This is a genomic window from Nocardia sp. NPDC005366 (assembly GCF_040606855.1).
Lineage (GTDB): Bacteria > Actinomycetota > Actinomycetes > Mycobacteriales > Mycobacteriaceae > Nocardia.
Window position 1 is genome coordinate 113,881 of the sequence record NZ_JBEXFQ010000012.1, and the last position, 56,278, is coordinate 170,158.

Annotated in this window: 55 protein-coding genes (2 of these 55 running past the window's edge); 19 read left to right on the forward strand and 36 right to left on the reverse strand. The window is 66.6% G+C overall.

Annotated features, from left to right (window positions below):
- Nucleotides 1-1,994, forward strand: the 3' portion of a protein-coding gene (locus ABZS43_RS16375; RefSeq protein ID WP_355036711.1) for an NERD domain-containing protein. It extends 40 nt beyond the left edge of the window; 1,994 of the gene's 2,034 nt are visible here — the last part of the coding sequence; its start codon lies beyond the left edge, outside the window; its stop codon occupies nucleotides 1,992-1,994.
- 115 nt (nucleotides 1,995-2,109) lie between these two features.
- Here the strand turns inward: ABZS43_RS16375 and ABZS43_RS16380 are convergent, their stop codons facing one another.
- Complete coding sequence (locus ABZS43_RS16380) at nucleotides 2,110-4,071, reverse strand: SEC-C domain-containing protein (RefSeq protein WP_355036712.1); 1,962 nt, start codon at nucleotides 4,069-4,071, stop codon at nucleotides 2,110-2,112.
- Between the two features lie 18 nt (nucleotides 4,072-4,089).
- Here ABZS43_RS16380 and ABZS43_RS16385 point away from each other — a divergent pair, with 18 nt between their 5' ends.
- The 3 genes from ABZS43_RS16385 to ABZS43_RS16395 all read left to right on the forward strand — a co-directional run bounded on the left by ABZS43_RS16385 (nucleotide 4,090) and on the right by ABZS43_RS16395 (nucleotide 5,517).
- On the forward strand, nucleotides 4,090-4,332 hold the full coding sequence (locus tag ABZS43_RS16385) for a hypothetical protein (protein ID WP_355036713.1): 243 nt from the start codon (nucleotides 4,090-4,092) through the stop codon (nucleotides 4,330-4,332).
- Between the two features lie 109 nt (nucleotides 4,333-4,441).
- Nucleotides 4,442-4,834, forward strand: coding sequence for a hypothetical protein (locus ABZS43_RS16390; protein ID WP_355036714.1), 393 nt, complete (start codon nucleotides 4,442-4,444; stop codon nucleotides 4,832-4,834).
- Nucleotides 4,835-5,160: 326 nt separating this feature from the next.
- Nucleotides 5,161-5,517, forward strand: a complete 357-nt coding sequence (locus ABZS43_RS16395) for a VWA domain-containing protein (protein WP_355036715.1) — start codon at nucleotides 5,161-5,163, stop codon at nucleotides 5,515-5,517.
- A gap of 41 nt (nucleotides 5,518-5,558) precedes the next feature.
- Here the strand turns inward: ABZS43_RS16395 and ABZS43_RS16400 are convergent, their stop codons facing one another.
- Nucleotides 5,559-6,302: a hypothetical protein gene (locus ABZS43_RS16400; protein WP_355036716.1), complete on the reverse strand. Its 744-nt coding sequence runs from the start codon at nucleotides 6,300-6,302 to the stop codon at nucleotides 5,559-5,561.
- A gap of 539 nt (nucleotides 6,303-6,841) precedes the next feature.
- On the opposite strand from ABZS43_RS16400, the gene ABZS43_RS16405 reads away from it, so the two are divergent.
- On the forward strand, nucleotides 6,842-7,744 hold the full coding sequence (locus ABZS43_RS16405) for a hypothetical protein (protein ID WP_355036717.1): 903 nt from the start codon (nucleotides 6,842-6,844) through the stop codon (nucleotides 7,742-7,744).
- Nucleotides 7,745-7,886: 142 nt separating this feature from the next.
- Here ABZS43_RS16405 and ABZS43_RS16410 read toward each other — a convergent pair whose 3' ends face one another.
- From ABZS43_RS16410 to ABZS43_RS16440, 7 genes are all read right to left on the reverse strand, one after another.
- On the reverse strand, nucleotides 7,887-8,444 hold the full coding sequence (locus ABZS43_RS16410) for a hypothetical protein (RefSeq protein ID WP_355036718.1): 558 nt from the start codon (nucleotides 8,442-8,444) through the stop codon (nucleotides 7,887-7,889).
- Nucleotides 8,445-8,735: 291 nt separating this feature from the next.
- Nucleotides 8,736-10,109 carry a hypothetical protein gene (locus ABZS43_RS16415; protein WP_355036719.1) on the reverse strand — a complete coding sequence of 458 codons (1,374 nt, stop codon included), beginning with the start codon at nucleotides 10,107-10,109 and terminating at the stop codon, nucleotides 8,736-8,738.
- Between the two features lie 300 nt (nucleotides 10,110-10,409).
- Nucleotides 10,410-11,735: an AAA domain-containing protein gene (locus tag ABZS43_RS16420; RefSeq protein WP_355036720.1), complete on the reverse strand. Its 1,326-nt coding sequence runs from the start codon at nucleotides 11,733-11,735 to the stop codon at nucleotides 10,410-10,412.
- Nucleotides 11,732-13,216, reverse strand: coding sequence for a hypothetical protein (locus ABZS43_RS16425; protein ID WP_355036721.1), 1,485 nt, complete (start codon nucleotides 13,214-13,216; stop codon nucleotides 11,732-11,734). The genes ABZS43_RS16420 and ABZS43_RS16425 overlap by 4 nt, the downstream gene beginning before the upstream one ends.
- On the reverse strand, nucleotides 13,213-14,298 hold the full coding sequence (locus ABZS43_RS16430; RefSeq protein ID WP_355036722.1) for a hypothetical protein: 1,086 nt from the start codon (nucleotides 14,296-14,298) through the stop codon (nucleotides 13,213-13,215). Before ABZS43_RS16430 ends, ABZS43_RS16425 begins: the two co-directional genes overlap by 4 nt.
- On the reverse strand, nucleotides 14,298-15,119 hold the full coding sequence (locus ABZS43_RS16435) for a hypothetical protein (RefSeq protein WP_355036723.1): 822 nt from the start codon (nucleotides 15,117-15,119) through the stop codon (nucleotides 14,298-14,300). Before ABZS43_RS16435 ends, ABZS43_RS16430 begins: the two co-directional genes overlap by 1 nt.
- A gap of 203 nt (nucleotides 15,120-15,322) precedes the next feature.
- Nucleotides 15,323-16,084, reverse strand: a complete 762-nt coding sequence (locus tag ABZS43_RS16440; protein ID WP_355036724.1) for a hypothetical protein — start codon at nucleotides 16,082-16,084, stop codon at nucleotides 15,323-15,325.
- A 161-nt stretch (nucleotides 16,085-16,245) separates the two neighbouring features.
- Between ABZS43_RS16440 and ABZS43_RS16445 the strand changes: the two genes are divergently transcribed.
- Both ABZS43_RS16445 and ABZS43_RS16450 read left to right on the forward strand, forming a co-directional pair.
- Nucleotides 16,246-16,911, forward strand: coding sequence for a hypothetical protein (locus ABZS43_RS16445; RefSeq protein WP_355036725.1), 666 nt, complete (start codon nucleotides 16,246-16,248; stop codon nucleotides 16,909-16,911).
- A gap of 146 nt (nucleotides 16,912-17,057) precedes the next feature.
- The gene (locus ABZS43_RS16450) at nucleotides 17,058-17,279 is read left to right on the forward strand and encodes a hypothetical protein (protein WP_355036726.1); all 222 of its coding nucleotides are present in this window, start codon (nucleotides 17,058-17,060) and stop codon (nucleotides 17,277-17,279) included.
- A gap of 109 nt (nucleotides 17,280-17,388) precedes the next feature.
- On the opposite strand, the gene ABZS43_RS16455 is transcribed toward ABZS43_RS16450, so the two are convergent.
- Nucleotides 17,389-17,754, reverse strand: a complete 366-nt coding sequence (locus ABZS43_RS16455; protein ID WP_355036727.1) for a nuclear transport factor 2 family protein — start codon at nucleotides 17,752-17,754, stop codon at nucleotides 17,389-17,391.
- A 98-nt stretch (nucleotides 17,755-17,852) separates the two neighbouring features.
- On the opposite strand from ABZS43_RS16455, the gene ABZS43_RS16460 reads away from it, so the two are divergent.
- Nucleotides 17,853-18,749: a LysR family transcriptional regulator gene (locus ABZS43_RS16460; protein ID WP_355036728.1), complete on the forward strand. Its 897-nt coding sequence runs from the start codon at nucleotides 17,853-17,855 to the stop codon at nucleotides 18,747-18,749.
- 151 nt (nucleotides 18,750-18,900) lie between these two features.
- Here the strand turns inward: ABZS43_RS16460 and ABZS43_RS16465 are convergent, their stop codons facing one another.
- The gene (locus ABZS43_RS16465; RefSeq protein ID WP_355036729.1) at nucleotides 18,901-19,935 is read right to left on the reverse strand and encodes a lipase family protein; all 1,035 of its coding nucleotides are present in this window, start codon (nucleotides 19,933-19,935) and stop codon (nucleotides 18,901-18,903) included.
- Nucleotides 19,936-20,546: 611 nt separating this feature from the next.
- A complete protein-coding gene (locus ABZS43_RS16470; protein WP_355036730.1) occupies nucleotides 20,547-20,924 on the reverse strand; it encodes a hypothetical protein in 378 nt (125 codons plus the stop codon).
- A 384-nt stretch (nucleotides 20,925-21,308) separates the two neighbouring features.
- Between ABZS43_RS16470 and ABZS43_RS16475 the strand changes: the two genes are divergently transcribed.
- The 4 genes from ABZS43_RS16475 (at nucleotide 21,309) to ABZS43_RS16490 (ending at nucleotide 24,196) form a co-directional block, all read left to right on the forward strand.
- A complete protein-coding gene (locus ABZS43_RS16475; RefSeq protein ID WP_355036731.1) occupies nucleotides 21,309-22,238 on the forward strand; it encodes a GIY-YIG nuclease family protein in 930 nt (309 codons plus the stop codon).
- 508 nt (nucleotides 22,239-22,746) lie between these two features.
- Nucleotides 22,747-23,322, forward strand: coding sequence for an alpha/beta fold hydrolase (locus ABZS43_RS16480; protein ID WP_355036732.1), 576 nt, complete (start codon nucleotides 22,747-22,749; stop codon nucleotides 23,320-23,322).
- A gap of 4 nt (nucleotides 23,323-23,326) precedes the next feature.
- Nucleotides 23,327-23,686: an alpha/beta hydrolase gene (locus ABZS43_RS16485; RefSeq protein ID WP_355036733.1), complete on the forward strand. Its 360-nt coding sequence runs from the start codon at nucleotides 23,327-23,329 to the stop codon at nucleotides 23,684-23,686.
- Nucleotides 23,687-23,734: 48 nt separating this feature from the next.
- The gene (locus tag ABZS43_RS16490; protein WP_355036734.1) at nucleotides 23,735-24,196 is read left to right on the forward strand and encodes an NUDIX domain-containing protein; all 462 of its coding nucleotides are present in this window, start codon (nucleotides 23,735-23,737) and stop codon (nucleotides 24,194-24,196) included.
- A gap of 50 nt (nucleotides 24,197-24,246) precedes the next feature.
- Here ABZS43_RS16490 and ABZS43_RS16495 read toward each other — a convergent pair whose 3' ends face one another.
- From ABZS43_RS16495 to sucB, 16 genes are all read right to left on the reverse strand, one after another.
- On the reverse strand, nucleotides 24,247-24,999 hold the full coding sequence (locus tag ABZS43_RS16495; RefSeq protein WP_355036735.1) for a phosphoribosylanthranilate isomerase: 753 nt from the start codon (nucleotides 24,997-24,999) through the stop codon (nucleotides 24,247-24,249).
- Nucleotides 25,000-25,066: 67 nt separating this feature from the next.
- A complete protein-coding gene (locus tag ABZS43_RS16500) occupies nucleotides 25,067-29,101 on the reverse strand; it encodes a TIGR02680 family protein (protein WP_355036736.1) in 4,035 nt (1,344 codons plus the stop codon).
- Complete coding sequence (locus tag ABZS43_RS16505) at nucleotides 29,098-30,351, reverse strand: TIGR02678 family protein (protein ID WP_355036737.1); 1,254 nt, start codon at nucleotides 30,349-30,351, stop codon at nucleotides 29,098-29,100. The genes ABZS43_RS16500 and ABZS43_RS16505 overlap by 4 nt, the downstream gene beginning before the upstream one ends.
- On the reverse strand, nucleotides 30,348-31,898 hold the full coding sequence (locus ABZS43_RS16510; RefSeq protein ID WP_355036738.1) for a TIGR02677 family protein: 1,551 nt from the start codon (nucleotides 31,896-31,898) through the stop codon (nucleotides 30,348-30,350). The genes ABZS43_RS16505 and ABZS43_RS16510 overlap by 4 nt, the downstream gene beginning before the upstream one ends.
- Before the next feature lie 97 nt (nucleotides 31,899-31,995).
- Nucleotides 31,996-33,138, reverse strand: a complete 1,143-nt coding sequence (locus ABZS43_RS16515; RefSeq protein ID WP_355036739.1) for an RNA-guided endonuclease TnpB family protein — start codon at nucleotides 33,136-33,138, stop codon at nucleotides 31,996-31,998.
- 90 nt (nucleotides 33,139-33,228) lie between these two features.
- Nucleotides 33,229-34,443: a TIGR02679 family protein gene (locus ABZS43_RS16520; RefSeq protein ID WP_355036740.1), complete on the reverse strand. Its 1,215-nt coding sequence runs from the start codon at nucleotides 34,441-34,443 to the stop codon at nucleotides 33,229-33,231.
- Nucleotides 34,440-35,024 carry a GNAT family N-acetyltransferase gene (locus tag ABZS43_RS16525; protein ID WP_355036741.1) on the reverse strand — a complete coding sequence of 195 codons (585 nt, stop codon included), beginning with the start codon at nucleotides 35,022-35,024 and terminating at the stop codon, nucleotides 34,440-34,442. Before ABZS43_RS16525 ends, ABZS43_RS16520 begins: the two co-directional genes overlap by 4 nt.
- 60 nt (nucleotides 35,025-35,084) lie before the next feature.
- Nucleotides 35,085-35,300, reverse strand: coding sequence for a hypothetical protein (locus ABZS43_RS16530; protein ID WP_355036742.1), 216 nt, complete (start codon nucleotides 35,298-35,300; stop codon nucleotides 35,085-35,087).
- A 72-nt stretch (nucleotides 35,301-35,372) separates the two neighbouring features.
- Nucleotides 35,373-35,609, reverse strand: coding sequence for a zf-HC2 domain-containing protein (locus ABZS43_RS16535; protein ID WP_355036743.1), 237 nt, complete (start codon nucleotides 35,607-35,609; stop codon nucleotides 35,373-35,375).
- On the reverse strand, nucleotides 35,606-35,836 hold the full coding sequence (locus tag ABZS43_RS16540) for a sigma factor-like helix-turn-helix DNA-binding protein (protein ID WP_355036744.1): 231 nt from the start codon (nucleotides 35,834-35,836) through the stop codon (nucleotides 35,606-35,608). Before ABZS43_RS16540 ends, ABZS43_RS16535 begins: the two co-directional genes overlap by 4 nt.
- Before the next feature lie 82 nt (nucleotides 35,837-35,918).
- A complete protein-coding gene (locus ABZS43_RS16545) occupies nucleotides 35,919-36,104 on the reverse strand; it encodes a hypothetical protein (protein WP_355036745.1) in 186 nt (61 codons plus the stop codon).
- A 141-nt stretch (nucleotides 36,105-36,245) separates the two neighbouring features.
- On the reverse strand, nucleotides 36,246-37,262 hold the full coding sequence (gene lipA, locus ABZS43_RS16550) for a lipoyl synthase (RefSeq protein ID WP_355036746.1): 1,017 nt from the start codon (nucleotides 37,260-37,262) through the stop codon (nucleotides 36,246-36,248).
- Entirely contained in the window at nucleotides 37,259-38,068 is an 810-nt protein-coding gene (gene lipB / locus ABZS43_RS16555) for a lipoyl(octanoyl) transferase LipB (RefSeq protein WP_355036747.1), read from the reverse strand. The genes lipA and lipB overlap by 4 nt, the downstream gene beginning before the upstream one ends.
- A 161-nt stretch (nucleotides 38,069-38,229) precedes the next feature.
- A complete protein-coding gene (locus ABZS43_RS16560) occupies nucleotides 38,230-38,760 on the reverse strand; it encodes an N-acetyltransferase family protein (protein ID WP_355036748.1) in 531 nt (176 codons plus the stop codon).
- Entirely contained in the window at nucleotides 38,757-39,665 is a 909-nt protein-coding gene (locus ABZS43_RS16565; RefSeq protein WP_355036749.1) for a TIGR01777 family oxidoreductase, read from the reverse strand. Before ABZS43_RS16565 ends, ABZS43_RS16560 begins: the two co-directional genes overlap by 4 nt.
- Nucleotides 39,666-39,688: 23 nt before the next feature.
- Complete coding sequence (sucB, locus tag ABZS43_RS16570; protein WP_355036750.1) at nucleotides 39,689-41,476, reverse strand: 2-oxoglutarate dehydrogenase, E2 component, dihydrolipoamide succinyltransferase; 1,788 nt, start codon at nucleotides 41,474-41,476, stop codon at nucleotides 39,689-39,691.
- A gap of 258 nt (nucleotides 41,477-41,734) precedes the next feature.
- Between sucB and ABZS43_RS16575 the strand changes: the two genes are divergently transcribed.
- Nucleotides 41,735-42,097, forward strand: coding sequence for an oxidoreductase (locus ABZS43_RS16575; RefSeq protein WP_355036751.1), 363 nt, complete (start codon nucleotides 41,735-41,737; stop codon nucleotides 42,095-42,097).
- Between the two features lie 39 nt (nucleotides 42,098-42,136).
- Here the strand turns inward: ABZS43_RS16575 and ABZS43_RS16580 are convergent, their stop codons facing one another.
- A complete protein-coding gene (locus ABZS43_RS16580) occupies nucleotides 42,137-43,648 on the reverse strand; it encodes a leucyl aminopeptidase (protein WP_355036752.1) in 1,512 nt (503 codons plus the stop codon).
- 163 nt (nucleotides 43,649-43,811) lie between these two features.
- On the opposite strand from ABZS43_RS16580, the gene gcvT reads away from it, so the two are divergent.
- Both gcvT and ABZS43_RS16590 read left to right on the forward strand, forming a co-directional pair.
- Complete coding sequence (gene gcvT / locus ABZS43_RS16585) at nucleotides 43,812-44,912, forward strand: glycine cleavage system aminomethyltransferase GcvT (protein ID WP_355036753.1); 1,101 nt, start codon at nucleotides 43,812-43,814, stop codon at nucleotides 44,910-44,912.
- Between the two features lie 79 nt (nucleotides 44,913-44,991).
- Complete coding sequence (locus ABZS43_RS16590) at nucleotides 44,992-46,092, forward strand: branched-chain amino acid aminotransferase (protein ID WP_355036754.1); 1,101 nt, start codon at nucleotides 44,992-44,994, stop codon at nucleotides 46,090-46,092.
- A 57-nt stretch (nucleotides 46,093-46,149) separates the two neighbouring features.
- Here the strand turns inward: ABZS43_RS16590 and ABZS43_RS16595 are convergent, their stop codons facing one another.
- From ABZS43_RS16595 to ABZS43_RS16615, 5 genes are all read right to left on the reverse strand, one after another.
- A complete protein-coding gene (locus ABZS43_RS16595) occupies nucleotides 46,150-46,863 on the reverse strand; it encodes an MBL fold metallo-hydrolase (RefSeq protein WP_355036755.1) in 714 nt (237 codons plus the stop codon).
- Between the two features lie 71 nt (nucleotides 46,864-46,934).
- A complete protein-coding gene (locus tag ABZS43_RS16600) occupies nucleotides 46,935-47,684 on the reverse strand; it encodes an adenosylcobinamide-GDP ribazoletransferase (RefSeq protein ID WP_355036756.1) in 750 nt (249 codons plus the stop codon).
- 42 nt (nucleotides 47,685-47,726) lie between these two features.
- Nucleotides 47,727-48,812: a nicotinate-nucleotide--dimethylbenzimidazole phosphoribosyltransferase gene (cobT, locus tag ABZS43_RS16605; protein ID WP_355036757.1), complete on the reverse strand. Its 1,086-nt coding sequence runs from the start codon at nucleotides 48,810-48,812 to the stop codon at nucleotides 47,727-47,729.
- 146 nt (nucleotides 48,813-48,958) lie between these two features.
- A complete protein-coding gene (locus ABZS43_RS16610) occupies nucleotides 48,959-49,510 on the reverse strand; it encodes a bifunctional adenosylcobinamide kinase/adenosylcobinamide-phosphate guanylyltransferase (protein WP_355036758.1) in 552 nt (183 codons plus the stop codon).
- Between the two features lie 70 nt (nucleotides 49,511-49,580).
- Nucleotides 49,581-50,570, reverse strand: a complete 990-nt coding sequence (locus ABZS43_RS16615; RefSeq protein ID WP_355036759.1) for a helix-turn-helix domain-containing protein — start codon at nucleotides 50,568-50,570, stop codon at nucleotides 49,581-49,583.
- Between the two features lie 86 nt (nucleotides 50,571-50,656).
- On the opposite strand from ABZS43_RS16615, the gene ABZS43_RS16620 reads away from it, so the two are divergent.
- Nucleotides 50,657-50,818, forward strand: a complete 162-nt coding sequence (locus tag ABZS43_RS16620) for a hypothetical protein (RefSeq protein WP_355036760.1) — start codon at nucleotides 50,657-50,659, stop codon at nucleotides 50,816-50,818.
- A 93-nt stretch (nucleotides 50,819-50,911) separates the two neighbouring features.
- On the opposite strand, the gene ABZS43_RS16625 is transcribed toward ABZS43_RS16620, so the two are convergent.
- Complete coding sequence (locus ABZS43_RS16625; RefSeq protein ID WP_355036761.1) at nucleotides 50,912-51,583, reverse strand: DUF3043 domain-containing protein; 672 nt, start codon at nucleotides 51,581-51,583, stop codon at nucleotides 50,912-50,914.
- 223 nt (nucleotides 51,584-51,806) lie between these two features.
- Between ABZS43_RS16625 and ABZS43_RS16630 the strand changes: the two genes are divergently transcribed.
- The gene (locus ABZS43_RS16630; RefSeq protein WP_040705782.1) at nucleotides 51,807-52,157 is read left to right on the forward strand and encodes an iron-sulfur cluster assembly accessory protein; all 351 of its coding nucleotides are present in this window, start codon (nucleotides 51,807-51,809) and stop codon (nucleotides 52,155-52,157) included.
- Between the two features lie 82 nt (nucleotides 52,158-52,239).
- A complete protein-coding gene (locus tag ABZS43_RS16635) occupies nucleotides 52,240-53,208 on the forward strand; it encodes a carbohydrate kinase family protein (RefSeq protein ID WP_355036762.1) in 969 nt (322 codons plus the stop codon).
- Nucleotides 53,209-53,342: 134 nt separating this feature from the next.
- Here the strand turns inward: ABZS43_RS16635 and asnB are convergent, their stop codons facing one another.
- Nucleotides 53,343-55,286: an asparagine synthase (glutamine-hydrolyzing) gene (asnB, locus tag ABZS43_RS16640; protein WP_355036788.1), complete on the reverse strand. Its 1,944-nt coding sequence runs from the start codon at nucleotides 55,284-55,286 to the stop codon at nucleotides 53,343-53,345.
- 692 nt (nucleotides 55,287-55,978) lie between these two features.
- Here asnB and ABZS43_RS16645 point away from each other — a divergent pair.
- Nucleotides 55,979-56,278 carry the 5' end (the start) of a cytochrome c oxidase subunit II gene (locus ABZS43_RS16645; RefSeq protein ID WP_355036789.1) on the forward strand. The gene runs 681 nt beyond the window's last position, so the window shows 300 of its 981 coding nt (coding positions 1-300); it begins with the start codon at nucleotides 55,979-55,981; the stop codon falls past the right edge of the window.

The window sequence follows — 56,278 nt, forward strand, 5'->3', positions numbered from 1 at the left end:
AACAGCGAGTTCTCGACTGGATGCGGACCTGGACCGGCCAATACATCATTGTCGGCCTGGCGATCTCGGGATGTTATGTCCCCGAGAGGCACCGCGAAGGCGATACGCAGGAAGCCGATCTCGTGGTCATCACCCCGCGCGCGGTGGTCGTGATCGAGGTGAAGGGCACCGTCCCCGACGCCACCTCCGGTGTGCTGTCCGTCCAGGCCAACGGTCGCTGGCGGCTGTCCGGCTTCGACGGCGACCCGATCCACGTGCGCGACAGCGACACCAGCCCGTTCGATCAGGTGACGAACAACGTCTTCAACCTGAAGGAACTGGTGCGCAAACACCACGCGGACGCCTATGTCGACGGTTTGATCGTCGTCGTCCCGTCCTGGGAGTCGACCATCACCCTCGAGGTCGAGTCCCGTCAGCACGGCTGCGGGGTCGTCCTCGGATCGACACCGGGCGAGTTGCGCGCCTGGTTGCATCGCACCTCCAATCGCAAACTGCTGTGGACCGCGGAGGCGGTGCACGCGCTGCTCGTCGATTTGAATCTGGGGGACCAGCTCACCGTCGAAGATCTTCTCGCCGAAGGTTTTCCGTCCGCGACCGGGCGTCGTGTCGCGCGTTCGCCGGGCGGGGTTCGCGAACCGGAACAGGGCCGGGACGAACAGGCGGCCGGTGCGGCCGTCGCGCAGGCGTATCCGGACCATCTTTCGAGTCGATTCGCGCGGCGGAATTCCGCGCAGTCGGCCTCGTCGGCGGTGCGAGCGCCGGATCATTCGGAACTGGAACCCGCATCCGAGGATTCGCCGCCATCAGACCATGAATCGACCTCGGTGGCAGCGGATCACGGTGACACGCGGCGATCGTCGGTGCCAGTGGTGCGTTCCGAAGAGGGGGCGCAGATCTCGTCGGAGCAGTTCGTGTCCGTCGCACCGAACCCGACAACTGTGCGGGCACCAGCGGCGCCGACCGAGGACGATTCGGCGCGGACGCTGAATTATGCGGAACCGCTGTCACATACGGCCTCGGCACAACTGGCACTCGACGCGCTCCAACCGGCGTCGTCCGCGCTCCACGAGGCGCACGAACCCGCGGGGACCGACTACCTGCTGCCATCGGCGGGAACCGAGCACGGCCGGACCGACGACGGCTTGTCGATCGGAACGAGCCACGTCGACACCGCAGCGCCCCCCGCGCCCGTTCCACCGCCGTATTCGCCCGAAACCATCTCCCCGGACGCGCAACCGCGCAGGCTCCCGGAGTCCGGCGGCCAGCGTCCCCACCACGCACTCTCGCCGCGCGCCGACCACCAATCGCCCTGGATCGCACCGGATCCCGACGCGGATTCGCCGCACGTCCCGCGAATTCCGGCCACCTATGTGCAGCCGCCTTGGATTCCACCCGATGACGAGGCGGTGCTGTCACCGCCACGGATACCGACGGATCGCCGCGAGATCACTCCCGACGACGAGGTGGATCTGCCTCCGACGACCCAACCGGCCTCGGCATTCACCGATCGGTGGTCCTCATGGATCGAGTCCGACGACGCACCGCCCCCCCCACCACCGCCGCCCCCGCTGCGCAGGCCCACCCCGTACCGGGCGGAGCCGGTTCCCGCGCCCCAGCCCCCGCGCGCGAATGTCACCCTGCCGGTCGCCGAGTGCCTACCCTTGCGCAGGAACGTCGCCGTTGCTGTCCCCGAGAACCCAACCGCGACACCACTACAGGCTTGGGTGTCGACGATCCGCGAGCGGGTTCCGTCCCGTCTGAAGTTCGGCGACCATCTCCCACAACAACTGGCCGCCGTCGCCGTCATCGCACTGTGCGTCGGCGTCATCTGGGTGATGGTGTCCACCGGCTCGTCCCCGGCGGGCACCACGGTGACCCCGCCGGTCCAGCAGAGTCGAAACGGCGAAGTCGTCGCCCCACCGGAGGCCCAATCGCCGAGTCGGGTGCCGATATCCATGCCGCCGGTGTGCTTCCCGCTCCCGTCCAGCTGCTGACCGGCTTCCCGGCCGATCTCGCCGCCGCCGCGCCGATGCCGTGAGGCGTGCCAATGCCCGTCGTTGGTCAGCCCGAGCAACGTCCGCACCCGTGCTTGTCCAGCAGCGCGGCGATCTATGGATCAGCGGGCGAAACGGCTGCCGCGGGGACGGGTGTGGTCGCGGAGCCGTCGGCGGCCGGGGTCCGGTGCTCGGTCACCAGTTGGGGGCGGGCGAAACGGGCACTGAGGAATTCGACGATATCGCGTGGGTCGGTGGTGTCGTCGTCCAGCAACCGCACGAGCGGGCCGTGTTGCGGCAGGGAGACAGGTTCCAGAGAGCCCGCGAATTTCCACTGCTCACCGACCGGCACGAGGTGGCAGCAGTAGAACTCGCCAACCCGCAGTTCGTCGTTCAACGCGGGTGCGCGCACGACGTGTCGGTCGCCGGTACGGATATCGCGCACCGCGATATCGGAGTCGATCGATTCGATCTCGAATACCGAACGCGGCGCGAGCTGCCACCGGTGGGCGATCAGCAGATCTTCGTCGGGGAGCAGTTCACCGCGGCGACGCAGGAAATCGTCGAATCCGCCGCATTCGAACAGGGTCACGTCCACTACCAGGGGATCGTCGGCCGCGTCCATCCACCCGAGTGCGCTCTCCCAGTGCCGAGAGCGGATCGCCGCGAGATCCATCCGGTCGCGCGCCCACGCGAGTTGATCGATATGCGCTATCGCCTTCTGATAAAGGAGATCGCCGCGATGTGTCGCCGACAGCGTGGCCTTGCCGAGATGGCAGCTCTTGTATTTGCGGCCGGACCCGCACCAGCAGCGATCGTTGCGGCCGAGTTCGGGATGCGCGTTTGTCATCGCCGCCTGAAGTATCGCGTAAACCGGTGTGTCGGCACCATTGTCGGTGCGATCGAGCAGTGACAGCGCACGGGCGCAATCGCCGCGGTCGATGACATAGCGGACCAAATCCGTCACCGCGGGCATCCAATAGGGATCGGCGGTGGTGGCGTCCTCGAAGTATCGTTCTGCGTCGCCGATCATGTTCATGTGCTCGGCGGCCTTGCCTGCGAGCCAGCATGCCGCTGCCCGCAGTGCGCGGGGGCCGCGCCGTCGCAGATGGTCGGCGACCGAGATGAAGACATCCGCGTCGAAATCGTCGTCGCCGAACAGTTCGGTGTGGACGGCCCATGCGACGTCGGCGTCGGCGAGTTCGGACCAGACGGTCAGGTCGGCTGCCGCGAGTATTCCGTCGCGTCGCTCGGGCGCGGCGGCATGAACCGCCCGGACAAGGTCGATGAAGGTCGTGACCGCGACAGCTTGGCCGCGGTCGGTCAGGTCATTGCGGATCATGAGTAGCGTCATCGCCGAATCGGCGTCCAACGCGGCCCAATCGAAACCCGCGCGTGCGATGTGGACGCCGTGCAGATCGAAACCCGCGGCCGCGGCGAGTTCGCTGATCGGCGCCGCCGCCGTGGTGAACAGCGCGGGATCTTCCCACATCAAGGCCCACACGACCTGGTCCAGTTCCACGGTGGACTCGGCAGGCACCTCTTCGGCGAGAGCTTCGGCCAGATCGGGTGCGGACGTCGGCTCCGTCACGACGCGAAGAAGTGGTGCGCCGTCCACGATCTGGAGGGCGACAAGCGTCCCGATGTCGAAGCCGGCCAGCGCGGCGGGCTCGAGCACGAGGGTCTCACCGGCGTAATCGGTCAGTGCGCGGTCACCGAAGAGTTCCGGCTCGAGGTCCGCGAAAGCCGCACGGGCGCCGCCCAATCCGGCGACAACGTCATCCTCGGACAAGCACAGCAGCGGACCGAGATCGGGATCGGCGGCGATCAAACCGGACGCGATCTCGGCTTCGGTCAGCCGATGCGTCAGGACGCGGCCCTCCAGGAGGCTGTCCAACGCGATATTGCGCCCGTCCGCCAGGACACCCAGCGCGGGATGGTCCTCCTCGATGAGATCCCACACCTGGTCGTCGTCGCCAAGACCCGCATCGACCAGCAGGTCCGCCCACTGGTCGTCATCGAGGGGTCCGTGAGCGCGCAGGATTTCCATTGCGATATCGCTGGGGGAGTCGGCCACGGGCACCGAAGGTAGTCCATGTGCCGGGGGATTTCGATCGGCAGGGCCCACTGCTGTTTCGCACCGGCCGTACGGAACGGCATCCCCGTCATCGAAACAGATGTCTACGCCGAGATGCCCGAGGATCTGGCCCGCGCGATCGAGGTCAAGGACGGCATGCTGGTGCACCGTGAGTCGCCGTCGCCGAACCACGTCTCTGTCGCGCGCGAGATCGAGGCCGCGCTGCGAGCGGCCGTGCGGGACCAGCCGCCCCGGGCGTAATGGCGACAAGGCCTGGTACAGCAAGATCGAGGTACGGCCGGACGCGCCGCCGCGCGTACATGAACCCGTGGTGAGTGTCCGCATCAATCGCCCCAAGGAGACGTGGTAAGTGAAGTGCCCAAGCGTTGTGGCCGCTGGTGCGGCGGTTGCCTCCATTGGGGGTGCACTCATCGCGTTCGTGGCGGCTGATGCTCTGCTCGACGACAGGAAAAGGGAACTGCTCGCCACCGGATGCAAGACGGTGGTGGATGTTCCGGACGCCGCGACCATGCTCAACTACGTCGGTACGGCGCTACTCCTGGTTGCTCTGGTTGCCCTTGTTGCTGTGATTGTGGTCGTTGCCAAGGGGACCGCGAGACTCGAGGCGCTGGCGATCGTGGCCGCGGCTCTCGTGTTCGTCGTCGTGGGTCTGTATGCGGCTCTGGTTGTGGCGGGAACGGTTTCACCTGGATCGAACGAGCCGAGTTCCCCCCACTATCACCCCTGTGGCTCCAGCTTTTGAAAGGACGCATTCGTTATGGGCGACATATGTGTGGATCCCGATGGCGCTCGGCGGGCCGGGGCAGCGATTTCGGCGAACACCGCCGATGCCAGAGCACGGGTGAAGACACAGTTCGACGAAGCAGCACCCGCCGCGCAGGCGAACGAAGGCTGGAAGACCGGGCCCGCGCGCGTCGACTTCGCCTACATGGTGATCTGCGGCGCGTTCCTCGGGCTCATGGCGGAGCCGGCACGCAATTCGCGCCGTGCCTCCTGGAAGTCGCGATATCGGTCGACTCGCCAGAGCCCGGGATCCATTGGAATCCTTTGCGAGGCCAGTGTTCCGGGGTGCTTTTCCTCGACGTCGAGGAAGTAAGTCGGAGGGTCGGCGTTTACGGGTTGCTGCGCACGCTGGGCACCATGGACGGGCGCGTTGTCGACAACGCAGGGTTCTTCGCCGTCGACGATATCGACCGCATCGGTGACGATGATCTGTATCAGCGGTTGCTCGGTGAGTTCCGGACGGGCTTCGGGTTGCTCGCGCTTGCGCTGAGACTGTGCGACCAGAACCGTGCTGATCTACCTTTGCCGCGAGTCGAAGGCGTGCGGTCTCAGTGCTGCAGCGGCATTGGAACCACTGACTTCAGGTTCTCATCATCGGGGCAGGCGGCAGTTGTCCGGTGCTGCTGGACAACTGCCGCCTGACGATACTTGCGTCGACCTGCTACCAACAGACCGCTGGCGTTCTATTTGTCCCAGCAGTATCCGTGGTCGGTGGTGTAGCTCCACTTGCGTGTACCAGCACCGCGGTCCTTGGGGAAGGCGACCTGCAGACATCCGTTGGCGGTGACTGCGGCGGCAGCAGCGGTGTCCATGCCGTTCAAATCGCTGGGCGCGAGCGCGGAGGCGCCGTTCTTGCATGCCAGTACTGCCACGCCAGTGAGTGCCGCGGCCGACATCGGTGATGCCGGCCCTCCGCCTGCCATGAAGCCGGCCAGGCCACAAAGGGCTGCCGCAGCATATTGCCCGGTGTCGGCGAGTTTGGCGATTCCCAGTTCCTTGTTGATGTCGCTGGTTTTGGCGCGTGACCAGTATTTCGTGCAGACCACTGTTCCGGAGCAGTCGATCCAACTGTCTCCGCTACCGGGCATAGGCGTCGTAGCGCACTTCCAGGAGTAGGCGTTGTCGATGTCCCGGGCCATGGCGTTGCCGAGCTTGTGCCGTGTGCAGTAGGCCTGCACATCCACGGAGAGATTTGTGACGGCCTTGGCCGAGCCGATCGGGTCCTGCTTACATCTCCATGTGTAGGCGTTGTGCTCGTCCAGAAGATAGGCCGAGCCGGCCTTGAGGCTGCTGGTTGCCGGGTACTGGCTCTGGCATTGTTCTTGAATGCTGACGTCGGTATCTTTTGCCGCGGCTTGCGGTGCTCCGAGCGTGGCCGCGAATACGAAGGCGGCCAGCACCCCCGAGATCGTCGGGAAGATCCTCAATTTGCATCCTTCCACGTGAGGCATGTGCACTCCACGCTGCTATCAGGGGGAAAGTGATTCGGATCAAATCGTCGCGATGCCCACTTGTCGCTCCCGGGGAAGCGAGGAACCTCTCGAAGCGAACTCGGAGGTAGCCTGTCCATGCGGACTTCAGAGATCCGTCGACGGCGGGCGGCAGAGTTCGATGCTTCCTACGGCGGAATTCGACCGCCCGCCTACATATCTGGGCCTTCGTCGGCTTGCGTTGTTCGTTGCGCCGCCCCTGTGGCCGCTCCCTCCCGCCGGTTGGCTACATCACCCGGTCGGCCGTGTCCTTGTGGTTGCGTCTTCAAGCGTGCAGTCACAACGATCCCACAGCGCCGAACTTCGTGCAAGGAATCTTCAAGTTGGAAATGTTGAACATCCACATATTGATATTTTGGGACTTGATGTCCCAAGTTGGGATGTTGCGCACTCGAGGGGCGGCTCAATGCCTGTTTGGTGCGATATTGTGAGATTGACAACTTTGAAATTTGAGACATGGTGTCTAGGGAGATCGCATGAACACCAGTTCACGCGCTGCGTCGTTGATGAGTACGGAACGGCGTCCGCGGATGAGTGCGGAACAGGTACGCGACGCCATGCTGAAGACGGCCGTGGAAGCAGTCAGGTCGGCCGGTCTCACTGTGAGCTTGGACCACATCTCGATGGACGCGGTCGTCCTCGAAGCGGGAGTGGCGCGAAGTGCCGCCTACCGCGTTTGGCCTCAACGGTCGGCATTCATCATGGACCTACTGTTAGAAGTCGCGAAAAGCTCATCCGTCGCCCACGCCGCTTACGATCCACAGACACTTCGGACCGCATTGGACGCGGTACAGCCATGGCGGAACAAGCTCACAAGCGTGGAGGCCAGGCGAGCGGCTCTGATCGAGGCGAGTAGAACCGGGGTCATGCGTAACTTCGACGCGTTGGCAGAAGACGAGGAGTGGAAGACCGAAATCGCTCTCCGAGCAACAATGATGTCGGTACCGCCGGATCGGCAAGAAGAACTTCGTGATGCTCTGGATGAATCGGTCAGGGCCTACATCAACTATCTCGCACAGTTCTACGAAACCATGAGCAGGGTGCTCGGCTACGAGATGATCCCAGGCCGTGACTTCGTGTATCTGGCCGAAGCAGGTTCGGCGATCGTTGAAGGCATGCTGTTGCGGGGAGCCGGACTGCCTGGCACTCCAAACGCCGCGTCGCTGCCATTGCGGGAACTGTTCCCGGCCGACCCATTCGGCACCGGCAATGTGCAGCAATGGAATGCGCCCACTATCGCCTTCACCGCCAACATCCTCGCGCTGATAAAGCCTGTTGCCGAGTTCGATGCCCATGGCTTCGACAGATGGTTTGACGAAGTCGACCAGTACGTTCGAGATATGGAAGCGAATCCGGAATTCCGGCATAACCAGAACTGATTTACCACGGTGACCATCGACACCGCCTGCGCCGTGCGCCGCATGGTCGAAGCGCGCGCGGCCCTGCCCGATCCGCCTCGGCGACAGGCGAATACCGGCCTACGTGCGAGCAGGTGTGCCGTGGGCGGGCCGTCCGGTCGGCTCAATTCGCGGAGGTCACTCGAAGTTGCGGCTTGATCCCGGGAGGTTGGTCCGGGGTGAGCACGGTGTCGGGGTGCACGGTCTGCGTGCTGGTCCGCTGGAAGTCGAGTTCGTTGTCTGTGGGGAAGAGCCACGCCGCCGCCCGCAAGGGTTTGCCGTTGAGCAGGTACAGGTAGTAAGCCGTCGTTGGCACATCCTCGTCGTATGAACCATCGGGCAGGTTCTCCCAGCAGGTATCCATAACGTGCGTGAGTTCGTTCAGTCGGTGCGGTGTCATTCCCGGCGTGATGACGATCATGGTGTCCCATTCGTCCAGGAATCCGGCCCCTCGGGTGATGTCGGCCATGGTGACCGGCGTAGCTCCCGTGGCCGCGTGCCGAGCGGCCGGCAACACCGTGAATTTCTCACCCGGTGCCTTTCCGTCCGACGGCACATCGAATGTGGTGCGACAGTCCCCGGCGACCGCTCTGCCCGCGATGGGTGACCGGTCCGAATAAGCCACGGCGAAGATCAGTAGGGCCATCAAACCTGAGGCGGCGACGAGGGCTCCGAATCGCATCGTAGATCACTTCCTGCCGGGCAGCGGAATACCGACCCCGGCCGGAGACCCGTTCGATCTCTAGCATCCGCTCATCATCAACCGAATAGATTGCCGACTACTCGACCTGGGCCGATTGCACAATTACTCGGTCATCGTAGTCGGCGATCACGGCGCACAACTGACCTCGGACGTACAGAGGTTGGTCGATGATGGCGGCAGCGATCGTTCTTGTGTATCCCGACGACGCCAGGTGACACGTGGGATTCCGGGCTCGACCAGTGAGCACGGTGTCACGGTGATGCGCGATGTTCAGGGATTCGGCTCCGCGGTCCTCAGCAAATTGAGCAGTCCGTCGACCGCGGCGTACTTCTCCTCGGAGAGCGGGTCGGTGGCAAAGTGCATCAGATCGTTGCGGATGACCCTGACCTGTTCGACCAGGTCGACGACCTGGCCGCAGTCGAGCCTCCAGCCGAGCTTCTGCCATCGCCGTGGATCTTTCAGCAGATAGACGTAGTTGCCGAACGTGAGGTCGGCGGCAGAACGGGTTCGGGATTTCTGTCGATCGGGAACCGCGTCCTTCAGATCTTGGAGGTCGAGGTGTTCCTCCGCGGCGCGCCGAAGGCGATTCTCCGCCTCCTCGATGAGTACGAAAGGCCGTGCGAGGGTTCCGAACTGGCGGGTCAGGTCTGACGCTGTAAGGATGCCGGTGACACGCACCCGGTCGGAGTTGCGGACGAAGATGAAGCCGCTGTCGTAGATAGCGTCGATCTGATCGAGCAACAGCGCGTCGTGTTCCACGACGAGTGCGGGAACCGTCGCATCGGCCAGTGCGGGGTTGTCACTCGCGATATACGCCTGTCCGATCGATTCCCAGGTGACCGCGCCGTGATAGGTGGCATCGTCATCGATGACCGCCAGCTGGGAGAACCGGTGGCGCAGCATCACGGTTTTCGTGAAGGTGAGGTCGGCCGAGGATGGAACCGACACAAGGCGGGCGGGCAGCTCGCCGAGACGTCGGGACATCGGCTCGGGTTCGCTCACATTCTCGACGTCGTCGTCGGTCTTCTCCGCGACTGTGTCGGTACCGGGCTCGGGACTCAACGGCACCAGGGTGACCACATCGCTGATGCCCCCCTCGGTGAACGGAGGGCGGGTGGTGAGGCCGTTGGCGGCGAGGTCCGCCTTGATCGCCGACATCGCCGCGTTGGTGCGGCGCTCGAAACCCCAATGTTCCAGTAGGCTTCGGATGGTGAGCTGCCGTAAGTTCGTCGCATCCCTGGATATGGCGTCGTCGAGCAGTTCGGTGGAACTGGTGACCTTCCCGGCACCGTCGAAGCCGGGGTCGGTGCCGTAGGTAGCGAGATGCTCGATGCGCGCGGCTGCGTCGTGGCGGGTGAGACCGCAGACGGTGAGCAGGGAGCCGAGACTAGCGCGCAGATCGGGCCGGATATCGTCCCATGGGATGTCGGTTCGGATCCAGTCGACTTTCCTCACCTGACGGAAATCCGCAGGCTCATCTGGCCGGTACTCGTAGGGTCCGCTCACTCTGCCGATCGCGACGTGACGGTTCTTGCGCGGCATGACGACCAGATCGCCGTGCTGGATAGCCTTCGCGAACTTCCACAGTTGCCCGGCCCAGTTACCGAGCGCACTGGAACTCGCCTCCGGATAGGCTTCCCGCAAACCGGCTTTCAACTCCGGCCCGGTGCCGAAGCGGCTGAGGTCGCCTATCTGCGCCCAACCGAGAATCGCGAGATCGTCATCGAGCGCCCGCTGTTAACGTTCGCCCTCGCGGCCCGCACGGATCAGCCATGCCTGTGTGTGGCGCGCACCGTCCGACATCGCCATCCCTCCCGGCCCCGATAACCATCGAGCTCGGATTCGTTTCCTGACGGGACAACCGACGTCCCAGGGATATTCGATCAGACCGGGCGCAGGGCCGTAGCGGAAATCCCGTAACAGTGGACAAATCCGGGAAATGTGTCAGATGGCGAAATCCAGCGGTGCCGCGTCGGCCACCACCCGATGTCGCGAAAGATGATTGAGCAGAGCCTGATTCGCCTCCCAGCCATCGGGAAACTTCACCTCCACCCCGAGGTGGACGGGTTCGGCCGACGGATGCGCGTCGAGTAGCTCCGGAATCCCCGCCCGCCCCACCACGATGCACGCGTGCCGGTGTCGTGAGGTGAGAACACAGAGCCGCCCCGCTTCGAGGTGGAACGCTCCGGCGTCGCGGCGGCCCGAAAGAGGATGCAGCACGAAGGTGACGTCGTACTCGCGCCCTTGCAGCCGGTTGGCGGTATCGACGGTGACGGCCGCACCGGCGGTGTCGCGCAGTGCGGTACGCAGGGCTTCGGCCTGATCCCGGTGGGCGGTGCCGATGGCGACACGGTCGGCCGTGACAGGCCGGGTGCCCTGCTCGGAGTGGGCGAGCGCACCGCGCTCCAGCAGACGGTTGGTGAGTGCGGCCAGCGCGGCGACGGATTCGGCGTCGGTGCGCAACGTGTGCCGGGCGGGTAGTTCATACCAGGCCCAGCCCGACCGGGCGGCCTCGTCCAGCGCGTCGTCCACGGGGCCGAGAAGTCCGGCGGTGGTGAATTCCATTCGCCGCGTGCCGGGTTCGGTTCCCGCGCGGAATCCGGTGAACGGGTAGAACGCGGCGGACACGACGGGTGCGGCCGAGGCGGGCAGTCGCCAGGACACCGGAAGCCGGTGGATGGGAATGCCAGGATTATTGGCGAGCATCACGCTGACCGCGCTCATGGTGGGATCCCACGACAGCCCCTTCCAGCGGTCCACCTCGACGGTCGCGAACGGGTCGAGCTGGCCCGGATCACCGACGAACAGTCCGTGCTGGAAGCGATTCGCGATGCGCAGCAACATATCCGAGCGCATCTGATACGCCTCGTCGATGATGGCCCACTCCCAGGTGCCGTCATCGATGGTGGCCCATTTGGCGGCGGTGCCGATGATGATCGCGCGGTCCGCGAGATCGGCGGTGCGGGCGCAGACGGCGACATTCGGGTGGGCGGCGACGCGATCGGAGGTGACGTAGTTCGCGGCCGAGAGACGTCCGATGAGCAGCGCCGGATCGGCTTGGGCGAGGCGGTCGATGAGGTCGTCGACCTGCTCGTTGGTCTGGGCGACGATCATGCGTTGCGCGCCGTCGGCGGCGAGTCTGCGGGCGGCTCGCACCACGAGGGTGGATTTGCCCGCGCCGGGTGGGGAGTCGACCACGATCGCGCGGTGCGTGGGGTTGTCGAGGTCGGCGAGAATGTCGGCGGTGACCTCGTCGGCGGTTTTCGTCACCAGGATTCCTCGGTGTGTTCGGGGTCGTATTCCGGTGGGGGACCGCCGTGCGTCCACGGGGTGTCCTCCGGTTCGGGGAGGGTGAGTTTGCCGCCGGAGGAGTTCAGCGCGAAGCGGGTGAATCCGACCGCGTCGCCGACCTGCGGAATGGTGCCCGGTTTCGCGGTGCGGCCGTTGCCCATACCTCCGGACAGTTCCAGAACCAGTGTCCCGCTGTCGAAGTCGACGACCTTGGCCTTCTGGTTCGGGCGTTCGGTGCTGTGCAGGGTTTCCCCGGGTGTGGGAGTGAACGGGTCGACGGTCTTGATGCGGATGAGCGGGCGCAGGACGACGCGTTTACCGGAGGGGACGCAACGGTCCGGTTCGCAGTCGATGACGGTGCCACGCAATGCCGCTCCGGCGAGGCGATATTCGGCCATCACCCGCGGATCGTCGTAGGCGCGCTGGGCCTGGAACGCTTCGGCCGCCGCCTCTCGATCCAGTAGCCGCCGAACAGCCGAAACGGCCGCGTCGCGACGGGCCTGCGCGACGCCGTCATCGATGGTGTCGGCGAAATAGGTGAACGAGCCGCGATCACGCTGCCAGCGGGTCGGCACGCTCGCGGCCTCGGGGAGTGCGGACAGCAGATCCAGTCCGCGCCACATCAGCTGCCAGGTCGGTTCCAGCTGGCCCCGCAGAGCCGATTCGAGACGTTGCGCCGCGACGGTTTTCGCGGTGCCGTCGATATCGTCGATCGCGGTGTCGTAGGCATTGACCAGCGGGGCCAGCTCCTCGTTGTCGAATCCGGGGTCGGTCGCCGGACCGGCGGGCGGGCTCAGCAGCGGATCCTCCGCGAGCGCCGCGGCCTGTGCGCCCGACATTCCTGACGGCGGCGATATCCATCCGAGCAGCGAGGCGAGGTTGGCATCCTCTAGCGCGGATTGTCCAGTGGCCCAATGCATCGCCAGGACCGAGGTCATCGGCAGCAGCACCGCCGAACCGGGGCGCTCCGCGCGTTCGGCGAACCACGTCAGCCACCGACCGAGCAGCGGAACCTCCGCCGGGACCGGGTTCGGCCCGTCCACCTTGTGGTAGCGCACCGAACGTCCAAGCAGCCGAAGGAAATCCACGCCACCGGTATTGGGCACCCACAATTGCGCGGCGTCCAGACAGCGCCGGCCCACCACCTCGCCGGATTTATCGGTGATCGGTTCGGCGGCATCCAGATACGAGGCCAGATGCGGCAGCACCTGTCCGGCCAGCGCCTCGACGAATCGCAACCGCAGCACCCGGTCGCGGGGCTGCGGCACGATCAGCACCGTCGGCTCGTCACGGTCGGTGCCGAACATCACCGCCAGCGGGGCTGCCGCCTCACCGGCCAGACGCAGGGGGATGAGCACGAACGGACGTTGCGAGAGGTGGTAATGCCGAACTGTGGCAAGGGGTTCGGCGCGGCCGGTGTGCGCGGCCCGCACGCGGGCCAACGCGGTCAGCACGCTCATCCGGCGATCTCCAGCCGCAGGCGGTGTGCGGCGCGCAGCACCGCGGCGATATCCGCGTGTTCGGGACCGGGCGCGAAGGAGCCGTCGGCCAGGCCGAGCGCGGTGTCGATATTGTCGATGCCGCCGAGGTCGTCACAGACGCCGCGGCCCAACGCGTCGACCGATCCGGCCGAACGCGCTTCGGCCCGGCACGCGAAGGCCATATCGCAATGGGACATGCAGTCGGGGGCATAGCGCGCCGGGATCGCCGCGATGGTCTCGGCCAGATCCGGTCCCGGCGCGAATGTCGCTCCCGGTGGCAGTAATTCGAGTAGCTCCTCGATCGAGGTCAGCCGCGACAGCTGCCGCGACACCACCGCCAACTGCTTACGAAGGTCGACCAACGCGGCGGTCGGCCGGTTCGTGAAATCTCGAGCGCACACCAGGATCGCCCGATGGGACACGAGTTGCGGATCTTCACCCAGATCCTCGAACAGCTGGCGCAGCGCGAGCACATAGACCGCTGCCTGCTTGGCCGCGACCGCGACCTGAGTCGGATCGGCCTGTTCATCGATGACGGGGAACGACTTGATCTCGATCACATGGAACAGCCCGTCCAACTGCACCGCCACCACATCCGGCTCCAAGTACGCGGGGGCGCCCGCGATGTCGAGCCGCAGCAGCGGATGGTCGAAGAGTGTGGACTCGTGCTCGCGAATCGCCCGGCCCAGCAGTTGGCGGGTGCGTTGATGCCGCACAGCGTTACCGGCGTTATCGCCCACCGTGTTCAAATCGACATAGCCGACCTCGGGAATCGACAGCCCCAACGCCTCGCGCAGCAGCGCGAGCAGTTCCGCGCAGCCGTTGGCCTTCACCATCGCCTCGAAGGTGTTACCACGCGTGATCGCGAACTGCGACTGGCCGAACTGCGGGGGATGGCCCAGCTCACGCGCGATCTCGGCCTTGTCCACTGCGGCCGCGTCCAAGAGGGCGCGGCGCACACAGCCAGGGTTGGTGGTCAGCGCGGCGATCGTGCGGGCATTGTGCCGACACGTCGGGGCGTCATCGCGCAACCGGTCCAAGCGGGCCGAAAGATCGTTCATCACAACTCGTTTCCGCGCCGTACGGCCGCACGCAGCCGAACACCGAACAGTTGCCCAGCCGCGTCGTCGAGCTGACGCGTCACCCGCCGCGCCGCCTGCTCGCGATGGTCGGCGTCATCGTCGGCGTGCACCGCGAGCTCGCGCCGCGCCGCCTCCGACACCGTCGCCGGATCCAGCGAATCCGGCGACCCAGCCACACCCGGCACGGAGACCGCCAGCCGCCACAGCACCCTCTGCGCTGCCGGTCCTGTCACGCCCTGGTCGATCATGTGCTCGGAGAGCCGGATCACCGCGGTCAGCAAATCGACTCGCGGACTGAGCGGGCCGATCATACGGCGTGGCAGTGACCAAGTGCTCACCGCCAGCAAACCGCGGGCCGGTGCGATGAGGTCTGTGGTCAGGGCGGCACAGATGTAGAAGGGGCGGGTGAAGGGGGCGGCGCGGAAGGAGCGCTCTTCGTCGCGGCGCAGGCTCGTCAGGCGGGCGGGGACGAGTTGGCCGGAGAAGAAGCCTTCGTGGACGGCCATGACGACCTTGGGGGACGCCGGGGCGGACAGCAGGGTCAAAGCCCGGTGCACGTGGTCACGCACGGCGACCACCGGGGTGTCCTCTCGGCTGTCCTCATCCGGCGCTGCCGTATCGGGGGTGTCGGCGGTGTTCGGGGCATCTCCGAGCACCGCTGTTTCCCACAGGGTTTCCATCCGCCGCAACTCCGCCCGCAATTGTCGTGCCGTCGCCCGATCGCCGCCCGCCGCAGCCCGCCGAACCTCCGTGCGTAGCCCGGCGATCCGCTCCTCGAGCTCGACCGCTGAATCCGTCATGCGGGCAACGTACGCAGGGGTTCCAGTGAAGTCCAGTATTTACCAGTGTTCTGCGTGTCGTGACTGCACCGCCAACCGCGTCGGGGCCGTGATCGCCGCGCCGGCACTCGACCTCTCCGCGCGGCTGCAAATGCTGTCCCTACCCGATCGCCCGGCACACCGATGGGAGCCGAAAACTACTCGTCTGTGGCTGTTTTTCGTCGTCAATGTTCTTGCACTGCCGGGTCCAGAGGGATGGCGGCGAGTTCCAACATCGGGCACATGTCGTGGAAGCCCTCGAGACAGGCGGTGTGAATCTCTCGGTAGCGACCTGTGGATTCAACGTATTGCAACAGGAACCACGGGTCGATCACATCGGCACGATCGGTGCGGACCTCGATCTCCGTTCCGCATTCCTGGTTGATGAACAGGCAGTGCTCGCCGTGGATGTGCAGCCACCAGGTTTCGCCGTCGACCTCGAGCAAATCCGGATACCACTCGGCCCGTTCGTAGGCCGGCTCGATGTGCAGTCGGAACGGCACGGCCAATCGGTTAGCGAGCACGCGGTACTCTGCCACCAACTCCTCGAGCTGGTCACGCAGTCGCCGGGCATCGTCCGCGCCGATCAGGCGCAGGACTTTCAGCGACGGTGGCCCCTTCGAGCCGGAGCCCTGCGAGGCGATGACGAGCAGATCGTCCGACACCAGTGCCGCTTGCAGTCTGTCGGCCGCGGCCAGCGCCTGTGACCAGCTCACCTGCGGGGAAAACTGGAACTTCGCGGCCCGGCCGCGTATCGCCAGTCGCCGCATCGTGTCCGGCTCCGGAATGTCGTCAGGCGACATCTGTGGCTCAGCGTGTGAAGATGACACGCCCGTATTATCCCTGCGCTTTCGGCGGGTCGACCGCAATTGTGCGTCGCTGCCCGTTTTGATCCAGTCGATCGTCCTCGCCGCGAGCCGTATGATCGAGAACGGCGCCGACGACATGCGCGTTCGCGCTCTCGCGCACCACATGCTCGGGCCGTACCTGCGATGCCGTCACGGATGCGGCGGTCCAGTGAGCAGGGTCTGTTCGCCGGGTCGGGCGAGTGCATCGAATGGTCTGTTTTACCCGGGGGCTCGGAACGAACAGATCCAAGGAGGAAGACATGCTACGTGTGCTCTCCCTGGCAGCACTGGGAGCCGGTGTGCTGGCCGCTCGACAGCGGGTGTTGCATTGGGGCGCGACGCCCGAGGAAGTCGCCGCGGAATACTCCGGTGACGCGCTGATACCGAACCCATCGGGTCGTTCCACCATGGCGGTGACACTTCCCGCTGCGCCGGAGTCGGTCTGGCCGTGGCTGGTGCAGATGGGCGCCGATCGTGCCGGTTGGTACAGCTGGGACCGACTGGACAACGGCGGCAGGCCGAGCGCGACCGAGATCGTGCCGAAGTGGCAGGAGTTGCGCGAAGGCGACCGGCTCAATGCCACCACCGACGGCCGCGTCTACTTCGTGGCGGCCATCGTCGACCCCCCGTCGACTCTGGTGCTGCGCAGCGATGTGGCCATGTCGAGCGGACAATCCTTCGACCCGCGTGGACCACTGCCCAAGAGGTTCATTGAGGGAGTGTGGGGATTCCATCTGACCGAACTGCCGAATCAGCGCACCCGCCTTGTGGTTCGGACCGTGGGGCGCAACGCGCCTCGCCCGGTCATGGCCGTCTTCGATTTCCTGGTCGGCGAGCCTGCCCACCTGATCATGCAGCTGCGCCAGTTCGGCAATCTCCGCCGTCGCGTCCGCGCCGAAGCCCTTCCGGCCCCGAAAACCACCTGACCCGCGCTACAACCCACCGCCCCAGCGAGCTCGATGGCAGCTGCGTGTGGAGTCTTGCCGAGCAGCGATGTCTCTCATCGGGCCGATCCGGCCTGGCCGGACAATCTTCGACGCATTCGACGGGAATTCGCCCCGAAGTCACGCGAATGTCCGCCCAGACCGCCTTGTCCTCTGTGACGATGCTGCTACGGGCTGATCCCGGTCGGCGCGGGCTTGCGTGTCGGGAGGCGGTCGGCGGTGGCGAGGGCGATGGTCACCAGCAGTTCGAATTCCGCGCGTCGTTCGGCTTGCGGCTGTTCCGACCATTCGCGGAGGTCGGACCGGGAAGCATGATCAATGCTCCGGCGACGGTGCGGATCGTCTGGTAGCGGTCGCTGTCCAATCCTGACGGAACTGGATCCGGACATCGAGTAGCGCTCCGCGCGCGGTACATCAGCGTTCTCGGCTCATGGCACGCGGCTCATCGAGCCCACCGGTTCACTGGGCGGGGGAGACGAATTCGGGCTGGTCGAGCAGACGCAGCCAGCTTCCGTCGGGCTGGCGCCGGACGACCTGCGCGCGAGCACCGGCACCGTCCTTCGGTGGGGTCGAGGTGAGGGCGATGTCGTCACTGATCAGCGTCGGCAGTGGCGGTTCCTGCTCGAAGTGGGGACGGTTGGCCAGCACCTTCTCCCACAGCGCGCGGATCGCCTCCCGCCCGACCGTCCGGCCCCCGGGCGGGTAGGCCAGCACCGCGTCCTCCTCATACAGCGCGGCCACCCCGGCCGCGTCACCGGCATTGGATCGTTCGACGAACAAGCGGGTGAGATCTTCGGGGCGCATGGCCTTTTCGTACTCCGACATGGATTCCTCCTGAGGTTGGACTTCAGCACCTCTCAGCGTGCTCACTCATTGATCAGAAGTCCAACAGATGGATCTGCTACAAACTAGAATTTGTAGTCATGGACCTGAGGCAGCTGGAATACTTCATCGCCGTCGCGGAGGAGCAGAACTTCACCCGCGCCGCCGAGCGGGTGCACATCAGCCAATCCGGCGTCAGCGCCCAGATCCGCCAGCTGGAACGGGAACTCGGCGCCGAACTGTTCGACAGGTCCACGCGCATCGCGACTCTCACCGTCGCGGGAAAGGCCGCGCTCGAACACGCTCGCGCCACACTCGCCGCCGCGAAAGCGATCGGCCAAGCGGTGGGCGAGGTGACCGACCTGGTCCGGGGCACCCTCACCGTGGGAATGGTCATCGGCTGCACCGTCACACCACTGTTCGACGCCCTCGCCACATTCCACCTGGCGCATCCCGGTGTCGAGATCTCCTTGCTGGAGGACAACTCCGAGCGGCTCATCGACGCGGTGCGCTCCGGCACCCTCGACCTGGCTCTCGTCGGAACCGCCACCCCCACCCCGGACGGGCTGCACGCGCTGACGATCATCAGCGAACGACTCGTCGCGGCAGTCCCGGCCGGACACCCCCTGGCGAAACACCGCCGGGTCACCCTGCGCGACCTGAGCGGCTACCCGATCGTGTGCATGCCACCGGGCACCGGCCTGCGCACGGTACTCGACCAAGCCTGCGCGGCACAGAATCTCCCACTCGCGATCACCTTGCAGGCCAGCGCCGCGGACGCCATCGCGGACCTCGCCTCCCGCGGACTCGCCGTCGCGATCCTCAGCGACTCGATGGCCGCGCACTACCGCGGCCGACTCACCGCCCGCACCATCGATGACATCGAAACACCCGCCCTGCTCGCCCTGGTGTGGAAGAGCACGCGCAGCCCCGCGATCCGCGAGTTCCTCGTGCACAGCCGACGAGCATTCACAAAGCCTGCCCCCGGCGACCGCTAGTCCGAATCAGGCAGCTCTGGACCTATCCAGGCCCGGAGACCACCACCGCAGAGCAGTAGTCGTCGGTGTCATCGATGACGGTCCGGGAGGCCAGGTCGCCGGTGCGGGCCCAGCCGGCCGCCTCCGCACCGGCGTCATCCGCCTCGTAGAACTAGGGCAGGCCCCCACAGTTCACCGGGGCCGGTATGTCGGCAAGGCGATCGATCACCCACTGCTGCGAGGTCGCCAGTGACGGGAAATAGGCCACATTGTGGGTGCCCAGGAATCCGGACATGGCGGGCAGCGCGGCATCCGCATCCAGTTGAACGGCTGCGCCGCCACCGCACCAACTCGCGGCCATATCGCGCACGGCCGGGTACGTCGCTCCCTCATCGTTCCTGGCCGAGTAGACACGTACCGGTGCGGAGGGGGTGGACCCGCCGAGCCGCTGCTCGTCGAATGCCTTCTTCAATTCCGGGGAACGAGCGATCACGACCGCCAAAGGCTCTCCACTTGTGGTCCACTGGGACGTGGTCTGAGGTTGCGCGAAAATGTTGGAGAGGCCGCCGCCGCATTTGCCTATCGAGTCGCGCATGATCGCCTTACCGGTGTCGTTGATCTCGGCATCGAACGCCGGACGGGTCTCCGGATAATCGGCGGCGATGCCGTTGAGTATCCAGGCGATGGCTGGTGCGACGCCGGGGCGACCCTCGTTGCGCGCGATGTAGTCGTCGAGGCCCACCGGGGGTCCGCCCACGTAGGCGCCGCGCACATTCAGTTCGGGGGCGTATTTCGGTTGCAATTCGGCCGCGGCCGCCGAAGCCATCCCGCCCTGGGAGTAGCCGTAGAGGATGATCGGCGACTGGGGAGTGAGGCCGGAGCCGGGTAACCGCAATGCGGCACGTGCGGAGTCCAGTACCGCGTAGCCCTGTGTTTTGCGGTTCATGAAGTTGGTGAGGCCAGGTGTGGCGAAGTCGTGATAGTCGGTCATCACAACCGCCATGCCGCGGGCCAGCAGTTGATAGATCGCGATGACGTCGTATTCGAAGACCGCGTCGGCGGGAGGCTGGTACCGAACTACCTGCGACAGCATCGCCGAGGGCGCGCACTCGGCGCTCTGCCCCTGTGTGCCACCCGCATATGCCACCAACGGGCGTTCACCCGGACCGGTCCACGGCAGCGTCGGCTCCAGGTACGTTCCCACCACCGCGGTCGGCGCATCATGGGTATCGCTGCTGGCGTATGTGACGCGTGTCGACCTCGCCGGTATCGCCCCGGATACCCCGGGGACCGTCAACGCCAGGTGCGCCGCTTCGGCACGGAGAATGTCGCCCCCAGCTCCTTGAGACTGCTCCGGCGTCGGCTCCGGCTCCGTCCATGCGGGTGGTGCGGCGACCGCGGTGCCGACGACAATGAGGCTTCCCGTCAAAGCTGCGATCCAGGCGCGTTTTTCGCTCTTCATATCGATCCTTCATGTGATGTGGTTCATCCAGGGAAGAGATCCAGATCGAATACTGCGAGTAACTGATCGAGCGCAGAACCAGGCACACACGAGCTTCGTGTTGCCGAGGTCACAGCCTAGCTAAAAGCGGTGTGGACAATCTACACGGATCCGAGGACTGGGTGGGATGGAGCCCCCATTCCCTTCTGTCCCCGGGTGTAATCATTCGCTGATTACGCTGTGCAGGTGAGTATCTCGGCATTGAAAGGAATTTGCTGATGCCGTTCGCGCCGTTTTCGGGGTGGGGGGCCGGGCTTGGGGCGGTTGCGAATGAGTTGGTCTTTTCGCGGTCGGGTAGGTGCGGGTTACCGGCGACACTATTCAGGTGGCGTGGGGTCGGAGAATTTCGGAGGTAGGGGCATGCCAGCGGTGCCGTCGACGAGTACCGCGGAGCTGAAGATGCTCTCCGGCGGCGAGCCTGCTGTGTAGGTGGCGCGTTGGACCGTACTGCCCTTGCAGAACACCAGGATTCGAGCCTGCGGAGTGAACACCGACTCCATTTCGACGGGAGCGCCGACGAATTCCTCTACGCGAGCGCGGGTGTGCGCGGTGAGTGTGTACACCCGATCCCAATCACCCCCGGTGAGCGCACGCAGCGTTGCGCTTCCGCCGTTGTGCCACAGCGCGCTCAACCGCGCGGATAGTTCTCGATCCTGTTCGAGTTCGGGCTGCGACGGGTTGCCTACGACAACCACGAACACGATCAAGACGGGAAGCGCGAACTGAAATAAGCCACCCACCCATTTGGTACGCGTGCTCACCAGTACGTTCCGTTCTTCGGCTTCCCGGCCTCGACCTGCGGATCGTGTCCGCCCTGGGCGGGTGGTTCGTTATCGGTTTGCCCGGCGTATCCGAGCGAACTCTGATTGCCACGTGTGGTCCAGCTGGCCGTTGGAGCCTGTGGAGATGGTGTGAGACCGTCGCGCGGTCGATGCGGGAAGGCAACCGTCGATGAAACAGGAACATCCCTGTCGTGCGGCAGGGAATTCGCACCGTTCACGGCGGGGAGAAAGTCAAGATCATAGTGTCATCCCGCCGACGCACACGTCCAACAGTCCGATATACCGGAGAATGCAGCTATGAGTGTCGGTAGAACTGTCCGTTTGTACCTCGCCGACGGCACATCGGGCGGGCTGCTGACAGCGGAGATCATGAACTGGACCGGACATGTGGTCGCGGCGCCGCGATCCGATCTCGCTGCGCTACTGCGGCGACCCGAGGCCGATCGGACCGGGGTCTATATCTTGCTGGGCGACAACCCGGACAGCGCCAGCGGCGTCGAGGCGTATATCGGGGAGGGCGACAGCGTCGGAAAACGCATCGCACAGCATTCCCGTCCGCAATCCGAAGGCGGGCGCGACTTCTGGGTGCGCGCGATCGTGTTGACGAGTAAGGACGCCAACCTCACGAAGGCACACGCCCGTTACCTCGAAGCCCGGCTGATCGCGATCGCCACCGAGGCCGGGCGCGCGGTGATACTCAACAAAACTGCTCCTGAACCGCTGCCACTGCCCGAAGCCGATGTCTCCGACATGGAGTACTTCATCGGTCAGGTCAATATCGTGCTGCCGGTGCTCGGTGTCGATCTGCTGCGCTCGGTAGGCGTGACGCGACCGGCCACCGTGGGGAGTGATTCTCAGGCGGCAGGCCCGATGACGTCGCCAGTCTTCGAAATGCGGGTTCAGAAGCACGGTATCGAGGCTACGGCGCAGGAAATCGACGGTGAGTTCACAGTTTTCGAAGGATCCAATGCTCGGTCGGCATGGTTCGGTTCGGACTCCGGCTACGGACGGTTGCGGGAAAAGCTACTCGACAACGGGACCATCGTCGCCTCCGCGGACGAAGCGAACTGTCTCTTCACCCGGAACTGCGTTTTCGCCTCGCCGTCCGCGGCTGCCGCAGTCGTGTCCGGCCACAATGCCAACGGTCGGCTGGTCTGGCGGGTGCGTGGTCAGGCGATGACACTGGGAGAGTGGCAGGATCGCGGTATCGACTCGCCTGCGGAGTGAGACGGCTGTTCGCCGTTTCTGAGGTCCGCCCCGATTGCGGCCTGCTCCCAGGGGAGTGCCACTCGCACCGGACTCATCGTCGCCAGGCGCGAACGAGATCTTCCGGCCCCCAGTGCATCGCGAGCGGCACGTTGTCGGCCACCCCGGATCTCGTGACCGCCACCAACGGAGTGTCGATCCGAGTACCGGGGATCGCGAGCAGACCACGGATGAGAGCGTCGTAGTCGTGCCGATCGAAGGCGCGGTCTTCGAGCCACTTGATCGAGGATTACTGAGATGGGTTCTTACTAAGATTCGATCTTAGTTTGTTGCCGAGAGGTGGTGGGCGAGGAACATGACCCGGTTGTGCCGGGGCGGTACCCGCGCGGCCCCACTGAAGGGATCGCGACGCTCGGGCTCCGGCATCTGCGGGTCACAACGAACGCCCATGTATATCGATTCCTGTTGTGTAAGAACGTATTTGATACGAGCTGAGCCTTGTGCACGACATACAGTAGAAGGAATACGGATGCCTGATTACGATCCGAACTCGATCGGCCACTTTCGTAGTCCAGAGGGTGAACGCGCCTACAAGGCGTCGTACGCCAAGGCGATGAAACTACTTCCCGAGCCCGTGAAAACGTATGACATTCAGACAGGTTTCGGCACAGTCAGGGCCTATCGATTCGCGGATGACAAACATTCTGTCGGCGCGCCGATCGTACTCTTTCCCGGGCGCACGTCCGGTACGCCGATGTGGGCCGAAAACCTCGAAGATCTGGCCGCTGAGCGGACAGTGTATGCGCTCGATGCCCTCGGAGATGCCGGGCTCAGCGTCCAGACGCGACCGATCGAGAACTCCACCGACCAAGCGGCGTGGATCGAAGAGACGCTCGCTGGTCTCGGCGTGGACAAAGCCCATATTGTCGGGCATTCCTTCGGGGGGTGGCTCGCGGCGAACTTCGCGGTGCATTGTGCATTACCCCAACAGGGTTGCGACACTGAACCTGCTCGAGCCGGTCTTCGTGTTTCAAGGACTGAAATGGGAGATCTACGTCAAGACAATCCCGGCTTCCCTGCCGTTCTTGCCGCAGAGCTGGCGTGACGCCATGCTGAGAGATATCGGCGGCAATCACGAAATCGACCACGCGGATCCGATCGCCCAGATGATTGTCGATGCCTCGCACTATTACTCGATCAAACTGCCCACGCCTGATCGGATCACTCATGCCGAGCTCCAGCGCCTATCGATGCCCGTATATGTCGCCATGGCCGAGAAAAGCGCGTTGCATGATCCAGAGGCGGCGGTCGCAACCGCGAAAACCTACGTCAACGACGTTTCGGCCAAGAGTTGGCAGGGGGCTACGCACTCGCTCCCGATGGAGTTCTCCCAGGAGTTGGACCGTGATCTCCTCGGCTTCATCGCCGATCATGACACAAAAGGAAATGAGCTAGAGGCAGAGCCATAGAATGCCAGTTCAGCGGTGCCATTGAATGGAAGGAATTCCCGTTTCGGCATGACGGCAACCGAGTTCGACCAGCAGAGCAAGCCGCGGCGGCACAAGGTAACCGGCGATGTGCATCTCGTGCTTCGCCGCGGTGATCAGGTGCTCTACGGTCAGCGCCAGAACACCGGGTTCGAGGATGGCGCATGGCATCTGCCGTCGGGGCACCTGGAGGCCGGAGAGTCCGTCGTCGCCGCTCTGATCCGCGAGGCCGAGGAAGAGATCGGCGTCGTGATCGAGCCGGAAGACGTGCGGTTCAGCCACGTCATGCACAACTCATCGTCGGGTGGCCGCGTGGCCTTCTTCTTCACCGTGACGGATTGGCAGGGCGAGCCGACCAACCGAGAGCCCGAAAAGTGCGGTGCCCTGGACTGGTTCGCGGTGGATGCGTTGCCCGACAACATGATCGAGTATTGCCGGGTGGCGATGGAGCATATCGGCGAGGAGTCGTCTTTCTCGATATTCGGCTGGTAGACAGAGCGGATTCCCGGGTGGCGGCGCATTACCGCCGCGCCTCGCCGGTCCTACGGTCCGTCACCGCCGGACCTCGAATCACCAGGCTGACCGTGCACTCGAGCAGTGTTCGATGCGCGAAGATCATGTGCGGCGGTGACGAAGTCGCGGCACGCCTGCGGGGACTTGTTCCCCGAGGCGTCTTCGACGCCGCTGTTCACATCGACCCCGAACGGGCGAACCGCGGCGATCGCGGCGCCGACATTGCCCGCGTTCAAGCCACCCGCCAGCACCACCGGGCAGCCGATCTCGGCGAGTGCTTCGACGATCTCGGCACTGATCGACCAGTCATGGGTGAGGCCGGTACCACCGAGCCGATCTTCGGTGCGCGAATCCAATAACACCGCATCGCAGAATTGCGCGGTTTCCTGCGCGATCGCCACCGCATCACGACCTGTCACATGCACGGCTGCCAGGATCTTGCGCCCGCCCGCCGTGGCGCGGACCTGGCTGACGGTCGCCGACGAGACCAGACCGTGGACTTGGATCGCGTCGACGCCGATCTCGTCCGCCAGGGCGACGATGGCGGACGCGTCCTCGAGATGGGTGACCAGCACCCGCGTGACGAACGGGGGAACCATGGCGGAGAGGGTCGCGGCTTGCGGCGCGCTCAGACCGTCCTCGCTGAAATGGGTGATGCCGGAAATGAATCCGACGGCATCGGCGCCCGCAGCCACTGCCAGTCGGAGGTCGGTCTCCGACCGGATTCCGCAGATCTTCGCCCGGACTGTCACGCCGACGACGATATCGGGCGAAACCGGCACGCAGGCGGTATTTCTCGTTCCGTCGCGTCTGTACGCACACCGATCGGCTGGATTCACTCTTGGTCTGTCATGCCGACGTGAGTTCGTTGCCGTTCCAGGTGAACCGGGCCGTTGTCACCGCCTCTGCGGTGTCGTCCCTGATGATCTGGTGGATGCCGATACCGCTCAGTTCGGCGTAGTTGCACCATTCGTGATCGGAGGTCAGCATCAGGTCCAGATCCAGGGCCGAGAGCAGGGCGAAGATCTGGCCGCGGTTGGTGGTGTCCACGCCGACGAAAACCTCGTCGAGCATGATCACTCGCGGCGCTTGCGGTGCGGCCTGGTAGTGGGCCGCGACGGCGGCGAACAGCGGCAGGTGCAGGGCGATCGCCTTCTCACCCCCGGACAGGGCGCCGTGCAGCTTCTTGGTCAGCTCCTGGAAGTTGTCGCCGGTGCCGCGATCGATCTTGACGACGAACTGGTGCCATGCGGTGTAGTCGAAGACCTGGGCGAGTTGCTGTTCCCAGCTGGTGGCGGTGTCGTCGGCCTTGGCCGCTTCGATGCGGTCCCGTAAGAACCGGTGCAGGGAATCGCGGTCGGCGTCGGTGAGCCGTGCCGGATCCTTCAGGAGCAGGTCGCGGGCGGTTCTGGTGCCCGCGGGAAGGTCCTTGCGCACCTGCCACACCAGTTTCACCGCGACATCGGAGGCGGTGCGAACACGCTCCAGGCGGGCATTCATCCCGTCGACCAGCTCGTTGGCCTGCCTGATCCTGGCCGCGAGATGGCGGCGGGTGTCACCGGTGAGAGTGTGGTCGAACAGGCGGCGTTCCTGATCGGTGATCTCGTTCTTGCTCTGTTGGGTCTCCTCCACGATGAGGCGCAACAACTCGGCGCAGCCGACCCGGACACCGTCGACGACGGCGGTGAACACTTGGACGTCGTCATCGGAGGTGAGGTCGAGGTCGGCGCGGGTGCTCAACGCCGCGCGGCATTCGTGGACCGAATCGGCGAGCCTGCGCATCGCCTCGCTCAGATTGGTCGGCGAATAGGGGATGGTCGGCCACGCCGCCGACACCATCCGGGCGGCATCGAGAGTGGCTCGCACGCCGTCGGAGGCGGCAAGGGTACTGCGGAAGGCGTCCAGTTCGGGCAGTTGCGCGTCGTCGGCGAAGGTTCCGCTCGCCAGGCGACGGAACCTGGTCGCGCATTCGTCGCGGGTGGTGGTCGCGGCATCGCGGGCGGCGATATCGGTGGTGTGCTGGGATTCGAGATTTCCCAGGGTGCGGGCGATATCGGTGAGGGCACGGCGATCGCGTTTCAGACAATCACCGAGTTCGCTGATCCGGGTGCGCGCGATCTCGATCTGCGCGAGGACCTCACGGTAGTCCTGCCCCGCGGTGCCTTCGATCGCCGCGAGTTCGGCGGCGAAACGATGGTGTTCCTCCTCCGCCTCGGCGGCGGCCTCGGCGCTCGCCGTGGCGTCCGCGGAGGACTCCGCCGCCTGCTCGGCGGCGACATCGGCCGCAGCACTGGCGGCGCGCAGGTTGACACAGGTGTCCAGCCAGGCACTGGCCTGACCGGAGAAGTCATCGGTGGCCTCGGTGACAGCACGCAGGGCGGTGGGGTCGGTCGGCAGCCCGGTCTCGGCCGCGCGGATCGCGAGATCGTGCTGCGCGCGGCGCGCGTCGTCCTCTCGCTCGCTCAGTTTCGTGATTCGCTCGTGAACGATGCTGTCGGCCAGCGACAGCGCCGATTCCATTGCGGTGCGATGCTTCTCGGTCGCGATCACCGCATCGAAGCTCGGCAGATTCACGCGCTCCGATTCGATGAGCGTCCGGCGGGCGGCGAAGTCGTCCAGCCGAGCGCGCAGCGCATCGATCCGGCGGTCGAGATCGGCGATCTCGGTGCGCAACCGCTGGAGGCGCAGTTCGCGAGCCCGGGCGCGTGGCGCGGCGCCGATGAAGGCGGCCTGATCCTTGGACCAGGAACCGGTGAGGTCGGCCAGGCGCCAGCGGCCGTCGGCGGCGATCGCGGCGACCTGGCCATCGGGCAGCTGTTCGTCGAACGCGATGCCGCGTAACAGTCGGCGTACCTGTTCGGGATCGACGTCCGGATGCGGTACGGGGACAAGCACATCGGCCAGTGAACGATCGGCGACGGGTTCGATCGCGGCGGGATCGGCGAACAGATCGTGGCCGTCCAGCGGCTCGTGCGGGCCGACCCACGCGTCGAGGAGTCCGGCGGATTCGAGGGCGGCCTCCACGGCCGCGGCCGTCGTCGGGTCGACGTCGTCGGCGAAATCGACCAGCCGCCACAGCGGCGCACCCGACATTCGATCCCGGTCGGCGGTGCGCCAGCCCGGTGGCGTCGGCGGGATGTCGTGTTGCCCGGCGAGCAGGTCCCGCTCCGTGACCAGGAGTTCGCGCTCGGCGGCTACCGCGTCGATCTCGCTGCGGCACAGGGTTTCCTGATGCACCACGGCCTGCAACACACTGGAGACCGCGGTGTTGACGACCTCGACCAGTCGCGCCCGGTCGGCCACGAGATCGGCCACGGTATCGACATCATCGAAGGACAACGCATCGCATCCGCCTGCCCAGACGCGCACACGGTCGTGGAGTGCACCCAGCTCTCGTTCACGCGCCTGTTCGGCGTCGGCGTGGGCGGTCCGGGCCGTCTGGTAGGTCGCGCGGGCCGATTCGAGTTCCTCTTCGGCATCGGTGCGGCGCTGGACCGCGTTGCCGTGGCGGGTGAGCAGTTCGAGCAGTTCGTCGACCTGCTCGCGCCTGGCCCTGACCGCGCCGCTCAGCAGTGCCCGCACCCGGCGGTCGTGCGGGTCGGCGGCGAGTTCGTCGTGGATGCTGACCAATCCGGCGCGCCGAGCCGACCGGGTCGTTTCCAGCTCGGCCGTCTCGACACGTCGTTCCCATCCGTGCACGGCGTCGGCCGCCTCCGCGCGGCGGGCTTCGTCGCGTTCGGCGCGGGCGAGCGACTCGGCCGACGCCTTCGCGGCCCTCGTCGCGCGGTCTCGAGCCTGGCTGGTCGACCGGCGAAGATCGTCGAGTTCGAGACCCTTCTCGTAGGCGGGCGATTTCATCAGGCCGGTGCTGTGCGCCTCGGCGGAGACGAGGTCGGTCTCGGCTTGCCGGACACGTTCGGCGGTCTCCTGTTCGAGAGCGCCGATCCGCTCGTACTCGGCCGCGGAATTCCTGGCGGCCTCGGCCAGTTTGTCGAGGTCGGTGGTCGCGGCGCTGAGCGCGGCGGCCCCGGCGCGCAGCACACGTTGGGCGTAGGTCTGCTGGTGACGGGCCAGTTTCCTGGTGGCCGCCACCTCCTCGTCCAAACGGGAAAGGCGTTCGCGCTGGGCATCGAGGCGTTCGAAACCCTCGGCCAGATCGGCGATCTCGTCACGACCGAGCGGTGGCAGCGCGCGGGAGAGCAGGGTGGACAGCAACGCCGGGTCGAGCCGTTGCGACAATTTGGGCGTTCGCAATTGCAGCAACGCGGTGATCAGCGCGTCGTACCGATCTTCGTTCAGCGCGCTGAACAGGGTCGAGCGCACCGCGGACCGGTAGTCGCTCGCGTTCTCGTACACGACACCGGCATCACCGAGCCGCTCGGTCAGCGCGGCACGGGTCAGCGGCACGTTCGCCTCGGCCAGGGCGAAGGAATCGGCCGGGCCGCCCGGAGCGGAGACACGCAGCGTGGTCGTGAAGTAGTCGGCGTGCACGGTTGTCGTTCGCGAGGTGGCCTGCAGCCGTGCCCCGCAGGTGAACCAGCGCTCAGACGCGCCGGGCAGGTAGAACTCCATCCACACGTAGCCGACGCGGGTGGCGCCGGATGTGCCCTCTCCCATCAGATTCCAGTGCATCGTCCGTTCACTGGTGCCGAAGGTGGACAGGCGGTTGGCACGCAGGCTCGCATCGAACAGGAAGGGCAGCAACAACTCCAGCGCCTTCGATTTGCCGCTGCCGTTCGGGCCGCGCAACAACAGCCGTCCCTGGTGGAATTCGAAGATCTCGTCGTAGTAGCGCCAGATGTTGAGGATGCCCGCTCGGGAAGGAATCCAGCGCGGCTCCCGGTCCGGGCCGGGGACGCGCTGTGGCAATTCGGTCACTGTCATGACGGGCCCTCGGTGTCGTCGGTGGTGCGAATCTCGGTGACGCGGTAGCGAGCCGCAGCGGGTAGGGGTTCCACCAGGCCCGATCGTCGAACGGAGATCAAGCCGAACGAGCGCAGCACGGCCAGCGCGTCGGCGCACAGGCGTTGCGCGCCGTCCTCGCCGTGGTAGGTGCGTGCCCAGCGCGGGAATCGGGTCAGCAGGTCCGCTGCCGCCGCGCGCAGTTGTTCGTCGGTGGCCGCGCCGGACATCGTGTCCAACAGCAGGAGCGCGGCCACTTTCGCGGTCGAGGCGTCATCGGGGAACCTGGTGTCGGTCGCGATGGCGTCCGGGTCGACGAACAACACTCCCTCGGCGCGTTCCTCCAACACGAATCCGCCGTGTTCGGCGGCCCGGCGCAACAGTTGCCTGCCGGTGGGGGAGGCCAGATAGGCGCGTTCGTCGTCGGTGAGATCATCGAAGTACACCACCGGATCGTCGACCAGTCGGCGGAATACGCTGTGGCGCAACCACAGATTCTTCTGCGCGTCGGAGACACCGGACCTGTCGGCGTGTCTGCCGGGGGCGGCTGCCGGGCCGTATCGGCGTTCCCGGACGAGCTCGCCCAGGACCTCGTCGAGTCGCGCGGGCACCTCGACAGCGGGGACGCCGAGCTGCGACGGACCGTTCGGTGCGCTCAGTATCCGCAACAGCAGTGTCGCGTCCACGCGGAACAGCACTTTCGCCGATTGGGAGTCGACATAGGAGTCGGTCACGCCGTCGACCACCGCGAGCACACCGAAGGATTCCAGCAGCCGCAGCACATCGACGAAGGCCATCCGGTGCGCGCGTGTCGCGGTGTCGAAATCGTCGAGCAGCGGATCCTCGACGGTCGCGGCGCGCACGCGTCCCGCCAGCAGACCGATCGTGGTTACAGGGGCGGCGAACAGTTCCGCGGCCGTCACGCACAACAGGACATACCGGAGTCTGTCGAATTCGGCTCTGCCGGAACGCAGGCGGCGAGCCGGGCGCGTCTGGTCGGGATACGCGCGGACCTTGACCAGACGCGCGTAACCGAGGCGCGGCTCCACGATCAGCGTCCACCCGCAGAAATAGTCGAACCACTGCGCGATCGGATCACGCCGCCGCCGCACGAGATCGAACATCTCCGGTGCGCCGCGCTCGACGATCAACGGGTCCGCGAGCAGCAGACGTACGCCGCGCGCGACTTCGGCGCGCTCGGCGATCACCAATTGATTGGCGAGTTCACTCATGCCGAGGTGTTCCCGAACACGGCGAGGTCTCGCGACGCCCCGGTATGCGCGATCACCGCGATCTCCAGCAGATAATCGGGTCCGCGGAAGTGGCCGCGTGGGGTGGTGAGTTCCGCGATCGAGTCGTCCGGTGCCGGCCGAAGGACGATCTCGACCTTGCCGTCCGCGGTCGAACCCCGACGCACCCCGCTCGTGTCGGCGGCGTTGCCCAATGCCCGGCCGAGTAGCTCGAGCAGCCGCTCGAACACACCCTGGTCGAGTGTGCCGAACGACGAGAGTCGCACCGTGCCACCGGTGTCGAGCATGTCCCAAGCCGCCTCCAACTCGGCGCGTTCCACCGCCGCCCTGGCCGCGCGTTCGGCCTTGATGGCCGCGACATCCGGTATCGCCGCGGTGCGGCCGAAGCGTTCGGTACGGCCGGAAGCGCGCAGCAACGGTGAGACCTCGACCGGGGCGGCGGTGCGCCACGAGTCGGTGTAGCTGACCAATTCGGGGTCCGCGTGCGCGAGATGGGCGTGCCGAGCCGGGCCGAGCCCGAATGCCGTCGCCCACAGCCGATGCAGATCGTCGCGGTCGGGCAGCACCGCGAACCAGTGCGCCAACTCCCGGAAATCGGCCACGGCACTGCTGGAACGACGCCGCGACTCGGTGATCCGGTCGAGTACCTGCAATAGCGCGATGATGGCCCTGCGACCGACGAGCCGTAGCTGATCGATCCGAGGGGCCGCCCCGTCGACGGGAAGAAACCAGGCGCGCAGACCATCCCATCGCGCCCTTCGCTGTTCGAGCCACGCGAGAGCCGGGTCGGGGCCGGTGAGGTGCGGAAGTTCGGCGCCGAGCAGGGCGCGCTGCTGCATCCTGCTGACGCCGTATTCCTCGATGGCCTCGATTCGGGAGGCGATGGCATGTGTCCGATGTTCGATATCGGAGAGGAACTCCCGCAGATAGGCGACCGTCGCGGCTTTCACCTCGTGGAAAACAGTGAGATCGACGCCGTCGTTGCGGAGCAGGCGCTGCAACTCGCCGTTGAACTGCTTGGTGTTGCCGCGCAACCCCTCCAGATGGGATTCGAGTTCGCTGAGTGTGGTGAATACGCGGCGATCCAGCCCGGAGTCCAGTTCGCGCAGCAGATCGGCGAGACGATCGGCGATCGCGTCGAGAACCGCCGTCTGCAGCGCGCCGGTCGAGGCCAGTACCGCCATCGCGTGCACCACACCGGCGAACGCGGCCTCACCCCGCCTCGTGAGTGAATACTGCAGGTTGCGCCGTTCGTAATCGGCGGCGGTGCGGTAGTTCTCCGAGTGATTCTGCACCACGTCGACGAGATTCCAGGCGCGCAACTGCCCGAGAGCGTCGGCGAGATCGTCGTCATCGATGGCCTCCAGCCACCCGACCGAGCGCAGCCGGCCACGGACGTCATCGAGCCCGAGCGCGGTCTCCAGGCGTTCGTTGGCCTCCCCGAACGCATGCAGTACCGAGACGTAGAGCCCGGCGCGATCTCCGCCGGTGAACCGGAACATCTCGGGTGGCACCCGAATCGGGTCCATGAAGTTCCCCCTCTTGACTTCCTCCCCGCCCTGAAGGGCGGGGATTCCCTGCCTCACGGCAGAGTGTTCCTGTTTCATCGACAATTGCCTTCCCGCATCAGCTGCGGGGCGGTCTCACACCATCTCCACAGGCGAGCACCGCAAGCCCTGCGGCGCGTATGTTCTTGGCAGCGTTCACATCCCGATCGTGGACCGCGCCGCACGGGCACGTCCAATCCCGGATGTTCAACGGCATCTTGTCCGCGATCCGACCACACGTAGAGCACGACTTCGACGACGGATAGAACCGGTCGATCGCCACAACCGTGCGCCCGTACCAATCCGCCTTGTACTCCAGCATCGACCGGAACTCCGACCAACTCGCGTCCGAGATCGCCCGCGCCAGCGAATGATTCCGGACCATGTTCCGCACACTCAAATCCTCGATGGCGATCACTTGGTTTTCGCGCACCAAACGAGTCGAGAGTTTGTGCAGATGGTCGCGACGACGATCCGCGATCCGAGCGTGAATCCGGGCCACCTTCAAACGGGCCTTCGCCCGATTGGCGGAGCCTTTCTGTTTCTTCGCCAGCACCCGCTGAGCCTTCGCCAGGCGGGCGCGGTCCTTCTTCTCGTGCCGGCGGTTGGAGATCTTCTCCCCGGTCGAGAGGGCATACAGGGTGGTGATGCCCGCGTCGATTCCGACCGTTGTGTCGGTCGGCGCGTGCTCGGCGATCGTGTCCTCTACCAGGATCGAGATGTGGTAGCGGCCCGCCGAGTCCTTCGAGACGGTCACCTGCGACGGTTCCGCCCCTTCGGGAAGCGGACGCGACCACACGATGTCGAGCGGTTCGGACTGCTTCGCGAGCTTGATCCGACCGTCCCGGTAGGTGAAGCAGTTCGAGAAGTAGGTGGCCGAGTCCTTCGACTTGCCGCGCTTCTTGAACTTCGGATATCCGGTCAGCTTGCGCCAGAACTTATCGAACGCGCCTTGCAGGTTCCGCAGCGTCGCCTGCAACGGCCCCTTTGAAGGCTCCGCGAGCCATTCGGTTTCGGGGTCGCGCTTCCACGCGGTGAGCATCTTGTCTGTTTCCGCGTGCGAGATCCGCCGCTGCTCCTGCGTCCACGCACGAGACCGTTCCGCCAATGCCCGGTTGTAGACGTAGCGGACGCAACCGAAGGTGCGGGCGAGCTGCTGAGCCTGCTCGTCCGTCGGATAGAAGCGGTACTTGAAAGCCCGCTTCACCACCCTCGATGCCATAGTGACAGGCTATCATGATCTTCTGTCACATTCGGAACCGATGCGCTAACCCGGCCCTGAAGGACCGGGCTTGCGCGCTACGTTTTTCGGTCACGGCGCGAGATCGCCGAGCAGCACATCGATGACCCGTTCTTGCGAAACCCCTTGCCCGCGGCGGCGCAGCTCCTCGGACAGATCGGCGTCCCAGGGTACCGCGGTGACTCGTCCCACCGGTGGGCCGACCGGACCGACCGCGGCCGAATAGTCGCGACTGGTCATGCGCCACGGGACCGCGCCGAACCGGGCGACGAGATTGGCGGCGATCCGCAAACCCTCACCATCGAAATCGCCGTGGTAATGCAAGGTCGCGCCGGCCTGGGCAACACCGTCCAACAGCACGACCGCGGCGCTGCTCGGCCAGCCGGAGATACACACCATCGGCGGGCAGCGCGGCCCGAATCGGGCGAGTGCCGTCGCGAGCACGCTCGGATTCTCCACCACGCGAACGGCATCGGCGACCAGCACCGGCGTCCCGGCCTCGCGCAGCTGCTGCAAACTCAGGACGGCGGCGACACCGGCCTCGGCACAGAGGCGCGTGATCCTGCCGATCACCGTATCCGAGTCGAGGATCGGCAGTCCCGCGACGAGCACGGTCGAGGACAATTCGTCATCGGAGATACCCGCGCGCGCCCAGAGTCCCCGCAATCCGATCGCGTCGGCGGGTGGTTCGGCGTCGTAGAGCGCCGCCAGTGCCCGAATTACCATGGTGTGCAGCCGGGATCCCTCGTCGAGCGCGTGGGGATCGCCGAGCACCTGCTCCGCGAAGACCGGCAGATGCACACCCGCGCCGGGCAGTCGACGCAGGACGCGCAGTGCCCGGTCCAGTTCGAATCCGGTCCGCTCCACCGATCCGGCGATCAGGCCATTGCGTCGCGTCGTTTCCGCCCAGATTTCCAGCGCGGGCTGGGCGCGCACGACCTCATGGTCGAATAACCACTCCCACAGTCGGTTTCGTTCCTCGGTTGCCGCGGCGCGCTCGGCGGAACGGTCCGGGATAGGCCCGATCAGATGATGTAGGGCAGTGCGGACGTCACAACCCGCGACGTCGGACAGCGCCGCGTCCACCTCGTCGAGGCCGACCATCGAATACTCTCCTGGCAGCCGGGCCAGCCCGAGCAGGTCCGCGAGCGCGGACTGCTGCTCAGTGGTCAGCGGGCCCACTTTGACCCGCCGGACCGGACGACCGGAGGAAAGCCGCGCGTGCAGGACCGACCACAGCGGAGCCAAATGGTGCGAAAGCCGGACGACCGCGTGTTCGGCACTCATCGGAAATCCTCGCTCTCGCGCGGCATCGTGAGGCCACTGCTTTCGCGGCCCAGTCGATACACGTAGTGCAGCGGGGGGTCTATGGGATTGTCGGGTTCGAGGTCCGCCTCGATCACTCGAATGAAGCCGTTCTTCTCGAGGACCCGCCACGAGGGCGTATTACCCGCCGAGACGGGCACGATGATCGTGTTGGTCGATGGATGCGTGATCCAGGTATCGGTGACGATGGCCCCGATCAGTGCGGTGCCGCATCCGCGGCCGACGCGGGCCGGGTTGCCGATCAAGTAGTCGATGGTCATCGCGGTTTCCTCGATGTCGAGATAGGCCGACAGGGGCTGTGACGCCTCGGGGTAGTCGTGCCAGCGGAAACGCTGAACAAGTGCGAACGAGATTCCGCTCGCACAGGCGAGCAATTCCTCAGCGGGTTCTTCGCCGCGGGTTGTCGGGCCGAAGTGCCGCTCGACCGCTTCGGGAGAGAACTCGTGGTTCCACCATCGTGCGACGTGCGGATTCGACAACCATCGAGCCAACAACGGGAAGTCGCCGGGCACGACAGGCCGGAATGTGATCTGCGCACTCATTTCACCGGTACCTCGAACGATATGACTCATTGATGCTTACGAGTGTCGGGACGTGGTTGTTCATCGCCCGAGTCGCGCGGCCACGCGGGCGTCCAAGGCGGCGGACCCCGCTCCATTACACAGCAGAAAAAGCATGGTGAGCAGTAACGTCGGCGCGACACCCAGATGGAAGGGGCCCCCGACCCGCACACCGGCGGTGGCGATCGCGCCGGTCATGCTGTCGAGAAGGCGGCTGCTCCACGACGAAGCTGATTCCCGCAGATACCGATCGGACATGAATTTCCTCCCATGGGGCCGTGGTGGCTTCGGGAGACGCAGTGTCAGCGAGCGGTGCGAACGTTACGCGGTTCAGGTCGACCGAGATCGAAACTCTTCCAGCAGGGCTTGTTTCGCGGCCTCGGACAGGCCGGGCGAGGTGTGGCGGCCGAGCGCCCGGATGGTGGTGCGCACTTGGTCGAGGTAATCGTCGCATCCGGCGCAGTACTCGAGGTGACGCAGAAAACGCGCCGCCTCGGCCTCGGTCATGGCGCCTTCCAGATAGTCGGTCACGAGTTCTACGACCTCGTCGCAGTGCAGTTCACTCATCGGGGCACCTTTCTGTCCACCGGGCCGCGAGGGGCGCCCGCTGCCGCGAAGTACTCCTCCAGCCTGGCGCGTACGAAAGCACGCGCACGATGCAGCAGGACCCGCTGATTCGCGGCCGAGATCTCCAGTATCGAGCAGACCTCGTCGGCGTCGTAGTTCAGCACGTCGCGCAGGTTGATCACGATGCGTTGGCGAGCGGGCAGTTCCTCGAGCGCTGCCGCGATCACCGCGCGCATCTCGTCGTTCAGCAGGGCCTGTTCCGGTGCGGGCCACGGTTCGGGAAAGGAGCGCCAATGTCGCGGGTAGGGCTCACTCTCCGCTCGGAACAGCGCGGGGTCGACGGTCGGGCCGGTCTCCTCGGCGTGCGGCAGCGTAATCCTTTGCCAGCCGGATCATTCCGGCCGACCAGGTGTCCAGGATCAGTGCGAAAGCGGCCTCGTTCCCGGTCCGAAGGCGGGCAAGCAGGGCGGTGTCCTCGGCGTCTGATTCGGGCATCCGCGTCTCCTGGGTGCGCGCCGCGCGGGGTGCGCATCGCTCGGCCGCTCAGGGTACCGGGGGGCATCGATGCGGTACCAGCGAATATCGTCGGCCGACGCCCATGTGTCTTCTCGCAGTAAGTCGGGAGTGCGCCTTGTCTCAGCTGCCGAAGCGGGCGAGGACGGCGCCTGCCTCCTGGGACGCGGTGCCTTCCTGAGCGAGATGGGCCATGACGGCGGGGATTTCGCGTCCGTGATGAGCCATGGCCTGGGCGTACAGGCGGCCGGCGCGGTAGGAGGAGCGGACCAGCGGACCTGCCATGACACCCGCGAAACCGATCTGCTCGGCCATCTTCGAATGCTCGACGAACTCTTCCGGCTTCACCCACCGGTCGACGGGATGATGCCTGGGCGATGGCCGCAGATACTGGGTGATGGTCAGGATGTCGCAGCCCGCCTCGTGTAGGTCGCGCATCGCCTGCGTGACCTCCTCGGGCGTCTCGCCCATACCGAGGATGAGATTGGACTTGGTGACCAACCCGGCCTCGCGCGCGGCCGTGAGCACCGCCAACGACCGCTCGTAGCGGAACGCGGGCCGGATGCGCTTGAAGATCCGCGGCACCGTTTCGAGGTTGTGCGCCAACACTTCCGGGCGCGAGGAGAAGACCTCGGCGAGCTGATCGGGGTCGGCGTTGAAATCGGGGATCAGCAATTCCACACCGGTGTTCGGGTTCAAACCCTTGATGGCGCGGACGGTTTCGGCGTAGAGCCAGGCGCCGCCGTCGTCGAGATCGTCGCGGGCGACGCCGGTGATGGTGGAGTAGCGCAGACCCATCGCCTGGACGCTCTCGGCGACCCGGCGGGGTTCGTCGCGGTCGAGGGCGGCCGGTTTGCCGGTGTCGATCTGGCAGAAGTCGCAGCGGCGGGTGCATTGTTCGCCGCCGATGAGGAAGGTGGCCTCGCGGTCTTCCCAGCATTCGAAGATGTTGGGGCAGCCCGCTTCTTCGCAGACGGTGTGCAGGCCCTCGCGTTTGACCAGGCCCTTGAGTTCGGTGTACTCGGGGCCCATGGTGGCGCGGGTGCGGATCCACTTGGGTTTGCGCTCGATCGGGGTCTCCGCGTTGCGCGCTTCGATCCGCAGAAGTTTGCGTCCCGCAGGGGCTTGGGCTGAGGTCACAGGCTCGACCTTACGCTTGCGGTGCTCGTCACAGCCGACCCCGCCGTGACGGCTGTGGTCGGGGTCGCTCCGGCATTGGCGTCGACCGTCGCGGCCCCGGCGGTTACGCGCGGAATGTCGTGGACGGTCACCGGGAGATCGCCGTCCAACGCGCGCACGATGGCGTCGGCGACCAGCGGTTCGACCTCCTCGACGGTGACTTCGCGGCCCAGTTCGCGGGTCAGGGTGGTGACGCCCGCGTCGCGGATGCCGCAGGGGATGATCGCCTGGAAGCCGTCCAGCGCGGAGTTGCAGTTCAACGAGATGCCGTGCAGGGCGACGCCGCGTTGCACGCGCACGCCGATCGCGGCGATCTTGCGTTCGGCGAAGATCTCGGTGGCGGGCAGCCAGACGCCGGAGCGGCCTTCGATGCGGCCGCAGGTGATGCCGAATCCGGCGACCACCGAGATCAGCGCTTCCTCGAGGCGGCGCACGTACTGCACGACGTCGACCGGTTCGGCCAAGCGCACGATCGGGTAGCCGACCAGCTGGCCCGGGCCGTGCCAGGTGATCTTGCCGCCGCGATCGACCTCGACCACCGGGCTGCCGTCGATCGGGAGATCGTCGGCTTCGGTGCGGCGGCCCGCCGTGTAGACCGACGGGTGCTCGAGGAGCATGAGATGGTCTGCTCCCAGGCCGTCGGCGCGTTCGGCGGCGTACTTGCGCTGCAGGTCCCAGGCCGAGTGGTAGTCGATGAGTCCGAGGTTCTCGATCACGATCGGGGTGGTATCGCGTCGAGCGGACCGCACGGTGCGCGTGTCGTTCACGCCTCTGACGGTACGCCCAGCCGGATCGGCGGCGGAATGGACATGGTGTGGGTCGTGCCACACGGTCGCCGCTGATCGGTCTGCGCGGACATTCTCGGAGCTTTCGCGCAGGTTCCTGTCGAATGTGTCGGCGAATGTCCACCCAGGCCGGTTGCTCCCTATCAGCCCACCGAATGTCCCGTGGGATCCACCGGCAGGGTCAGCTGCATGAGGGTCAGGTCCATCCAGCGGCCGAATTTGTATCCGACCTCGGGTAATCGGCCGACGGTGACGAAGCCGAAGCGTTCGTGCAGGACGACGGACGCGGTATTACTCGATTCGATGGCCGCGATCATCGCGTGTACGCGTCCTGATCGCGCGGCGCGGTCGATCAATTCGGTGAGCAGTGCGGTGGCGAGCCCTCGACGGTGGAATCGCTCGGCGATGTAGACCGAATTCTCCACGGAGAAGCGGTATCCGACCTTGGGACGCCATTGTCCGTAACTGGCATATCCGGCGATCTCGCCGTCGACGTCGGCGACCAGGATCGGCATGCCCGCCTCGGTCCGGTCGCGGAACCATTTCTCGCGCTCCTCGATCCCGACCCGGTCGGTATCCCAGATGGCGGTGGAGGTGGCGATATTGGCGTTGTGGATATCCAGAATGGCGGGCAGATCGCCGGGGCGGGCATCCCTGACGGTGCCATCGGTCATCGATCGTCTCCGTCGTCACCGAGGACCGAGGCCAGAGCCGCGCCGATGGTCGGGTGACGGAAGGTGTAGCCCGCTTCTTCCAAGGCGGTCGGGATGGCGCGCGGGCCGCTCAGAATGGCCTCGTCCGCGAATTCGCCGACGACGGCACGCAGGGCGAAGGCGGGTACCACGAGCGGGGTCGGGCGGTGCAGTGCCTTGCCGAGAGCGCGGTTGAATTCGGCGTTCGTGACGGGGGCCGGGCCAACGGCGTTGACCGGTCCGGTGACGGAGTCGTTGGTGAGCGCGAAGATGATCGCGCCGATCTCGTCGTCCAGCGAGATCCACGGCGAGTACTGGCGTCCGCTGCCCAGGCGACCGCCGAGGCCGAGGAAGTACAGCGGTCGCAGGATATCGAGCATGCCGCCGTTCTCGGACAGCACGACGGCGCTGCGCAGCAGGATCGTGCGCACGCCCGCGGCGACGGCGGGTCTGGTGGCGGCTTCCCAGTCGCGGCACAGGGTAGCCAGGAAACCCGTTCCGGCGGGGGAGGTTTCGTCGACGACGCGGTCGCCGGTGTCGCCGCCGTAGTAGTGCACGCCGCTGGCGTTCACGAGCACGGGCACGCCGGCGGCGGCGATCTTGTCGGCCAGGACATCGGTCGGGGTGATCCGGCTGTCGCGCAACTCCTGTTTGTAGTGGCCGTTCCAGCGGCGGCGGCCGATGCTCGCGCCGCAGAGGTTGACGACGGCGTCGGCGTTGCGCAGGGCCCGCCCGTCCATTTCGGCACGGGCGGGATCCCAGACGTATTCGTCGGGCGCGGCGGCGCGGCGGCGCACCAGACGAGCCACCTCGTGCCCGTCGCGGCGCAGGGCCGCGACGAGCGCTGTCCCGATCAGCCCGGATGATCCGGCGATCACGACTTTCATGGGTGACAGACGACCTTCCTGGACTACAGGCCGAGATCCGCCTCGAACGCCGCTTCCTCCAGTCGGTGCCGGATGGTGGTCAGGAAGCGACCGGCATCGGCGCCGTCGATGAGACGGTGATCGTAGGTGAGCGGCAGGTAGCACATCGAGCGAACGCCGATGGATTCGTTGCCGGTCTCGTCTTTCACCACTACCGGACGCTTGACGATCGCGCCGGTGCCGAGCATGCCCGCCTGCGGCGGAAGCAGGATCGGGGTGTCGAACAGCGCGCCCTGGCTGCCGATATTGGTGATGGTGAAGGTGCCGCCGGCGAGCTCGTCCGGCTTGAGTCCGCCGTTGCGGGCTCGGTCGGCGATATCGGCGATGGCGCGGGCCAGGCCGGCCAGCGACAGGTCACTGGCGTTGTGGATCACCGGGGACAGCAGACCCTGGTCGGTGTCGACGGCGATGCCGAGGTGCACCGAGGCATGGTAGGTGATCTCCTTGGTCGACTCGTCGTAGCTGGCGTTGATGTTCGGGTGCACCCCGAGCGCCTCCACGACGGCCTTGGCGAAGAACGGCAGGAACGTCAGGTTGACGCCCTCGCGGTTCGCGAAACCGGCCTTGGCCTGGGCCCGCAGCGCCGCGATCTTGGTGACGTCGGCCTCGTGGACCTGGGTGAGCTGCGCGGTGGTCTGCAGCGATTCCCTGGTCTTGGTCGCGGTGATCTGGCGGATGCGGCTCGCCTTCTGCACGGTGCCGCGCAGATGCGCCAGTTTGGGCGACGGTGCGGCGGTAGCCGGAGCCTTCGCGGCGGCAGGGGCGGGTGTGGCGGCGGGAGCGGGGGCCGGCTCCGGTGCCTTCTTGGCCTCGGCGGCGGCGAGGACGTCCTGCTTGCGGATGCGTCCGCCGACACCGGAACCGGTGAGGGAACCCAGGTCGACGCCGTTCTCCTCGGCCAGTTTCCGTACCAGCGGGGTTACATACGGGCTCGCGCCGTTGCTGGACGAATCGGCCGGGGCGGCGGTGGCGACCGGGGCGGGAGCCTTCGCCGGAGCGGGAGCCGGTTTCGGAGCCGGAGCGGGTTCCGGCTTCGGCGCGGGGGCGGCCGCGGCGGGAGCCGGGGCGGGCTCGGGTTCGGGCTCCGGGGTTGGCTCGGGTTCCGGCGCGGAGGCGGCGGGGGTTCCGCTGCCGATCACGCCGAGCTGTCCGCCGACCTCGATGACATCGTCTTCCTGCGCGCTGATCTCCAGCAGGGTGCCGGCGACCGGGGACGGGATCTCGGTGTCGACCTTATCGGTCGAGACCTCGAGCAGCGGCTCGTCGACGGCGACCTCGTCACCGACGGCCTTGAGCCAGCGGGTGACGGTGCCCTCGGTGACCGACTCACCGAGTTCGGGCATCTTAACGGGGGTTCCCGATCCGGACGCGGGCGCGGACTGTGCCGCGGCGGGTGCGGGAGCGGGAGCCGACGCGGCGGCCGGTGCGGGTTCCGGTTCGGGGGTGGGCTCGGGCTCCGGAGCCGCCTCGGGTGCCGCCGCCTCGGGAGCCGCCGCCTCGGGTGCGGGAGCCGACTCGGCCGCGGGAGCTTCGCCCGCGTCGCTGATCACGCCGAGCTCACCGCCGACCTCGACCACATCGTCCTCGTTGGCGACGATCTTCGACAGCACGCCCGCCACCGGGGACGGGATTTCGGTGTCGACCTTATCGGTGGAGACTTCGAGCAGCGGCTCGTCGACCTCGACCGTGTCTCCTTCCTGCTTCAGCCACCTGGTCACCGTTCCCTCGGTGACGCTCTCACCAAGAGCCGGCATCTGGACGGAGAAGGCCATGTCCGTTGACTCCTCTGACTGCTCGACGGGTTCTACAACAGTTGATCTCCGGCGGACATCTCGCCGCGGGTCGCGGCGAAAGTCCGGAAGCCACCGACCATTCGGCGGCACCGGAGATCCGTGTGGTTCTTGTACCGCGATCCATCCTTGCATTCGTTCGCGTGGCGTGTAGCACAGGGACTCCATCTATCACCCAGCTGGCAAGATGGAATGACCGGTGGTGAGGTTTCCGCCGGTGCCGTGAGGAGGTCGGCGTCGATGGGTTTGTTCGATCGTTTTCGTGGCGCTGTGACCGGGGGCAGTGGTAGATCGCGCACGGGGAGTTCGGATGACGCGGATATCCGCGCTCTGACGGAGTGGGTCCGCGCCCACGAGGGGGTCGAGGGGTTCATCGAGCCGAAGACGACAGTGACCGATGTCACTGCGGTGCTGGTCGCCGCCGACGGGGAATGGACGCGCCGGATCGTCGGCGAACGCGGGGCGCGGCGGTTGGCATCGGAACTGCGGATTCCCGTCTACGACGTGAGCAGGACGGGCTACCCGCGGCGGATGCGAGACTACGACGCGCGCAAGCGGATCGAGCGTCAGCGCGCGTTCGAGGACGAACTGCGCGACCTCTGAGAACGAACGCCCGGATCGCGTGGACCCGGGCGCCGCGCGTCACTCGGCGGCGATGTCCTCGATGACGGTGATGAGGGTGCGCACCGGAACTCCGGTGCCGCCCTTGCCGATGTAGCCGAACGGGCCGCCGGTGTTGTAGGCCGGACCCGCGACGTCCAGGTGAGCCCACTGCACGCCCTCGGGGACGAACTCCTTGAGGAACAGCGCGGCCGAGAGCATGCCGCCCCAGCGATGCGGGGCGACATTGGCCAGGTCGGCCACCTTCGAATTCAGGTCGGCGCGCAGTTCGGTGGGAAGCGGCATGGCCCAGCCGTTCTCGCCGACCTCGCGGGAGATGCGGGCGACCCGGTCGCGGAAGTCGTCGGTGCCCATGACGCCGGGGGTGCGGGTGCCGAGTGCGACCATCTGCGCGCCGGTCAGGGTGGCGACGTCGATGATGTAGTCGGGGGAGTCCTCGCCCGCGCGCACGATGGCGTCGGCCAGGATCAGGCGGCCTTCGGCGTCGGTGTTGAGCACCTCGACGGTGGTGCCGCCGTATTGGGTGAGCACGTCACCGGGACGCTGCGCGGTGGCCGACGGCATATTCTCGGCCATCGGAACGACGGCGGTCACGGTGATCGGCAGGCCGAGCCGGGCCGCGAGCAGGGTGACCGCGACGACGGCGGCGGCGCCCGCCATATCCGAGGTCATGTTCTCCATGTTCTGCGCGGGTTTGATGGAGATGCCGCCGGTGTCGAAGGTGACGCCCTTGCCGACCAGCGCGACCTTCTTCTCGCCGCCCGCGTAGGTCAGCCGGACCAGCCGCGGCGGTCGCGACGAACCCTTGCCGACGCCGAGTATTCCGCCGTAACCGCCTGCTTCCAGGGCTTTCTCGTCGAGAATTTCGACATCGAGCCCCGCGGCTTCGGCCAGTATCGCGGCGCGGGAGGCGAATTCGGCCGGGAACAGGTGACTCGGCGGGGTGTTCACGAAATCGCGCGCGGTGGCGACGGCCTCGGCGACGAGTTGGGCGCGCAGCAGTTCGGTGGTGCCGAATTCCGGTTCCGGGACCAGCAGTTCGACCCGGACCACGGGGCGTTCGTCGGGTTTGGGCGCGGATTTGCCGGATTTGAACGGGGTGAAGGTGTACGCGCCCAGGTAGAAGCCTTCGGCAGCGGCGGCGAGGTCGAGTCCGGACAGGGTGGTCACGACCAGTTCGGTGCCGCTGAGCGAGCGGGCGGCCACGCCCGCCGAGCGGCGGATCTGTTCGGCATCGATCTTGTCGGCGGCGCCGAGCCCGACCGCGAGCACGCTGGTCACGCCTTCCAGCGCGGCGGGCGCGGGAACCCGGGTGAGCTCTTCCGGCTTGCCTTTGGCGCCGACCGCGCCGAGCTGATCCAACAGTTCGGCGCGTACCTCGGCGCTGAGCACGTCACTGAACAAGTCGTCCGGCGCGATGGCCGGGCCGTTCTCCGAAGAGGTCAACCCGATGACGAGTACGTCGGTGTCGGGGCCGATGCTTTCGGTGCGTGCCAGTTCCGGTCCGAGCGAGCGATCTGCAACAGCGGTCATGGGCACAGGCTATTCGGTCCGCTTCGGGTAACGCAGCGCGACGCCGCCGTGTAGTGGCTCGAAACCGGACGTGAACAGCGCCGGGTGACCCGACGGTGGGAGAAGGACGAAGGGGCGGCGCGTGCCGTCCCGGCGGCGCGGTCGCGGCGGTTAAGCTCGCCGGGTGACCGAGACGAACCTGCTGCAGGGCCCGATCCACGGAGTGCATATCGAGTTGGGGGCCGGTTTCGCTCCGTTCGGTGGGTGGGAGATGCCGGTGTCGTACGCGGGGACGGTGGCCGAGCATCAGGCGGTGCGGACCACGGTCGGGTTGTTCGACGTGAGCCACCTCGGCAAGGCGACGGTCAGGGGGCCGGGCGCCGCGGAATTCGTGAATTCCGCGCTGACCAACGATCTGCGCCGGATCCGGCCGGGTAAGGCCCAGTACACGCTGTGCTGTGCGGAAGACGGCGGTGTGATCGATGATCTGATCGCCTATTACGTCGACGAGGACGAGATCTTCCTCGTCCCCAACGCGGCCAACACCGCGGCCGTGGTCGCCGAACTGCGCGCCGCCGCGCCCGCGGGCATCACGGTGACCGACGAGCATCGTGACTACGCGGTCTTCGCGGTGCAGGGACCGAAATCGGCCGAGGTGCTGGCGGCGCTCGGACTGCCGACCGACCTCGAGTACATGGCCTACGCCGACGCCGAATGGGGCGGCGGCCCGGTGCGGGTGTGCCGTACCGGGTACACCGGCGAACACGGCTACGAACTGCTGCCGCGGTGGGACGATGCCGAAGCGCTGTTCCGCGCGCTGGTCGAGCCGGTGCGCGCGGCGGGCGGGCAGCCTGCCGGACTCGGCGCCCGCGACACCCTGCGCACCGAAATGGGGTATCCGCTGCACGGTCACGAGCTGTCGCGCGACATCACCCCGGTGCAGGCCCGCTGCGGCTGGGCGGTCGGCTGGAAGAAGGAGCGCTTCTGGGGCAAGGCCGCGCTCGAACTGGAGAAGGCGGCGGGCCCGCGCCGAATCCTGGTGGGGCTGAAGGCCATCGATCGCGGGGTGCTGCGGCAGGGCCAGCAAGTGCTGCTCGACGGGGAACCGGTCGGCGAAACCACGTCGGGCACGTTCTCGCCCACCTTGAAGGTGGGTATCGCGCTCGCTCTCGTCGATACCGGGCGGGATCTGTTGTCCGATACCGAGGTCGAGGTCGACGTGCGCGGGCGGCGTCTGCGCTGCTCGGTGGTCAAGCCGCCGTTCGTGGCTGCCCACACCGCCTGAGTCCGCCGACGCGCGGCTCGACGCGACCGGTGACCATGGCGATAAACGCCGTCGAACGGTGACCGAATAAGATCCCCCCATGACCGTTGCTGCACAGTTCACCCGTATCCCTCATCCTGCGCCGACTCCAGCGCAGCGGGTACAGGAGATCCTGGTAGCACCCGGGTTCGGCCGCTTCTTCACCGACCACATGGTGTCGATCGATTACACCGAGGGCGAGGGGTGGAGCAACGCGCGCGTCGAGCCGTACGGGCCGCTCGCCATGGACCCCTCGACGATGGTCTTCCACTACGGGCAGGCGATCTTCGAGGGGCTGAAGGCCTACCGGCAGGGCGACGGCAGCGTCTCCTGTTTCCGGATCGACGCGAACGCGGCCCGTTTCCGCCGCTCCGCGCGTCGGATGGCGATGGCGGAACTGCCCGAGGAACTGTTCATCGAGTCGGTGCGTCAACTGCTCGAGGTCGACCGGAACTGGGTGCCGGCGGCGGGCGGCGAGGAGTCGCTGTACCTGCGGCCGTTCATGTTCGCGACCGAGGCAGGTCTCGGTGTGAAACCCGCTTCCTCGTACAAATACCTGCTGCTCGGTTCCCCCGCGGGCGCCTACTTCCCGCGTGGGGTGAAGCCGGTGCGGGTGTGGTTGTCCACCGAATACGTGCGCGCGGCCCCCGGTGGCACCGGCGAGGCGAAGGTGGCCGGTAATTACGCGGCGTCGCTGCTCGCCCAGTCGCAGGCCTCGGAAAAGGGCTGCGACCAGGTGGTGTGGCTGGATGCCTGCGAACGCCGCTACGTCGAGGAAATGGGCACGAACAATCTGTTCTTCGTCTTCGGCTCGGGTTCCGAGGCCCGCCTGGTGACTCCGGAACTGTCCGGGTCACTGCTGCCGGGCATCACCCGCGATTCGCTGCTCACCCTGGCCGCCGACTCCGGTTACCCGGTGCAGGAGCGCAAGGTGTCGGTGGAGGAGTGGCGCAAGGGCGCCGAATCCGGCGATATCACCGAGGTTTTCGCGTGCGGCACCGCGGCCGTCATCACCCCGGTCGGCTGGGTGCGCTCCGCCGAGGGCGAATTCACCATCGGCGGCGGCGAACCCGGTGAGGTGACGATGGCGCTGCGCGACACGCTCACCGGCATCCAGCGCGGCACCTTCGCCGATATCCACGGGTGGATGCGCGGCATGTGATCGTCGCGGCCGGGCCGATGGGCGGTCCGGCCGTCATCGGCTCGGATGTGCTCTCGATCAGCCGGGCATGAGCATCTGCCACTGCTCGAGGGTCTGCGGACGCATGACGTAGTTGTTGTCCTTGATGCTGGACAGGGTGGCGCTGGGTTCCTGGGAGTACCAGTGGCCGGGATAGACGACCGGGTCGCCGTCCAGCGCCGCCAGGTGACGCAGGCTGCGGAACATCTCGTCGGAGTCGCCGCCGGGGAAATCGGTGCGCCCGCAGCCGTCGACGAACAGTGTGTCGCCCGCGATGAGCCGGTTGTCGAAAAGGAAACACTGGCTGCCGGGGGTATGGCCGGGGGTATGTAGTAGTTCGATGTCGAACGCGCCGACGGAGACCTTGTCACCGTGTTCGTGACCGGTGAGCTCGCTGGCCGCGATGCCGGTGACATTGGCGACCCAGTCCAGCTCGTGAGCGTTCACATGCACTGGGACGCTGACGGTTTCGAGTAGTTCGCGCACACCCCCCAGGGTGAAACCCATCATGGTGCCGCCGACGTGGTCGGGGTGGTGATGGGTGGCGAGCACACCGGTGAGCCGCATCCCGTCGCCCTCGGCGACAGCGACGAGATCCGCCGCCGCGTAGGCCGGATCGATGACGACGGCCTCGCCCGTCTCTCGATCACCGATCAGGTACGCGAAGTTTCGCATCTGCGTCGCGATGGGGTCGCCGGCGGCGTAGTCACGCCCGGACAGCAGCTGACGGAAATAGATGCGCTCGGAAGACATGTCGCTCACCTTATGTCCCGACCCAGACGGTTGGCATCTCGGTGCCGAAACGGGACGCTGCGCGGGTGGCGCTAGACCGCGAGAGAGAACCCGGCCGCGGTCACCGCGACCGACATCTCGATGACCGCGCCGAGGACGTCGCCGGAGAGCCCGCCGAAACGGCGCGCGGTATGCCGGACGAGGACCTTCGCCATCGCGAGGGCGATCAGCACCGTCACCGGACCGAGCCACGGCCGGTCGGGCACGGCGAAGACCGAGGCGATCACCGCCGCGATCGTCCACATCGTGGCGGTGACCGGGGATTGTGTCCCTGCCACCAATGCGCCGAAGCCGGCGCCGGGTGCTGCGGGCACGCCGCGCCGGCAGGCGAGCACGACCAGCGTTCGCCCGGCCGCGACCGCGAGCGCGACCGCGTACCAGCGCCGGTGCTCGGCCATGGCCGCGAACGACATGGCCTGGATCCCGACGACGAAAACGATCGCCGCGACCCCGAACGGCCCGGCCGCGCCGCCCTTCATGATCTGTCTGGCCCGCTCGGGCGGCCCGTAGCTGCCGAGTCCGTCCATGGTGTCGGCCAGGCCGTCCAGATGCATGCCGCGGGTCGCGGCGGCGAGTGCGACGACGACGAGAAGGCCGGCGAGCGGCGTGCTCGCACCGACCCATGTCAGCAGCCACAGCAACGAGGCCGCGGCGATGCCGAGCAGTGCGCCGACCACGGGAGCCAGCGCGATCGCCCGCCCGGCGGCGGTCCGATCGACCTCGTCGGGTCCACGCACCGGAAATACCGTCAGCCAGGACACGGCCAGCCGCAGCCCGCCCATTTCAGCGCTCGATCGGGTGCCGCGTCACGACCGGCGTGCGGCTCATGTCGTCGGGTTCGGACGCGCCGCCTCGGCGTCGGCGCTCTCCTGGGAAGTGCTGACCCCCGCTTGCGCGAAGGTCGACATCCCGGCGAGGGTGGCGACGGCGGCGCGCAGGACGGGCAGGGCGGTGAGCGCGCCCGAACCTTCGCCGAGACGCATACCGAGATCGATCAGCGGTTCCAGACGCAGCCGTGCGAGGGCGAGGGTATGCGCGGGTTCGGTGGAGCGGTGGCCAGCGAGCCACCAATCGCGCGCGCCCGCGGCCAGGTCCTCGGCCACCAGGGCGGCGGCCGTCACCACGACACCGTCGAGGATGACGGGGGTGCGCCGGGTGGCGGCTTGCGCGAGGAAACCGGCCATGGCGGCGAAATCCGCGCCCGCGGCGACCCGAAGGAGTTCGATCGGATCTTTGGCGACGGGCCGGGCGCGGCGCATGGCATCGCGGATCGCGGCGACCTTGCGTGACCAGCCCGCGTCGTCGACTCCGGTGCCTCGGCCGACGGCGCGCACCGGTTCGGTATCGGTGAGCGTCGCGATGAGCACGGTGGCGGGGGTGGTGTTGCCGATGCCCATATCGCCCGCGATGAGCAGATCGGCGCCCGTGTCGATCTCCTCGTCGGCGATGGACCGGCCCGAGGCGATGGCCGCCTCGACCTCATCGAGGGTGAGGGCGTCCTCCCGGTCGATGGATCCGCTGCCGCGGCGCACCTTGTACTTGCTCACGACGTCATCGGAATCGGCGTCGACGGCGATATCGACCACGCGCACCGTCGCGTCCGCGACCGCGGCCAGGGCGTTGACCGCCGCGCCGCCGCCGAGGAAATTGGCGACCATCTGCGCGGTCACCTCGCTCGGATAGGCGGATACGCCGTGGCGGGCCACCCCGTGATCACCGGCGAAGACCACCACCCGCGCGCGTTCGAACTGTTTCGGCGGGCACACGCCCTGGCAGGCCGCGACCCAATTGCCGAGTTCCTCCAACCGTCCCAAGGACCCGCCGGGTTTGGTCAACTGTCCCTGTCGCTGTTGCGCCGCCGCGCGAATCTGCGGGTCGGGGGGCGTGACCGGTCCGAATCCGTGTGTCACTGTCGAGCCTCTCGGTCTGGGCGCCTGTTCCGCGCGTACTTCCGCCGACCAATCTTGCCCGCCGCCTCCCGCACCTGTGACACCACCCGACCGATCAGGATGGCGATGTCGGTGTCACCTCGACGCGCACGCGGTGCGCATCGGTGCTACTTCAGGCGCAGGGGCAGACCCGCGACAACGAGGAATGCCTCGTCGCAGACGGCGGCCAACCGTTGATTGACGGCGCCGATCTCGTCGCGGAACAGTCGGCCCGATCGCGTCGCGGGAATGACGCCCATGCCGACCTCGGGGCTGACGATCACCAGTCGCCCGGGATACGCGGACACCGCGGCGACCAGTTCGTCGACATCCGGACCTATCGTTCCGCGCGGGCAGTCCCAGGCGGCGCGCGCATCGATGCGGGCGGTGAGCCAGGTGCCGATATCGTCGATCAGCGTCGCACCGTCCGCAGGATCGGCGAGAACGGTTGCCGGATCGACGCTTTCGACCACGAGCCACTCGGGTGGACGACGTTCGCGATGGACGGCGATGCGCGCGGCGAAATCGAGGTCGGCCGGATCGGGAACGGAGGTGGCCAGGTAGCGCACCGATCCCGCCGCCGCGGCCAGCGTTTCGGCGTACGCCGATTTCCCGGACCTGGCACCGCCGAGCACGAGCGTGCGCGGCGGGCGGGTGAGGTCGGCGGGGGGCTGTGACACGAACCGCAATCTATCAACCGGGTGGTGTGTCCGACCCCGGCGCGATCACGCGTCCTCGGTGCGACGGCGCTCAGTCACCCGGGGTGGAGTCGCTCTCGGGGGACGACCCGAAGCGGCGGCGGTACTCGGTGGGGGCGATGCCGACGAGGCGCTGGAAATGGTGACGCAGCAGCGCGCCCGAACCGAAACCCGCGCGCGCCGCGATCTGCTCGAGCCCGTGATCGGAGTCCTCCAGCAGATGTTTCGCGTGGAGGACGCGCTGATTGGTCAGCCATTTGACCGGTGTCGTCCCGGTTTCGGCGGCGAAGCGGCGGGCGAAGGTTCTGGTCGACATCATCGAGCGGGCCGCGAGCTCATCGACGGTGTGCTGGAGTTCGAGATTCTCGCCCATCCATTGGAGGGTCTCGGCGAGGCTTTCGGTGCTGCACGCGGCGACAGGGCGTTCGATGAACTGGCGCTGGCCGCCGTCGCGCTGGGGCGGCACCACCATCCTGCGGGCGATCGCATTGGCGGCGGCGCTGCCGATTTCCCTGCGCACCAGGTGCAGGCAGGCGTCGATACCCGCGGCCGTACCCGCGCTGGTGATCAGATTGCCCTCGTCGACGAACAGGACGTCCGGATCGACGGTGGCTTCCGGGAAGCGGGCGGCGAGCTGGTCGACGTATTTCCAGTGCGTGGTGCATTTGCGGCCGTCGAGCAGACCCGCGGCCCCGGCCATGAACGCGCCGGAGCAGACGGTGAGCACGATCGCGCCCGCGTCGGAGGCGGCGCGGACTGCCTCGATGACCCGTTGATTGACCGGGTTGTCCATGGCCGAGACGTGGAACGCGGCGATCGCGACGAGATCGGCGTCGAGAAGGTCGTCGAGTCCGTGGTCCGGGGTGATGGTGACCCCGGGTGTGGTGGAACGCATGGGTTTGCCCGGTTCGGCGCCGCACACCCTGAAGTCGAAACCCGGTAGTCCGTCCATGGTGCGATCGAGCCCGAAGACCTCGCAGACGACGCCGAATTCGAACATGGCGAGAGGTTCGGACAGCACGACGGCCACCTTGGACAACATGCACACAGAGTACCTGGCCGAATATTTGCGAACAACGGCAGGACTGCCACTTTCGGCGGTAAATTCATGGACGCAAAATTACTGCCATGATTACTTTTCTCCTCGCCATGGCCGTCATCGTGCTCTTCGGGTTCGCCATCGCTCGCGGACGTCATCCTGCGGGTTCCGCCGACGTCGTCGACCGGGACGCCCAGCGCGTGAGCGCCGAACTGAACGCCATCTTCGGCCGTGCGTCGAAGCATCGCTGATCCCCGGAACCAGGTCCGGATATGTCACAGGCCTCTGCGTCACCGCATCCGAACGGGTGCGGTGACGCAGAGGCCTGTGCCTTTACGCGGGGATCAGATCGCGTCGCCGGGGCTGACCCGCGGCTTCGGCGCGCGCATCTTGCGGATCTGGGAGGCCCGGACGAAGGCGTACCAGCCGAGTTTGAAGCCGGTGTCGGCGGTGTCGGGGAAGCGCTCGCGGACCCGGTTGTTGACGATCCGGCCGAGTACCACGCCTTCGATCATCATGAACAACATCATGACCAGCATGCCGAGGGTCAGGATGGACTGCAGTCGCGGCGCGGCGAACATCGACAGGAGCAGGACCACGGCCATGGGCATGAAAAGCCCGACGAGATTGCGGCGGGCGTCGACCACATCTCGCACATACGCCCGGACCGGGCCTTTGTCGCGGGGCAGCAGATATTTGTCCTCGCCCGCGAGCATGCGGTTGCGCCGATCCTGGGCGGCGAGGCGGCGCTCCGCGGAGGCCGACTTGCGATCCTCCTTGGTGCCGCCGACCGCCTTACGCCGTGCCCTCGCCTCCTTCGCGGTGAGAGGCGCGGGTGCGACGGGGCCGCGCCGCTTGCCTTGGGCGTCACGGCGTTTCGGTGTCGGGCGGCCCTTGCCCATGGTCGCCGTGGTGGTGCTTCGAGTGGTACCGGCGGTCTCGCTACCGTTGGCGTCCGCCGTGGTGTCGGCGGTCGCGTCGGTGCTGCTGGACTCGCCGCGACGGAACAATTTCACACCGACCAGGCTATTCGATGGCGCACGCGGCGGGAAATGCGGTCGGCGGACGGGGTGTGCGGCACGTCTCGATGGTCCTCGCGGGTGGCGCGGCACAATGGAGGTTGTGGTCACGCCCGGTCGCGGTGGTGGCAAGATGGGGAATAGCAGCCCGCTGGGTGGTGTTGGACCACGGAGCCGTGCGCTGTTCACGGGTTGACAACAGCTGTCCTTAGGAGAGTTCATGACTGTGCAGAACGAGACGACCACCCACGGTGTGACTCTGACCGACGCGGCCGCCAGCAAGGCGAAGGCGTTGTTGGATCAGGAAGGTCGCGATGACCTGGCACTGCGTATCGCCGTACAGCCCGGTGGTTGCGCGGGCCTGCGTTACCAGCTCTTCTTCGACGACCGGTCGCTCGACGGCGATCTGACCGTCGATTTCGCCGGCGTCACCCTGGCCGTCGACCGCATGAGCGCCCCGTACGTGCAGGGCGCGTCCATCGACTTCGTCGACACCATCGAGAAGCAGGGCTTCACGATCGACAATCCCAACGCCACGGGTTCCTGCGCCTGTGGAGACTCCTTCAACTGAGTTCGGGTTGATACGGTGAGGACAGGGACTTTCTCGTCCCGGTCCTCACTTTCTGTCGCCTACCGTTGAAGGGCTCAGCCTCGTGTCAATCGCCGTGTCCGCGTCCATCGCGACCGACCATCTCATGCGTTTCCCCGGACGGTTCGCCGACGTACTTCTGGCCGATCAGCTCGACCACGTGTCGCTCAGCTTCCTCGTCGACGATCTGCAGATCCGCCGCGGTGGAGTGGCGGGAAACATCGCCTACGCCATGGGCATTCTCAACCGCGGGCCCCTGCTCGTCGGCGCTGTCGGCGCCGATTTCGGCGAGTACCGCGCCTGGCTGGAGAAGCACGGCGTCGACTGCTCCACCGTGCTGATCTCCGATCGGGCCCACACCGCCCGCTTCGTGTGCACCACCGATGACGATATGGCCCAGATCGCCTCGTTCTATCCCGGCGCGATGAGCGAAGCCCGCGATATCTCGATTATCGAACTCGCCGAATCGAACGCATTCGATCTGGTGCTTATCGGGGCCAACGATCCCGAGGCGATGCTTCGCCACACCGAGGAATGCCGCGAGATCGGCATCCCGTTCGCGGCGGACCCGTCCCAGCAGCTGGCCCGCCTCGACGGCGACCAGACGGTACGGCTGATCGAGGGCGCCACCTACCTGTTCACCAACAAGTACGAGTGGGCCCTGCTGCTGCAGAAGACCGGTCTGAGCGAGGCCGAGGTGGCGGCCAAGGTCGGTATCCGGGTCACGACCCTCGGTGCGCAGGGCGTGCAGATCGTCGATCGCGACGGCACCGAGGTGCGGGTCGGCGTGGTCCCGGAGCGGGAGAAGGTCGAGCCGACCGGTGTCGGCGACGCGTTCCGCGCCGGTTTCCTCACCGGCCACACCGCCGGTCTGAGCCTGGAGCGTTCGGCGCAGCTGGGTTCCCTGATCGCGGTCCTGGTACTGGAGACGATGGGCACCCAGGAGTGGTCGCTGAACAAGGACGACGCGCTCGACCGGCTGACCGACGCCTATGGGGCCGAAGCGGCCGCGGAGATCAAACCGCTGCTCTGAATCGAATGTCGCGCGTTGTCCTCGGTGCGGCGGTTCGCCACGACGGTGTGAGCGACACGGCAGCGCCCCTCGATCATCCGGTCGAGGGGCGCTGCCGCGTTTACAGAGATACCGCGTTTACAGAGATACCGCGTTTACAGAGACACCGGGTAGACCGGCTCCTGGATCTCCGGTTTGATGCGGTTCTCCACGAAGATGCCGTGCCACACCATGAACACAAGCAGTGTCCACAGGCGGCGGCTGTGATCGGAGCGGCCCGCGCGGTGGTCGTCGAGCATGGTCGTGATCGCGGCCTTGTTCAGCAGATGGTCGGTCTGCGAATCGGCGATCTGGGCCCGGGCCCAATCGAAGAGCTCGGTACCGCGCAGCCAATGCCGCAGTGGAACGGGGAATCCCAGCTTGGCGCGATTGAGCACATGCGGCGGGACGATGCCGTCCAATGCCTGGCGCAGTGCGTATTTGGTGGTTTCCTTGGTGATCTTCTGGTCGTAGGGCAGGCCCTCGGCGACCTTCAGCACCTCCGAATCCAGGAACGGCACCCGCAGCTCCAGCGAATTGGCCATGGTCATCTTGTCGGCCTTGACCAGGATGTCGCCGCGCAACCAGGTGAACAGATCCAGATGCTGCATCCGCGCCACCGGATCCCAGCCCGCAGACTGCGCGTACAGCGGCGCTGTCACGTCCTGGTGGGTCCATTCGGGACGGAATTCGCGCAGGACGGAACGCAATTGGGCATCGCTGAAGCTGCGGGCGTTGCCGTAGTAGCGCTCTTCCAGGGTGAGCGAGCCGCGATGCAGCAGGCTCTTGCCCCGCGTGCCGTCCGGAATCCGGTCCGACAGCCTGCCCGCCAGCCGCCGCAGCCCCTTCGGAAGATACTCGAAAGGCTTGAGCGACAACGGTTCCCGGTAGATCGTGTAGCCGCCGAACAGTTCGTCGGCGCCCTCGCCGGAGAGCACCACCTTGACGTGCTTGCGGGCCTCCTTGGCCACGAAATACAGCGGGACGAGCGCCGGATCGGCCACCGGATCGTCGAGGTACCAGACGATTTCGGGAATGGCCGCGGCGAATTCGGCGGGGGAGACCACCTTGACGACATGGCGCGCGCCGATCGCCTCGGCGCTCTCGGCGGCCACGTCGACCTCCGAATAGCCCTCGCGCTCGAATCCGGTGGTGAAGGTGATGAGTTTCGGGTTGTGCCGCATGGCCAGCGCCGCCACGGCCGTCGAGTCGATACCGCCGGACAGGAAGGAGCCGACGGTGACGTCGGCGCGCATATGTTTGGCGACCGAATCCTCGAGTGCCGCGGCGATCTCGCGGTAGCGCGCGGTCTCCGATCCGGCCGCGAAGGAGCGCACCCGGAAATCCGGCCGGAAGTACCGGGTCGTCTTCGGCTCGCCGCCCTCGCGCACGGTGGCGTAGGTGCCCGATTCCAGGCGACGAATGCCCGCGTGCAGCGTTTCCGGCTCCGGCACGTATTGCAGCACGGTGTAGTGCTCGATCGCCCGGGGATCGAGGGCATCGGACAGCCCGAGCGCGGGCAGCAGGTCGAGCAGGCTCTTCTTCTCGCTGGCGAAGGCGGTGCCGCCCGGGCCGGTGGCCAGGAACAACGGTTTGATCCCGAATTGGTCGCGGGCCAGGAACAGTTCCTCGGTCTCGGTATCCCAGATCGCGAAGGCGAACATGCCGCGCAGGCGCTTCACCGCGTCGGCGCCCCAGTAGTGGTATGCCGCGACGATGGCCTCGGAGTCGCCCTCGGTGGCGAACATCGTGCCGTCGGGGAATTCCGCCCCGTGTTTCTTCGCGAGTTCCTCGCGCAACTCGAGGTAGTTGTAGATCTCGCCGTTGAAGGTCAGCGCGTAACGCTGCGGGTTGTCGGCGGGGCCCCAGCGCAACGGCTGGTGCGAATGTTCGATATCGATGATCGAGAGCCGGTTGAAGCCGAAGATCATGTGGTCGTCGTGCCAGGTGCCGCGCTCGTCCGGGCCGCGGTGGCGCATGCAATGCAGGGCGTCGTAGACCTGGTCGACCACATCGGATGTCGCCGCATCAGCTGTCAGGAATCCGAGCAGTCCGCACACGGTGTCGGCAACCTCGTTTCTCCGGTCGGGACGCCCCGCCGGGGGCATCCGAAATATCTTGCGGGGGACGGTGCGCGGTCGCTGCCGTGAGCGAGCGGGCACGGGCCGGCTCGGGCAGCGCGCAGCGGCCGAAATATCGTGTCCGAGTATGCCGCACGCACCGGATCGGCGCCCCACGGCAGTACCGCCTCGCGGGCGATATCTCCTCGGCCGCCGTGGCCGCGGCCGGCCTGTGCGCTGCCCGCGGCGGGACTCGATTACCCCGCCCGCACTGCGGTATCCGCCGGTATCCAGGGCTTTTGTCGGACCTTTCCACGGCGGTCGTGCGCTCGGTGCGGACCGGCGGGGTGTCGAACACGACCCGACGACGAAGTGTGCGCCGGTTTGGTCTACGCTGCGTAGTACTCAGGTCATTCTCAGCTGGCGTGCGCGCGAATGTCGCACCCGGTGCAGAGCGGCCTGAAGCGTGCTTGGAACGTGTCGTCGGGGAGATCGCACCCCGGCGGCGCATATGTCGGATGTGTGGCGACCAGGAAGGCGTGAGTGTGGCGCACAAGGCGAGCGAAGAGATCGGGGCACGACCCGCTCGGGGGCGGCAGGGTTCACCCACCCCACCGGCTTCGCCGGCGTACCATCCCCCCGGCCGAATCCTTCGGCGGGCCGGGCTGGCGGTGTCCCTCGGGATCACCGCGATGCTCGTCTCGGGCTGCTCGATCGACAATGTCTGGCTCCGGTTCGGATGGCCGTCGGGCATCACGCCGCAGGCCACCCGGATGCGGGAACTGTGGACCTGGTCGATCGTGGCCGCGTTGTTGATGGGCGTGCTGGTCTGGGGTCTGACCTTCTGGACCGTCGTCTTCCACCGCAAGAAGAAGGATTCGCCGGAGTTCCCGCGCCAGACCGGCTACAACGTGCCGCTGGAGCTGACCTACACGGCGATCCCGTTCGTCATCATCGCGGTGCTGTTCTACTTCACCGTCGTGGTGCAGAAC

Bases quoted from the DNA above. Each gene is read 5' to 3' on its own strand.
- ABZS43_RS16385 (WP_355036713.1), top strand. From the start codon at position 4,090: ATGTGCCGGGGGATTTCGATCGGCAGGGCCCACTGCTGTTTCGCACCG.
- ABZS43_RS16405 (WP_355036717.1), top strand. From the start codon at position 6,842: ATGAACACCAGTTCACGCGCTGCGTCGTTGATGAGTACGGAACGGCGT.
- ABZS43_RS16410 (WP_355036718.1), bottom strand. From the start codon at position 8,444: ATGCGATTCGGAGCCCTCGTCGCCGCCTCAGGTTTGATGGCCCTACTG.
- ABZS43_RS16425 (WP_355036721.1), bottom strand. From the start codon at position 13,216: ATGAGCGTGCTGACCGCGTTGGCCCGCGTGCGGGCCGCGCACACCGGC.
- ABZS43_RS16430 (WP_355036722.1), bottom strand. From the start codon at position 14,298: ATGAACGATCTTTCGGCCCGCTTGGACCGGTTGCGCGATGACGCCCCG.
- ABZS43_RS16435 (WP_355036723.1), bottom strand. From the start codon at position 15,119: ATGACGGATTCAGCGGTCGAGCTCGAGGAGCGGATCGCCGGGCTACGC.
- ABZS43_RS16440 (WP_355036724.1), bottom strand. From the start codon at position 16,084: ATGTCGTCGGCGCCGTTCTCGATCATACGGCTCGCGGCGAGGACGATC.
- ABZS43_RS16445 (WP_355036725.1), top strand. From the start codon at position 16,246: ATGCTACGTGTGCTCTCCCTGGCAGCACTGGGAGCCGGTGTGCTGGCC.
- ABZS43_RS16450 (WP_355036726.1), top strand. From the start codon at position 17,058: ATGTCCGCCCAGACCGCCTTGTCCTCTGTGACGATGCTGCTACGGGCT.
- ABZS43_RS16455 (WP_355036727.1), bottom strand. From the start codon at position 17,754: ATGTCGGAGTACGAAAAGGCCATGCGCCCCGAAGATCTCACCCGCTTG.
- ABZS43_RS16460 (WP_355036728.1), top strand. From the start codon at position 17,853: ATGGACCTGAGGCAGCTGGAATACTTCATCGCCGTCGCGGAGGAGCAG.
- ABZS43_RS16475 (WP_355036731.1), top strand. From the start codon at position 21,309: ATGAGTGTCGGTAGAACTGTCCGTTTGTACCTCGCCGACGGCACATCG.
- ABZS43_RS16480 (WP_355036732.1), top strand. From the start codon at position 22,747: ATGCCTGATTACGATCCGAACTCGATCGGCCACTTTCGTAGTCCAGAG.
- ABZS43_RS16485 (WP_355036733.1), top strand. From the start codon at position 23,327: ATGCTGAGAGATATCGGCGGCAATCACGAAATCGACCACGCGGATCCG.
- ABZS43_RS16490 (WP_355036734.1), top strand. From the start codon at position 23,735: ATGACGGCAACCGAGTTCGACCAGCAGAGCAAGCCGCGGCGGCACAAG.
- ABZS43_RS16500 (WP_355036736.1), bottom strand. From the start codon at position 29,101: ATGACAGTGACCGAATTGCCACAGCGCGTCCCCGGCCCGGACCGGGAG.
- ABZS43_RS16505 (WP_355036737.1), bottom strand. From the start codon at position 30,351: ATGAGTGAACTCGCCAATCAATTGGTGATCGCCGAGCGCGCCGAAGTC.
- ABZS43_RS16510 (WP_355036738.1), bottom strand. From the start codon at position 31,898: ATGGACCCGATTCGGGTGCCACCCGAGATGTTCCGGTTCACCGGCGGA.
- ABZS43_RS16515 (WP_355036739.1), bottom strand. From the start codon at position 33,138: ATGGCATCGAGGGTGGTGAAGCGGGCTTTCAAGTACCGCTTCTATCCG.
- ABZS43_RS16520 (WP_355036740.1), bottom strand. From the start codon at position 34,443: ATGAGTGCCGAACACGCGGTCGTCCGGCTTTCGCACCATTTGGCTCCG.
- ABZS43_RS16525 (WP_355036741.1), bottom strand. From the start codon at position 35,024: ATGAGTGCGCAGATCACATTCCGGCCTGTCGTGCCCGGCGACTTCCCG.
- ABZS43_RS16530 (WP_355036742.1), bottom strand. From the start codon at position 35,300: ATGTCCGATCGGTATCTGCGGGAATCAGCTTCGTCGTGGAGCAGCCGC.
- ABZS43_RS16535 (WP_355036743.1), bottom strand. From the start codon at position 35,609: ATGAGTGAACTGCACTGCGACGAGGTCGTAGAACTCGTGACCGACTAT.
- ABZS43_RS16545 (WP_355036745.1), bottom strand. From the start codon at position 36,104: ATGCCCGAATCAGACGCCGAGGACACCGCCCTGCTTGCCCGCCTTCGG.
- ABZS43_RS16560 (WP_355036748.1), bottom strand. From the start codon at position 38,760: ATGACCGATGGCACCGTCAGGGATGCCCGCCCCGGCGATCTGCCCGCC.
- ABZS43_RS16565 (WP_355036749.1), bottom strand. From the start codon at position 39,665: ATGAAAGTCGTGATCGCCGGATCATCCGGGCTGATCGGGACAGCGCTC.
- sucB (WP_355036750.1), bottom strand. From the start codon at position 41,476: ATGGCCTTCTCCGTCCAGATGCCGGCTCTTGGTGAGAGCGTCACCGAG.
- ABZS43_RS16575 (WP_355036751.1), top strand. From the start codon at position 41,735: ATGGGTTTGTTCGATCGTTTTCGTGGCGCTGTGACCGGGGGCAGTGGT.
- ABZS43_RS16580 (WP_355036752.1), bottom strand. From the start codon at position 43,648: ATGACCGCTGTTGCAGATCGCTCGCTCGGACCGGAACTGGCACGCACC.
- ABZS43_RS16590 (WP_355036754.1), top strand. From the start codon at position 44,992: ATGACCGTTGCTGCACAGTTCACCCGTATCCCTCATCCTGCGCCGACT.
- ABZS43_RS16595 (WP_355036755.1), bottom strand. From the start codon at position 46,863: ATGTCTTCCGAGCGCATCTATTTCCGTCAGCTGCTGTCCGGGCGTGAC.
- ABZS43_RS16600 (WP_355036756.1), bottom strand. From the start codon at position 47,684: ATGGGCGGGCTGCGGCTGGCCGTGTCCTGGCTGACGGTATTTCCGGTG.
- ABZS43_RS16615 (WP_355036759.1), bottom strand. From the start codon at position 50,570: ATGTTGTCCAAGGTGGCCGTCGTGCTGTCCGAACCTCTCGCCATGTTC.
- ABZS43_RS16620 (WP_355036760.1), top strand. From the start codon at position 50,657: ATGATTACTTTTCTCCTCGCCATGGCCGTCATCGTGCTCTTCGGGTTC.
- ABZS43_RS16630 (WP_040705782.1), top strand. From the start codon at position 51,807: ATGACTGTGCAGAACGAGACGACCACCCACGGTGTGACTCTGACCGAC.